Origin of the sequence: Amaricoccus sp. W119, assembly GCF_047275745.1 — a bacterium.
GTDB lineage: Bacteria > Pseudomonadota > Alphaproteobacteria > Rhodobacterales > Rhodobacteraceae > Amaricoccus.
Genome location: NZ_JBKQWU010000024.1, coordinates 1 through 48,220 on the forward strand (window position 1 = coordinate 1; position 48,220 = coordinate 48,220).

The 48,220-nt window shown below is 68.3% G+C and carries 41 protein-coding genes; 9 read left to right on the forward strand and 32 right to left on the reverse strand.

Features of this window, described 5'->3' with window-relative positions; all coding sequences use genetic code 11:
* Positions 1 to 145 precede the first annotated feature (145 nt).
* The 7 genes from ACLJK8_RS13120 to ACLJK8_RS13150 form a co-directional block, all read right to left on the reverse strand.
* On the reverse strand, positions 146 to 1,093 hold the full coding sequence (locus ACLJK8_RS13120) for a 2-hydroxyacid dehydrogenase (protein WP_413150730.1): 948 nt from the start codon (positions 1,091 to 1,093) through the stop codon (positions 146 to 148).
* A 474-nt stretch (positions 1,094 to 1,567) separates the two neighbouring features.
* Positions 1,568 to 3,070: an FAD/NAD(P)-binding protein gene (locus ACLJK8_RS13125; RefSeq protein WP_413150731.1), complete on the reverse strand. Its 1,503-nt coding sequence runs from the start codon at positions 3,068 to 3,070 to the stop codon at positions 1,568 to 1,570.
* Positions 3,071 to 3,157: 87 nt separating this feature from the next.
* Positions 3,158 to 3,739 (reverse strand): FMN reductase, encoded by a 582-nt coding sequence (gene msuE, locus ACLJK8_RS13130; RefSeq protein ID WP_413150732.1) that lies wholly within the window; start codon positions 3,737 to 3,739, stop codon positions 3,158 to 3,160.
* Between the two features lie 209 nt (positions 3,740 to 3,948).
* A complete protein-coding gene (locus ACLJK8_RS13135; protein ID WP_413150733.1) occupies positions 3,949 to 5,061 on the reverse strand; it encodes an ABC transporter permease in 1,113 nt (370 codons plus the stop codon).
* Positions 5,062 to 5,063: 2 nt separating this feature from the next.
* On the reverse strand, positions 5,064 to 6,188 hold the full coding sequence (locus ACLJK8_RS13140) for an ABC transporter permease (RefSeq protein WP_413150734.1): 1,125 nt from the start codon (positions 6,186 to 6,188) through the stop codon (positions 5,064 to 5,066).
* Positions 6,185 to 7,978 carry an ATP-binding cassette domain-containing protein gene (locus ACLJK8_RS13145; RefSeq protein ID WP_413150735.1) on the reverse strand — a complete coding sequence of 598 codons (1,794 nt, stop codon included), beginning with the start codon at positions 7,976 to 7,978 and terminating at the stop codon, positions 6,185 to 6,187. The genes ACLJK8_RS13140 and ACLJK8_RS13145 overlap by 4 nt, the downstream gene beginning before the upstream one ends.
* The gene (locus ACLJK8_RS13150) at positions 7,975 to 8,973 is read right to left on the reverse strand and encodes an HlyD family efflux transporter periplasmic adaptor subunit (protein ID WP_413150736.1); all 999 of its coding nucleotides are present in this window, start codon (positions 8,971 to 8,973) and stop codon (positions 7,975 to 7,977) included. The genes ACLJK8_RS13145 and ACLJK8_RS13150 overlap by 4 nt, the downstream gene beginning before the upstream one ends.
* A 108-nt stretch (positions 8,974 to 9,081) precedes the next feature.
* Between ACLJK8_RS13150 and ACLJK8_RS13155 the strand changes: the two genes are divergently transcribed.
* Positions 9,082 to 9,783, forward strand: coding sequence for a TetR/AcrR family transcriptional regulator (locus tag ACLJK8_RS13155; protein WP_413150737.1), 702 nt, complete (start codon positions 9,082 to 9,084; stop codon positions 9,781 to 9,783).
* 22 nt (positions 9,784 to 9,805) lie between these two features.
* Here the strand turns inward: ACLJK8_RS13155 and ACLJK8_RS13160 are convergent, their stop codons facing one another.
* The 8 genes from ACLJK8_RS13160 to ACLJK8_RS13195 form a co-directional block, all read right to left on the reverse strand.
* Entirely contained in the window at positions 9,806 to 10,924 is a 1,119-nt protein-coding gene (locus ACLJK8_RS13160) for a Gfo/Idh/MocA family protein (RefSeq protein ID WP_413150738.1), read from the reverse strand.
* Entirely contained in the window at positions 10,921 to 11,982 is a 1,062-nt protein-coding gene (locus tag ACLJK8_RS13165) for a sugar phosphate isomerase/epimerase family protein (RefSeq protein ID WP_413150739.1), read from the reverse strand. The genes ACLJK8_RS13160 and ACLJK8_RS13165 overlap by 4 nt, the downstream gene beginning before the upstream one ends.
* A gap of 67 nt (positions 11,983 to 12,049) precedes the next feature.
* Positions 12,050 to 13,171, reverse strand: a complete 1,122-nt coding sequence (locus ACLJK8_RS13170; protein WP_413150740.1) for a Gfo/Idh/MocA family protein — start codon at positions 13,169 to 13,171, stop codon at positions 12,050 to 12,052.
* Positions 13,172 to 13,187: 16 nt separating this feature from the next.
* A complete protein-coding gene (locus ACLJK8_RS13175) occupies positions 13,188 to 13,931 on the reverse strand; it encodes a sugar phosphate isomerase/epimerase family protein (RefSeq protein ID WP_413150741.1) in 744 nt (247 codons plus the stop codon).
* A 71-nt stretch (positions 13,932 to 14,002) separates the two neighbouring features.
* Positions 14,003 to 15,082, reverse strand: coding sequence for an ABC transporter ATP-binding protein (locus ACLJK8_RS13180; protein WP_413150742.1), 1,080 nt, complete (start codon positions 15,080 to 15,082; stop codon positions 14,003 to 14,005).
* 9 nt (positions 15,083 to 15,091) lie between these two features.
* Positions 15,092 to 15,997 carry a carbohydrate ABC transporter permease gene (locus ACLJK8_RS13185; RefSeq protein ID WP_413150773.1) on the reverse strand — a complete coding sequence of 302 codons (906 nt, stop codon included), beginning with the start codon at positions 15,995 to 15,997 and terminating at the stop codon, positions 15,092 to 15,094.
* Between the two features lie 43 nt (positions 15,998 to 16,040).
* On the reverse strand, positions 16,041 to 16,928 hold the full coding sequence (locus ACLJK8_RS13190; RefSeq protein WP_413150743.1) for a carbohydrate ABC transporter permease: 888 nt from the start codon (positions 16,926 to 16,928) through the stop codon (positions 16,041 to 16,043).
* A gap of 102 nt (positions 16,929 to 17,030) precedes the next feature.
* Complete coding sequence (locus ACLJK8_RS13195; protein ID WP_413150744.1) at positions 17,031 to 18,269, reverse strand: ABC transporter substrate-binding protein; 1,239 nt, start codon at positions 18,267 to 18,269, stop codon at positions 17,031 to 17,033.
* A 174-nt stretch (positions 18,270 to 18,443) separates the two neighbouring features.
* Between ACLJK8_RS13195 and ACLJK8_RS13200 the strand changes: the two genes are divergently transcribed.
* Positions 18,444 to 19,547, forward strand: coding sequence for a LacI family DNA-binding transcriptional regulator (locus ACLJK8_RS13200; protein WP_413150745.1), 1,104 nt, complete (start codon positions 18,444 to 18,446; stop codon positions 19,545 to 19,547).
* A gap of 43 nt (positions 19,548 to 19,590) precedes the next feature.
* Here the strand turns inward: ACLJK8_RS13200 and madM are convergent, their stop codons facing one another.
* From madM to ACLJK8_RS13220, 4 genes are all read right to left on the reverse strand, one after another.
* Positions 19,591 to 20,352: a malonate transporter subunit MadM gene (madM, locus tag ACLJK8_RS13205; RefSeq protein WP_413150746.1), complete on the reverse strand. Its 762-nt coding sequence runs from the start codon at positions 20,350 to 20,352 to the stop codon at positions 19,591 to 19,593.
* Between the two features lie 3 nt (positions 20,353 to 20,355).
* Positions 20,356 to 20,751: a malonate transporter subunit MadL gene (gene madL, locus ACLJK8_RS13210; RefSeq protein ID WP_413150747.1), complete on the reverse strand. Its 396-nt coding sequence runs from the start codon at positions 20,749 to 20,751 to the stop codon at positions 20,356 to 20,358.
* A gap of 69 nt (positions 20,752 to 20,820) precedes the next feature.
* Positions 20,821 to 22,332, reverse strand: a complete 1,512-nt coding sequence (locus tag ACLJK8_RS13215; RefSeq protein ID WP_413150748.1) for a malonate--CoA ligase — start codon at positions 22,330 to 22,332, stop codon at positions 20,821 to 20,823.
* A 26-nt stretch (positions 22,333 to 22,358) separates the two neighbouring features.
* Positions 22,359 to 23,693, reverse strand: a complete 1,335-nt coding sequence (locus ACLJK8_RS13220) for a malonyl-CoA decarboxylase (RefSeq protein WP_413150749.1) — start codon at positions 23,691 to 23,693, stop codon at positions 22,359 to 22,361.
* 126 nt (positions 23,694 to 23,819) lie between these two features.
* On the opposite strand from ACLJK8_RS13220, the gene ACLJK8_RS13225 reads away from it, so the two are divergent.
* Positions 23,820 to 24,497, forward strand: a complete 678-nt coding sequence (locus ACLJK8_RS13225) for a GntR family transcriptional regulator (RefSeq protein WP_413150750.1) — start codon at positions 23,820 to 23,822, stop codon at positions 24,495 to 24,497.
* Between the two features lie 77 nt (positions 24,498 to 24,574).
* Here ACLJK8_RS13225 and ACLJK8_RS13230 read toward each other — a convergent pair whose 3' ends face one another.
* Positions 24,575 to 24,856, reverse strand: coding sequence for a GNAT family N-acetyltransferase (locus tag ACLJK8_RS13230; protein WP_413150751.1), 282 nt, complete (start codon positions 24,854 to 24,856; stop codon positions 24,575 to 24,577).
* A 9-nt stretch (positions 24,857 to 24,865) separates the two neighbouring features.
* Positions 24,866 to 25,960 carry an NAD(P)-binding domain-containing protein gene (locus tag ACLJK8_RS13235; RefSeq protein WP_413150752.1) on the reverse strand — a complete coding sequence of 365 codons (1,095 nt, stop codon included), beginning with the start codon at positions 25,958 to 25,960 and terminating at the stop codon, positions 24,866 to 24,868.
* A 416-nt stretch (positions 25,961 to 26,376) separates the two neighbouring features.
* Between ACLJK8_RS13235 and dctP the strand changes: the two genes are divergently transcribed.
* A complete protein-coding gene (dctP, locus tag ACLJK8_RS13240; protein ID WP_413150753.1) occupies positions 26,377 to 27,330 on the forward strand; it encodes a TRAP transporter substrate-binding protein DctP in 954 nt (317 codons plus the stop codon).
* A 69-nt stretch (positions 27,331 to 27,399) separates the two neighbouring features.
* Here dctP and ACLJK8_RS13245 read toward each other — a convergent pair whose 3' ends face one another.
* From ACLJK8_RS13245 to ACLJK8_RS13275, 7 genes are all read right to left on the reverse strand, one after another.
* Positions 27,400 to 28,488, reverse strand: coding sequence for a M14 family metallopeptidase (locus ACLJK8_RS13245; protein WP_413150754.1), 1,089 nt, complete (start codon positions 28,486 to 28,488; stop codon positions 27,400 to 27,402).
* A 4-nt stretch (positions 28,489 to 28,492) separates the two neighbouring features.
* Complete coding sequence (locus tag ACLJK8_RS13250; protein WP_413150755.1) at positions 28,493 to 28,789, reverse strand: hypothetical protein; 297 nt, start codon at positions 28,787 to 28,789, stop codon at positions 28,493 to 28,495.
* Positions 28,790 to 28,801: 12 nt separating this feature from the next.
* On the reverse strand, positions 28,802 to 29,632 hold the full coding sequence (locus ACLJK8_RS13255; protein WP_413150756.1) for a serine protease: 831 nt from the start codon (positions 29,630 to 29,632) through the stop codon (positions 28,802 to 28,804).
* A 29-nt stretch (positions 29,633 to 29,661) separates the two neighbouring features.
* Positions 29,662 to 31,236, reverse strand: a complete 1,575-nt coding sequence (locus ACLJK8_RS13260) for a S8 family serine peptidase (RefSeq protein ID WP_413150757.1) — start codon at positions 31,234 to 31,236, stop codon at positions 29,662 to 29,664.
* Positions 31,237 to 31,630: 394 nt separating this feature from the next.
* Entirely contained in the window at positions 31,631 to 33,664 is a 2,034-nt protein-coding gene (locus ACLJK8_RS13265) for a caspase family protein (RefSeq protein ID WP_413150758.1), read from the reverse strand.
* Between the two features lie 9 nt (positions 33,665 to 33,673).
* A complete protein-coding gene (locus ACLJK8_RS13270) occupies positions 33,674 to 35,794 on the reverse strand; it encodes a hypothetical protein (RefSeq protein WP_413150760.1) in 2,121 nt (706 codons plus the stop codon).
* A 508-nt stretch (positions 35,795 to 36,302) separates the two neighbouring features.
* Positions 36,303 to 38,750 (reverse strand): GcvT family protein, encoded by a 2,448-nt coding sequence (locus ACLJK8_RS13275; protein ID WP_413150761.1) that lies wholly within the window; start codon positions 38,748 to 38,750, stop codon positions 36,303 to 36,305.
* A gap of 170 nt (positions 38,751 to 38,920) precedes the next feature.
* Between ACLJK8_RS13275 and ACLJK8_RS13280 the strand changes: the two genes are divergently transcribed.
* Together ACLJK8_RS13280 and ACLJK8_RS13285 are read left to right on the forward strand one after the other, a co-directional pair.
* Positions 38,921 to 39,475, forward strand: coding sequence for a cupin domain-containing protein (locus tag ACLJK8_RS13280; protein ID WP_413150762.1), 555 nt, complete (start codon positions 38,921 to 38,923; stop codon positions 39,473 to 39,475).
* Positions 39,476 to 39,778: 303 nt separating this feature from the next.
* Positions 39,779 to 40,810 carry an NAD-dependent epimerase/dehydratase family protein gene (locus tag ACLJK8_RS13285; RefSeq protein ID WP_413150763.1) on the forward strand — a complete coding sequence of 344 codons (1,032 nt, stop codon included), beginning with the start codon at positions 39,779 to 39,781 and terminating at the stop codon, positions 40,808 to 40,810.
* Between the two features lie 139 nt (positions 40,811 to 40,949).
* On the opposite strand, the gene ACLJK8_RS13290 is transcribed toward ACLJK8_RS13285, so the two are convergent.
* From ACLJK8_RS13290 to ACLJK8_RS13300, 3 genes are all read right to left on the reverse strand, one after another.
* Positions 40,950 to 42,431, reverse strand: coding sequence for an inorganic phosphate transporter (locus tag ACLJK8_RS13290; protein WP_413150765.1), 1,482 nt, complete (start codon positions 42,429 to 42,431; stop codon positions 40,950 to 40,952).
* A 45-nt stretch (positions 42,432 to 42,476) separates the two neighbouring features.
* On the reverse strand, positions 42,477 to 42,869 hold the full coding sequence (locus ACLJK8_RS13295; protein ID WP_413150766.1) for a cyclophilin-like fold protein: 393 nt from the start codon (positions 42,867 to 42,869) through the stop codon (positions 42,477 to 42,479).
* 367 nt (positions 42,870 to 43,236) lie between these two features.
* Positions 43,237 to 44,436 (reverse strand): MFS transporter, encoded by a 1,200-nt coding sequence (locus ACLJK8_RS13300; RefSeq protein WP_413150767.1) that lies wholly within the window; start codon positions 44,434 to 44,436, stop codon positions 43,237 to 43,239.
* A 146-nt stretch (positions 44,437 to 44,582) separates the two neighbouring features.
* Here ACLJK8_RS13300 and ACLJK8_RS13305 point away from each other — a divergent pair, with 146 nt between their 5' ends.
* Positions 44,583 to 45,479: a LysR family transcriptional regulator gene (locus ACLJK8_RS13305; protein ID WP_413150769.1), complete on the forward strand. Its 897-nt coding sequence runs from the start codon at positions 44,583 to 44,585 to the stop codon at positions 45,477 to 45,479.
* Between the two features lie 121 nt (positions 45,480 to 45,600).
* Here the strand turns inward: ACLJK8_RS13305 and ACLJK8_RS13310 are convergent, their stop codons facing one another.
* Entirely contained in the window at positions 45,601 to 46,623 is a 1,023-nt protein-coding gene (locus ACLJK8_RS13310; protein ID WP_413150770.1) for an AraC family transcriptional regulator ligand-binding domain-containing protein, read from the reverse strand.
* A 260-nt stretch (positions 46,624 to 46,883) separates the two neighbouring features.
* Here ACLJK8_RS13310 and ACLJK8_RS13315 point away from each other — a divergent pair, with 260 nt between their 5' ends.
* Both ACLJK8_RS13315 and ACLJK8_RS13320 read left to right on the forward strand, forming a co-directional pair.
* Entirely contained in the window at positions 46,884 to 47,264 is a 381-nt protein-coding gene (locus ACLJK8_RS13315; protein WP_413150771.1) for a phasin family protein, read from the forward strand.
* Between the two features lie 63 nt (positions 47,265 to 47,327).
* Positions 47,328 to 48,170 carry an AMP-binding protein gene (locus ACLJK8_RS13320; protein ID WP_413150772.1) on the forward strand — a complete coding sequence of 281 codons (843 nt, stop codon included), beginning with the start codon at positions 47,328 to 47,330 and terminating at the stop codon, positions 48,168 to 48,170.
* Positions 48,171 to 48,220 lie beyond the last annotated feature (50 nt).

A 48,220-nucleotide genomic window follows, 5' to 3' on the forward strand; every position in this document is an offset into this window, starting at 1 on the left:
GGAGAAATCCATCGCTTCCGCCGAGGCGTGGATATTCATCGCCCATATCCGCGTCCTGACCAGGCGCCTCGCAAGGTATTGGCACGGCGCGTAGAGTTTCGAGTCCGGCTCTGAGGCCTGTTTCCTCTTGAGGTCCGTGCGCGCGTCAGTTCACACGCGTGAGCAACGGCTCGCCCGCGAAGAAGGCGGCGAGATTGTCGAGCGTCATCTGCGCCATCCGGTCCCGTGTCTCCTCGGTGCCGCTGGCGTGATGCGGATAGAGCACGACATTGTCGAGCGCCGTCAGCGCCGGGTCGGGCGCCGGCTCGTTGAGGTAGACATCGAGCCCGGCGGAAGCGATCCGCCCCTCGCGCAGCGCATCGATCAGCGCGGCCTCGTCGACCACTGTCCCCCGCGCGATGTTGATGAAGCTCCCGCCCGGGCCGAGCGCCTCCAGCACCGCGGCCGAGATCAGCCCCTCCGTCTCCGGCCCGCCCGGGGTCGCCACGAGCAGGATGTCGGCCCATTCCGCGAGGCTCACAGGGTCGGGGAAGTAGCGATAGCCGACGCCGGGCTTCGGCCGGCGGCCGCTGTAGCCGATCTCGAGCCCGAGCGCCTCGTAACGCCTGGCCACCGCCGATCCGAGGTTGCCGAGGCCGACGATACCTGCGCGCTTGCCCGCCGCCGAGGTGGTGAGCGGGAACATGCCCTTCCGCCCCCAGTCGCCCGAACGCACATAGGCATCCGCTTCGATCAGGCGCCGGCGCGTCGCCAGCGTGAGCAGGAGCCCCATGTCGGCGACATCATCGACCAGCGCCGGCGCGGTGTTGGTCAGCGCGACCCCGCGCCGGGTCATTTCCTCCACATCCATCAGGTCGAAACCGGCGGAGGAGCAGGCGGCGAGCCTGAGCGCGGGCAGGCGGTCGAGGAGCGCCTTGTCCACGGTGACATGGCCGTTCACCACCATCGCCGACGCGATCCCTCCGGCCGCGTCGAGCACGGCGTCGCGTTCCGCCCCCTGTGCCAGGTCGAGCCGGTGGAGCGTGTAGGTGTCCTCGAGGATCTCCATGTGGCGGGGACGCAGCGGATAGGCGACGATGACATCGGGCTTCATTGCGGGAACGGGTCCTTCCTCGGCGGATCTTCAGGTTCGGATCGTCGCCAGGGCGGAGCGCCCCGGCGCCATCTTGGGTTCTCGGGTCACGGCGCGAAGCGTCCGTGTTCCCCTGCCGGCGCTGCGAGGACGCCGGCAAGCGACTAGCCCGGCCCGGACCGAATCGCCGAGTGATATATTAATTTTTCCGGAGATTTTTGAACCCGTTTCTTTCGTCCGTGACCGCCGCTTGGCAATTCGACGGGAGTGGCCGCTCCCGCCTGTTGGCGCATGGGGCCACCAGACACGGGCGAAAGCGGCGCGGTCGGATCGCCGCCGATCAAGACATCGCGGCGCCACGAGGAACTTCAGCCGGATCGTCGCCGGGGCGAGACCGGCCGCGGCGATCGAGCTGCCTTCGCAGCGCCGGCCCGCCGGCGGCAGGACGCCCGGGAAGCCGAGCCGGCCCGCCGCCTCGTTTCCGCCCCGGAAATCTCATCGGCTCCAGGGCTTCGGACGCGCGCCGCGCCGCGTGAGAGTCGTCTCCGCTGTCGGCGTCATCGGGCTGGTCAGGCGCTGGGCAATGAGCCCGGCGAGGCGCTCGGCGTGGCGGGCGACCTCGGGAACGCCCATCAGTTCGCCGACATCGCCGCGCGCGAGCGGGCCGGCCACGAACACCGTCTCCGACGCCGTTCCATCCTGCGCGACGGCCCGACAGCGGCCGGAAACCCTGATCCCGAGGCCGAGCGGATCGGCTTCCAGCAGACCCTCGGCGGCGAGCGAGCGCAGCAACGGGTCGGTCTCGACGACATGGGCGTGATCCGGGCCGGTCGTGACGATCACGGTGTCGAACCTCTCCGCGACGCCGCGGGTGCCGCCCCGGGGGCGGTACCGGACGGCGATCCCGCCCGCCTCGGCATGCGCTTCCACGATCCGCCCGGCGACATGGTCGAGCAGGCCCCTGGCTTCCCGCGCTTTGAGCACGGTCTCGACCTGAGGCGCGATCCGGAACCGGTGCGCGTCCCAGAACGGCCGCAGGTGCCGGACGACGCGGCCGCGCTCGGCGGCGGGAAGTGCCCGCCAGATGGCGTCGCCCTGTTCGCGCGCGCGGTCGAGCGTGGCGTGCCAGCTCGCCCCGTCGGCCGCGTCGGCGGCCACGGCCGCGCGGATGCGCCGGAGCAGCCCGATGGCGGTCCGTTCGGGTGTGCGGGCGAAATCCGCCCCGGAGCGAGCGCGGGCGCCGTGGCCGCGCGGGCGCAACCCGTGCCGCGACAGGGCGGTGACGCACCCCCGCGCGCCCTGCGCGTCGAGGGTCGCGATCACATCGGCGGAGGTGAGTCCCGCCCCGACGACCAGAATCCGGTCCCGCGGGTCGATCGCGGCGATCCGGGCGTTGTCGTAGGGCGAGGCGATCAGCCGGTCTGATCCGACGAGCCCGCGCAACGCCCAGGGGATCGCCGGGTCCGGATGGGTGATCGCGAGCACGATCACATCGGCTTCGAGCTCGGTTTCATCGGAGAGCGCGATGCGAAAGCGCGCGCCCAGGCTCCGCGCCGCCGTCGCCGAGCCGCGCTTGTGGCGAATGACACCCGCCGCGAGCAGCGGCGCGAGCTGGGCCGCGACATACTGGCCGAAGATCCGGCGCTCGGGGAAATGGTCGCCGCGCCGGCTCAGGGTGCCCGGGGACATGCAGATCCGCTCGGTGGCGAGCCAGTTCTGGAAATGATCGAGCCTGTCGCCAACCAGCGACATCTTCGCGGCCGGTACGTTGACGCGGTGCACGGGGTTCTCCGTGCCATAGGCGAGGCCCCTGCCGAGGATCGGGCGCGGCTCCACGACGATGATGTCGGCGTCGCCGGGCGGCAGCGCGCGCGCGAGGTGAAAGGCGGTCGCGGCGCCCGAGAAACCCCCGCCGATGATCGCCACGACCGGCCGGCCGCGGCCGCGGTGCTCATGGATCGCGCCCGTGCCGAAGCCTGTGCTCATGCCAGCGCTCATGCCTGCTCACTCCGTTCTTGTTGGTCTTCTTGGGTCACTCGCTCCTGGATGGTGGCGCCGGGTCCGCGCGAAGCTCCCGGGGCCCGGTCAGAGCGCCACGGCGGCGAGGGCGCGGTTGCGTTCCGCCAACCCGGAATGGAGCGGCGTGAGGAAGGGCGAGAACTGACCCACCGCCCGGTCGAGCCGGTCGTGGAGCGCCACCGAGACGATCCGCCCCTCCTGGAAATCCGCGTCGGTCGCATAGACCCCGGTCGCCAGCGTCTGCGCCTCGAAGAAGCCGAGCAGCGGGCGCAGCTGGTGGTCGATCACCAGCGCGTGACGCGTCCCGCCGCCGGTCGCGCCGAGCAGGACGGGCTTGCCGGTCAGCGCGAAAGGGTCGAGCAGATCGAACAGATGCTTGAAGAGACCGCCGTAGCCACCCTTGTGCACCGGACTCGCGACGACCAGGGCGTCGGCCTCCACCAGAAGCTCGATCGCCGCGGTGGCGGTCGGATCAAGCTCGGAGATCCGCGTCGCGCTGCCGAGAGAGCCCGCGATGGCGGCGAGTTCGATGACGACGGGGTTCCGTCCGAACCGCTCGGCCGCGCGCTCGACCGCGGCTTCGACGAGAACCGTGGTGCGGGATGGACGGTTGATGCTGCCGGCGAGCCCTACGATGTTGCGTGCCATGTCTGCCTCGATTCATGAATTACGACTAACATGATAGAGATTATAGAATTTTGCCAACGCGGCAACCCTTGGCGACGCGGGATCGGGAATTTCGCCCGCGTATCTCAGGTAATATCATGATATTAAATGAAATATTATCGCGCTCACGCTGGCCGGGGCCCGCCTCCGGAAAGGCGGAGGGGGGGTCCCGCTCGCCCTCGGCGCGAGCGTCAGGCCAGCCGGTTGCGGAACAGCCAGGCCGCGAGCGGCAGGGTGATGGCGGCGATCGCGATCAGCGGCGCGAAGTCGAAGGCGACATCCCTCAACCCCGCGCCCTCCAGATAGACGCGGCGCACCAGATCGACGCCGAACCGGAGCGGGTTCGCATAGGTGAGGGTCTGGAGGAGCCAGGGCATGTTCCCGACCGGCGTGAGCAGCCCCGAGAGCAGCATGAGCGGCATCACCACCATGAAGGTATAGAGCATCGCCTGCTGCATCGAGAGCGCGATCGCCGAGATGGAGAGGCCGATCCCGACCGAGGCGCCCGTGAACATGAAGAGCCCGAGGTAGAGCAGCCAGACCGAGCCCATGAGCGGGATCTGGAACCAGAACAGGATGATGAGGAAGATGATCGTCGACTGGATCATGCCGACCAGCATCGCCGGCAGAGCCTTCCCTATCAGGATCTGCGTCGGCGTGAGCGGCGTGACCAGAAGCTGGTCGAAGGTGCCCTGCTCGCGCTCGCGCGCCACCGACAGGGCCGAGAGCATCAGCGTCTGCAACATGCTGAGCGCCGCGATCAGCGCCGGGAGCAGGTTCCAGCGCGATTCCAGGTTCGGATTGAACCAGGCGCGACGTTCGATCTCGATCGGTGCCGCGAGGCCGAGGGACTCGTTGTAACTGGTCACGATGGCGCCGACATAGGCCGAGGCAAGCCCCGCCGTCGCGGAGTTGCGGCCGTCGAGGATGAGCTGCAGCGGCGCCTCGGTGCCCGCGGCGAGACGGGCCTCGAAATCGGCGGGGAAGACCACGACGAAGAGCGCCGCGCCGCTGTCGATGACCCCGGCGATCCGGGCCGGCGAGTCGAGGGTCGCGATCCGCTCGAAGACCCCGGTGCCATCGAGCCGCGACAGGAGTTCGGTGGCGGCGGCGCCCCGGCTCTGGTCGAGCGCGGCGTAGGGGGCATGCGTCAGGTCATAGGTCGCGCCGTAGCCGAACAGCAGCGATTGCATCAGCGCGGGTGCGAAGAGCAGCGCCCGGCTCGACGGGTCCTTGAGGATCGCCAGCATTTCCTTGTGGATGAGCGATCCGATCATCGCGAGATAGCCGATCAGCGCGCCCATCGTCAGTCCAGACTCTTGCGCGCGCAACGGTGCGCGAGCGCGATCAGCACCACGGCGTAGAGCGTCAGGATCGCGCAGTCGCGCAGGATCGCCGGCCAATAGTCGCCGGCCATGAAGAGCGTCTTGATGAGGCCCATGAAATGCGTCGCCGGCAGGAGCTGGCTGATCGCCCGCACCACGATCGGCATGTTGCGCGTGTCGAAGACGAAGCCCGAGAGCATCATCGCCGGCATGAAGCTGGTGAGCAGCGCGACCTGGCTGGCCGCGAACTGGCTGCGCGTGATGCCCGAGATCAAGAGCCCGAGCGCGAGCGACACGAGGAGGTAGAGCAGGGAGGAGCCGATGATGATCGGGAGCGACCCCCGCATCGGCACCTCGAACAGCCACTTCGCCGCGATCAGACAGAGCGCGAGGTCGATGGCGCCGATCACGAGATATGGGGCGAGCTTGGCGAGGATGAGTTCGAGCGGCCGGACCGGGGTGACGAACAGCGATTCGAGCGTGCCGCGCTCCCATTCCCGCGCGATCAGGAGCGAGGTCAGGAACGCCCCGATCAGCGTCATCACCAGGACGATGAGACCGGGCACGAGAAACCAGGTGCTGTCGCCCGCCTCGTTGAACCACATGCGTTGCGCGATGACGACACCGCCGCCTGCCACGCCGCCCGCGCGGTCGGCGGCATGTTGGGCCCGGAGCGTCAGCGCGCCGCGGACGTAGCCCTCGATGGTCGATGCGGTGTTGGAATCGACGCCGTTCAGCACCAGTTGCACGCGTCCCTCCCCGGCGGCGAGGCGCCGGGAGAAGTCGATCGGCACGCGCAGGATCGCGTCGGCTTCGCCCGCGCGCATCATCCGTTCGGCCTCGGCGAAGCTCGGGACCCGGACCGGCGCCAGATAGCGCGAACCCCGGAGCCCCGCCACCAGATCCTGCGCGGTAGGCGAACTGTCCTCCAGGACCACGGCGACCCGGCCCCCCTTCACGTCGAAGGAAATTCCGTAGCCGAAGAGGAGGATCAGCGTGACCGGGAGGAGGAGGCCGACGATCAGGTTGCCCCTGTCGCGCAGCATCTGCCGCGTCTCCTTCCGTGTGAGCGCGACCAGGCGCGTCAGGAAGGCCGGGCCGCTCACGCCGCCGCTCCTTCGCGTTCGCGTTCGGCGCGGCTTCGCTCGACGATGGCGATGAAGGCGCCGTTCATGTCGAGCGCCGCGCCCCCCGCGCGCTCGCGAACCTCCCGCGGCGTCCCGAGCGCCAGCATCCGGCCCGCGTCCTGGATCGCGATCCGGTCGCAGTATTCGGCTTCCTCCATGAAATGCGTGGTGACGATCACCGTCACCCCGTCTCTGGCCAGCGCGGTGATCGTCCGCCAGAAGCCGCGCCGCGCGACAGGGTCGATGCCGCTCGTCGGTTCGTCGAGGAAGAGGATGTCGGGCTCGTGCAGCAGGCCCGTCGCCATGGCGAGGCGCTGCTTGTATCCGGCGGGCAGCAGGCCGCTCCGCGCCAGGGGATCGAGATCGAACTCTTCGAGCGACGCCGCGACGCGTGCGCGCAAGGCCCCGCCGCGCAGCCCGTAGGCGCCGCCGAAGAACCGCAGGTTCTCCCGCACCGTGAGATCGCCGTAGAGCGCGAATTTCTGTGCGACATAGCCGATGCGGCCCCGCGCCTCGGCGCGCGCGGTCCTGAGGTCGCGGCCGGCCACTTCGAGCTTGCCGCTCGTGGCTGGCAGGAGTCCGCAGAGCATCCGGAAGGTCGTCGTCTTCCCGGCCCCGTTCGGCCCGAGCAGGCCGAAGATCTCGCCGGGCGAGACGTCGAAGGAGGTGCTGGCGACGGCGGTGAAGTCGCCGAACTTTCGCGTGAGATCACGCACGGTGATGATCGGCCCGCCGCCGGCGGGCTTTCGCCGGATGGTCGCGGGCGCGGCGGGGCGCCGCGGCGCCGCCGACGCGTCGCGGCGCAGCAGCATCATGAACGCGTCTTCGAGCTCCTCCGGTCGGGGCTCCACCGTCGCATCGCCGATAAGGGCGCGAAGCGCGGCCTCGTCCGCGCCCGGCTGCCGGATGAAGCGGACCGCGCCGCCCTTCGGCACTGCGTCGGTGATGAGGCCGGGCGCGTCGATCAGCCTGGCCTGAAGCTCCCGCGCGGGCGTTCCCTCGGGCGGCGCCGCGGCGAAGGTGAGCCCCCGGGCCCGCGCCGTCAGGCTTTCGGGACTGCCTTCCGCGAGCAGGCGGCCCTTGTCCATGACGAAGACCCGCGCGCAGCGCTCCGCCTCGTCCATGTAGGCGGTGCTGACGATCACGCTGAGCCGCTCCGCCGCGACGAGGTCGAGCACGATCTCCCAGAGGTCGCGGCGGGAGAGCGGATCGACGCCGACGCTCGGCTCGTCGAGGAGCAGGAGTTCGGGCGATCGCACCAGCGCGCAGGCGAGGCCGAGCTTCTGCTTCATGCCGCCCGAAAGCTTGCCCGCCGGCCGCGCCGTGAAGCGCGCGAGATCGGTCATGTCGAGCAGCCGCCCGAACCGCTTCCGGCGGGCTTCCGCCGGGACGCCGTGGAGGTCGGCGTAGAGGTCGAGGTTCTCCTGAACGCTCAGGTCCTCGTAGAGCCCGAACCGCTGCGGCATGTAGCTGACGCGGTCCTGCGCGGCCTGGGGATCGGTGAGGACATTCAGCCCAAGCACGCTCAGCGATCCGGAATCCGGCTTCAGGAGGCTCGCCATCATGCGGATGAGCGTGGTCTTGCCGGCCCCGTCCGGGCCGACCAGCGCCGTCAACTCACCTTCGCGGGCCGTCATCGAGACATCGTCCACGGCGGCGAGCGTGCCGCCGCCGGGAGCCTCGAATGTCCGGCGCAGCGACTCGGCGACAACGGTGAATTCGGGGACGCCTTCGGGGGAGCGTCCCGGGGAGCGTCCGGTCTCGTTCATGACGGCGGCGCCTCGACGGGCAGTCGCACGGTGACGGGCTGGCCGAGGCGGAGCGCATCGCCCGCGTCCTCGACCACGACCCGCACCTCATAGACGAGGCTGGTACGCAGTTCCTCCGTCTGCACGGATTTCGGCGTGAACTCGGCGACGGAGGAGATATAGCCGACCGTGCCCTCGACCGGTTGCTCTGGCGCGCTGTCGGTGAAGACCTGAGCCCGCATCCCGGTCCGGACCCGGCCGAGATCCGGTTCGTTCACATAGACCCGCGCCCATTTCGGCGAGGTGAGCGCGAGCGCGAGAGCCGGCGATCCGGGGCTCGCCATGTCGCCCGGCTCCAGCAGGCGCGAGCGCACGATGGCATCGGTGGGCGCGCGGAGCTCTCCCTCGGCGATCTGGTGGCGCAGCAGCGCGAGCGCCGCCTCCGCCGCTTTGAGCTCCGCCGCGGCGCCCGCGATGTCCTCGGCCCTCGGTCCAGCCTCGGCGAGACGGAGCGTGGCGCGCATCTGATCGACGCTGGCCCGCGCGGTGTCGGCTTCGCTGCGTGCCAGATCGACGCTCTGCTGGCTGATCGCGCTGCTCGTGGTTTCGAGCAGGCGCGTGGCGCGGGTCAGATCGAGATCCGCGCGCCGGGCTCCGGCCTCGGCGGCGGCGAGCTGCGCGCGGGCCGCGTCGATCTCCTCCGGCCGCGAGCCCTCGCGCAGCGCGCGCAGCGCCTGCCGCTGGGCCTCCGCCCGCGCCTCGGCCTCGGCGGCCTGAAGTTCGAGCGTCCGCGTGTCGACGCGGCCGAGGACCTGGCCCGCCCTCACCCGGTCGCCTTCCTCGACACGCAGGTCGAGCACGCGGCCGGTGCCGTCGAAGGCGAGGGAGATCTGCCGGATGTCGACATTGCCGAGAAGTTCCAGCTCGCCGGAGGACACCTCCTCGCGCGACTGCCACCAGTACCAGCCGGAGGCGGCGGCGAGGATCAGAATGGCCAGGACGAGGATGCGCTTCATTCTCGGAGTCCATCGGGATGGTGAGGGGCGGGGCGTTTAGATTAAATTGCTTTTAGACTAAATTTCGTTTAATGTCTACCCAGAAATGAAGCCTTGCCCCGGAGAACCATGAGCAAAGCACCACGCCCGGTCCGCGCCGATGGAGAAGCGACGCGCGGCCGCATCCTGGAAGCGGCGGGTCGTCTCATCGCCGCCTCGGGTTTCGCCGATACGACGAGCAAGGCGATCGCCGCCGAGGCCGGGGCCGACCTCGCCTCGATCAACTATCATTTCGGCAGTCGGGGCGGGCTCTACGAGGCGGTGCTGGCCGAGGCGCACCGCGAACTGATCAGCGTCGATACGCTGAGGCGCATCGCCGCCCTCGACGAGCCGCCGGAGGACAAGCTCAGGCGGATCATCTCGGGTCTCGTGGAGGCTGCGACGAGCCATGAGGGCTGGCCCGCGCGGGTGCTGGGGCGCGAACTGCTGCTGCCCTCGGTCCATATCCGCGTGCTGCGGGAAACCGAACTGCCGCCAAAGCTCGCGATCGTGCTCGGGGTTCTGAGCGAGATCACCGGGATACCGCCGGGCGATCCCGCGCTCTTTCGCTGTTTCATCAGCGTGGCGGCGCCCTGCGCGATGCTCGTCGTCGCCGGACGGAGCCTGTCGATCCTCGGCGAGGATTTCATCGACATGCCGCGCGAGGTCCTGGTGAGGCACCTTCACGGTTTTTCGATGGCCGGTCTGGCGGCCGTCGGGCGGGAGTACCGCCAATCAAAGGATGCAGCGCCGGCGGATCAGGCGGGAGACGGGACGCCCTCCGCCGGGTGAGGCGGGAGGCGCGGCGTCGCGGTCAGAGCCTGGTCCAGGCGCTGTCGTTGCCCGAGGATTCGATACAAGCCGCGATGAAGCGCATCCCGCTCAGCCCGTCCTCGATGCCGGGCAGCGGCGCCCCCGCGCGGCTCCCGTCCCGGATGATGGCCGCGGCGTTGGCATAGATCGTGGCGAAGGCTTCGAGATAGCCTTCGGGATGGCCGCCCGGGGTCCGCAAGTTGGCCTGACCATCCGCCGTCCCCCCCGCGCCGCCCCGGGTCAGGAGCCGCGGTGGCTCGCCGAACGGCGTGAACCGCAGGACATTGGGCGTCTCCTGATCCCATTCTAGCCCGCCCTTGCTCCCGTAAACCCTGAGGCGCAGGGCGTTCTCGTTGCCGACGGCCACCTGGCTCGCCCAGAGCATCCCCTTGGCACCACCCTCGAAGCGCAGCATCACGTTCACATTGTCATCGAGCCGCCGCCCCTCGACGAAAGCGGTGAGATCGGCCGCCAGCGCATTCGCCTTCAGCCCGGTGACGAAACAGGCGAGGTTGTAGGCATGGGTGCCGATATCGCCGACCGCGCCGCCGCCACCGGATTTCGCCGGATCGGTCCGCCAGTCGGCCTGCTTGTTGTGGACCTCCTCGGTCAGCCAGTCCTGTGCGTATTCGACCTGCACCACCCGCACGGCGCCGATGTCGCCGGCGGCGATCATCTCGCGCGCCTGCCGGGTCAGCGGATAGCCGGTGTAATTGTGGGTCAGGATGAAATGCCTGCCGCTCGCCTTCACCGCCGCGGCGACCGCCTCGGCGTCCTCGGTGGTCGCGGCGAGCGGCTTGTCGCAGATCACGTTGATGCCCGCGTTCAGGAAGGCGATCGCGGGGGCCGCGTGCATGTGGTTGGGCGTCACGATCGCGACCGCGTCGATGCCGTCCTCGCGCGCCGCCTCGGCCCGAGCCATCTCGTTGAAATCGGAATAGGCGCGGTCCTCGGCGATCCCGAGTTCCGCGGCCGAGGCGCGGGCGCGCTCCGGGTTGGAACTGAGGGCGCCCGCGACCAGATCCCATTCGCCATCGATCCGCGCCGCGATGCGATGGACGCCGCCGATGAAGGCGCCCTGGCCGCCGCCGACCATTCCGAGCCTCAGTTTCGCAGTCATCGATCCAATCCCAGCATCTTGTCGATCTTTGCCTGATCCGTTTCGCCGCCCGCGAAGTCGTCGAAGGCCTTCTCCGTCACCTCGATGATATGTTGCGCGATGAAGGGCGCGCCCTCCGCGGCGCCCTGCCCGGGCGATTTCAGGCAGCATTCCCATTCGAGCACCGCCCAGCTGTCGTAGCCGTACTGGGAAAGCTTCGAGAAGATGCCCGAGAAATCGACCTGACCATCGCCGAGGCTCCGGAAGCGCCCGGCACGCGAGAGCCAGGGCTGGTAGCCGGAATAGACGCCCTGCCGCCCGTCGGGGTTGAACTCCGCGTCCTTCACGTGAAAGGCGCAGATCCGCTCGTGATAGAGGTCGATGAAAGCGAGATAGTCCATCTGCTGCAGCAGGAAATGCGACGGATCGTAGTTGATACGCGCGCGCGGATGCCCGTCGAGCGCGTCCACGAACATCTCGAAGGTCGCGCCGTCGAACACATCCTCGCCCGGATGGATCTCGTAGCCGATATCGACGCCTTCCTCCTCGTAGGTATCGAGGATCGGCCTCCAGCGGCGGGCAAGCTCGGCGAAGGCCTCCTCGATCAGCCCGGGCGGGCGTTGCGGCCAGGGATAGAGATAGGGGAAGGCGAGCGAGCCGGTGAAGCTGACCGTGGTATCGAGGCCGAGCCGGCGGCTCGCCTTCGCGGCCTTCTTGACCTGATCCACCGCCCATTCCGTGCGCGCCTTCGGGTCGCCGTGCACCGCCTCCGGGGCGAAGGCGTCGAAGGCGGGGTCATAGGCCGGGTTCACGGCGATGAGCTGGCCTTGCAGATGCGTCGAAAGCTCGGTGATCTCGACACCCGCCTCGGCGCAGATGCCCTTGACTTCGTCGCAATAGTCCTGGCTCCCGGCGGCGCGGTCGAGATCGAACAGCCGGCCGTCGAAGGTCGGGATCTGCACCCCCTTGTAGCCGAGGCCGGCGGCCCATTTCGTGATCTCCGCCAGAGAGTTGAACGGGGCCGCGTCGTCGGCGAACTGGGCCAGGAACAGGGCCGGGCCCTTGATGGTGGCGGGCATGCCGGGGTCTCCTCTTTCGTGTCCTTGAAGGTCCGGCCGGTGGGGCGGGGACGGCCGGGCGGAGGGCTCAGGCGAGCAGGGCGCGGGCCTCCTCGGGGCCGAGCGCGGCGGGGCGTTCGCAGGTGGTGGTGATCTCGACGAACTCGCCCGTTTCGCCCGAACGCAGGATCGACATCATCACATCGACCACATGCAGCGCGAAGCTGTCGTTGCACCGGTGCGGCCGTCCTTCGGCGATGGCGATCGCCATGTCGGCGAGGCCCGCGGCGCGGTAGTTCGCGCGGCCCTTGTCGTTGTCGCTCAGGAACGGGTGATCCCAGGCGAGCCCCGCCGTGGCGAAACTGCCGCGCCGCGTCATGCGGAGCTCACCGCCGAAGAAGTTCGGGTCGGGGATGTAGATCGTGCCCTCGGCGCCGTAGAGCTCGATGTTGTTGTGCCCGTGGTGCCAGACGTCCCAGCTCGTGATGTAGGCGATCTGGGCGCCGCTCTCGAACTGCATGATGGCGTGGAAGGTCGTGGGTGTCTTGACCGGGATCTCCTCGCCATTGCGGGGTTCGGAGGTGATGATCCGCGTTTCCCGCGCCTTGCCGCTGATCGCGGCCACCCGTTTCACCGGGCCGAGAAGCTGGACCAGATCCGAGATGTAATAGGGGCCGAGGTCGAGCACCGGGCCGCCGCCCGGCTGGAAGAAGAAGTCCGGGTTGGGATGCCACATCTCCATCCCCGGGCTCTGGACGAAGCAGGTGCCCGAGAAGATCCGGCCGACCGTCCCCTCGTCGATGAAATGGCGCGCGAGCTGATGCGTGCCGCCGAGGAAGGTGTCGGGCGCCGATCCGATCCGAAGGCCCCTGGCCTCGGCGATCCGCGAAAGCTCCTGCCCTTCCTCCAGCGAGAGCACGTAGGGCTTCTCGGAATAGACGTGCTTGCCGGCTTCCAGAATGCGCTTCGAGACTTCGAAATGCGCCGCCGGGATGGTCAGGTTCACGACGATGTCGATGTCATCCGCCGCCAGCAACTCTTCGACGGTATCCGCGCGCAGGCCGAACTCGCTGGCCCGGGCCTTGGCGGTCTCGGCGTTCAGGTCCGCCACCGCGCGCATCTCGATACCCTTGAAGAGCGGGGCGAGCCGCATGTAGGCGGACGAGATGTTGCCGGCGCCGATGACGCCGATCCCAAGGGTCTTTTCCATAGTCGCCGTCCGTCCTTCAGTATCCCTTGATGCTCTCGATCGACTGCCGTGCGAAGCGCTGGAAATCCGCCGGCTTGTCATGCTCCACGACGAAGAGGTCGCAGCCGGCCTCGCGCAGCGCGGGCATCAGCTCGGCCCAGGGCAGCGTGCCATGGCCGACATCGGCCCAGCCGTCCTCGTCCGTCTTCTCGCCCTGGGGCGCGATGTCCTTCACATGCGCCGCCGTGATCCGGTCGCCGTGACGCGAGATCCAGTCCATCGGATCGGCGCCGCCCCGCGCGATCCAGGCGATGTCAGCCTCCCAGCCGTTCTCCGGCGCCTCGTCGAGGATGATCTGCATCGGAAGCTTGCCGTCGGGCAGAGCCTTGAACTCGAAGTCATGGTTGTGCCAGCCGAAACGGTAGCCCTCGCCCCGGACCTTCTCGCCCACGGCGGCGAGCCGCCTGGCGAAATCGGTCCATCCGGCGCTGTCGGACGGGCGCGCGTCGGGGGCGATGTAGGGGCAGTAGACCCGTTCGATCCCGAATGTCTTCGCGATTCCGAGCGCGCCGGCGAGGTCGTTCTCCAGCATGTCGATGGAGAAGTGACCCGAGGGCATCGTCAATCCCGCCCGGTCCAGCGTGGCGCGGAAGTCGGCCGGGTCCTCGTAGACACCGCCGAAGCCCTCGACCTGATTGTATCCCACTTCGGCCAGCCAGTGCACCACGTCCTTCCATGGTGTGAAGTCGCGGGCGGAGTAGAGCTGGAAGGAGAGGTCCATGTCATTCATTCCCTTGATGAGGTATCTTCTTGAGCTTGTGCCCGCGTGAGCTCGCGCCCGCGCGGGTGAGGTCACAGACGCTGCTCGCTGTCCTTGCCGAAAAGCGAGGCGCGGGAGGGGTCGAAGCCGATCGGGAGATCGTCGCCGTCCCGCACCGGGCTCTGGCCATCCATCCGCAGCCAGACCTTGCGGTCGCCGAGACGGGCGCGCACGAGCGTGTCGGAGCCGAGCGGCTCGATGAGTTCCGCCCGCGCGTTCAGCCGAACCGGGGCGTCCGCCGCCGCGGGGCCGCTCACGATATGCTCGGGCCGGACGCCGAACCAGGCCGGGCCATCGCCGCGCCGGTCGCCCGCGAACTGGTAGCCGTCCATGGCGAAGGTCATGTCGGGGGCGGAGAAGCCGTTCGCGTCGAGCGTGCCTTCGATGAAGTTCATCGAGGGCGAGCCGATGAACTCCGCCACGTATTTGTTCGCCGGGCGGTTGTAGATCTCGTCCGGCGAGCCGAGTTGCAGGATCAGCCCGCCGCGCATGATGGCGATGCGGTCGGCCAGCGTCATCGCCTCGACCTGATCGTGGGTGACGTAGATCATCGTGTTGTCGAGCGTCTTGTGCAGCTGCTTGATCTCGACCCGGAGATCGGCGCGCAGCTTGGCGTCGAGGTTCGAGAGCGGCTCGTCGAAGAGGAAGACATCGACATCGCGCACCAGCGCCCGGCCGATCGCGACGCGCTGGCGCTGGCCACCGGAGAGCGCGGCCGGCTTGCGCTTCAGCAGCGGTTCGATCTGCAGGATGCGCGCGGCGCGGGCGACGCGCTCGTCGATCTCGGCCTTGGGGACCCCGGCGTTCTTGAGGCCGAAGGTCAGGTTCCCCTCGACCGTCATCTGCGGGTAGAGCGCGTAGCTCTGGAACACCATGCCGATGCCCCGCTTGCTCGGCTCCTCCCAGGTGACGTTGCGCCCGCCGATGAAGATCTGCCCGTCGGTGATCTCGAGCAGGCCCGCGATGCAGTTCAGGAGCGTGGATTTCCCGCAGCCGGAGGACCCCAGCAGGACGAGGAACTCGCCCTGGCCGATGTCGAGGTTCAGGTCCTTCAGCACGTCCACCGCGCCGAAGCTGAGCTTGAGATTTCGGATCGAGATGCTCGGTTCCATGCGATGCCCTCAGCCCTTGACCGCGCCGGCGGCGATGCCGCGCACGAAGAGTTTCCCGGAGATGAAGTAGATGACGAGCGGGACCAGGCCGGTCAGCAGGGTCGCCGCCATGTTGACGTTGTATTCCTTCACGCCCTGCACCGAATTGACGATGTTGTTGAGCTGGACCGTCATCGGATAATTCTCGGGCCGCGTGTAGACGACGCCGAAGAGGAAGTCGTTCCAGATGCCCGTCACCTGCAGGATCATCGCCACGACGAAGATCGGCAGTGACATCGGCAGCATGATGCGGAAATAGATGCCCCAGAAGCCCGCGCCATCGACGCGCGCCGCCTTGAACAGTTCTTCCGGCACCGACGAGAAGTAGTTGCGGAACAGGAGCGTCAGGATCGGCATCCCGAAGATCGTGTGGACGAGGACGAGCCCGGTCAGCGATCCGTAGAGCCCGATCTCCCGCAGAAGGATCACGATCGGATAGAGCATGACCTGATAGGGGATGAAGGCGCCGATGATCAGGATGGTGAAGAAGACATCCGCGCCCTTGAACTTCCAGTTCGCGAGCGCGTAGCCGTTGAGCGAGGCGATCACGATCGAGAGGATCACCGAGGGGACCATGATCCTGACCGAGTTCCAGAAGCCGCGGGAGAGCCCGTCGCAATTGAGCCCGGTGCAGGCTTCGGCCCAGGCCTTGACCCAGGGCTGGAAGGTGATCTCCAGGGGCGGCGCGAAGATGTTGCCGACCCGGATCTCGGGCATGCCCTTCAGAGAGGTGACGACCATCACGTAGAGCGGCAGCAGGTAATAGAGCGCCGCGACGATGAGCGTGCCGTAGATGATGATGTTGCGGCGGGAGAGCGCCCGGGTCGGCCGCGCCCCGCGGGGGCCGTCGACGATGCGGCTGGGCGCCCGGGGAATATTGGCGGGGGCGGGGATGCTCGCCGAGGAGTCGATCGTCACGTCAGCCACGGCGCTTTCCTCCGAATTCCAGATAGGCCCAGGGGATCAGGATGATCGCGACACAGAGCAGCATCATCGTCGAGGCCGCGAAGCCCTGCCCGAGGTTCTGCGCGAGGAACATCATGTCGTAGACGTATTTGGCCGGAACCTCGGTCGCGATGCCCGGACCGCCGCCGGTCTGCGCCACGACGAGGTCGTAGAGCTTGACGATGCCCGCGGTGATGATGACGAGCGTGGTGATGAAGACCGGCCGCATCATCGGGATGACGATGAAGAGATAGGTCTTCCAGGCCGGGATGCCGTCCACCCGCGACGCCTTCCAGATATCCTCGTCGATGCCGCGCAATCCGGCGAGCATCAGGCACATCACGAGCCCGGTGCCTTGCCAGAGACCCGCGAAGAGGATTCCGTAGATCGCGAAACTCGCATTGTAGAGCGGGTCGAAGGCGAAGCTCTCGAAGCCGATCGCCCGGATGACGCTCTGAAATCCGAAGTCCGGGTTCAGGAGCCACTGCCAGACGAGCCCGGTCACGATGAAGGAGAGCGCGAAGGGATAGAGGAAGATCGTCCGGAACGTGTCCTCGAAGCGGATCTTCTGATCCATCAGCGCGGCGAGGACGAAACCGATGACGAGGCTGAATATGAGCGACAGGATGCCGTAGATCGCGAGATTCTCGATCGAGACCATCCAGCGGTTCGTGCCCCAGAGCCGCTCGTACTGGTCGAAGCCGACCCATCGCTCGCGGGGCAGCAGTTTCGAATCGGTGAACGAATAGACGATCGTCCAGACACTGCCGCCGAGGAAGACGACAACGGCGGTGAGCGCCATGGGGATGGAGGCGATCTTGGCACTGAGGTTGTGGAACAGGCGGGAGGGACGGTCAGACATGCGTCGGCCTCTCGGGTTCGGCCGTGCGAGGGCCGGTTTCGCGGATGCGGCTGGGGTGGTCGGCCGCCGGCGGGGGCGGCCGACCTCGGGTCCGGGTCCGGATCAGTAGGCGTCGCCCAGGATCTCCGTGAAGCGGGCCTGCGCATCCTCGACGGACATGTCGGTTCCGCTGAAGAATTCGATCATCAGATCCTGCATCTGGGTCGTGGTGTCGGGGCTCAGGACCTGATCGGTGGCGGGGACCAGATCGCCTTTGGCGAGAATTTCCAGACCCTTGCGCATGCAGTCGTTCGCGGCCTCGACATCCACGTCCTTGCGGACCGGCAGCGAGCCCTTCTTCAGGTTGAAGGCGAGCTGCGCCTCGCGCGAGAAGATGACGGAGGCGAGCTGCGTCTGCGCCTCGGTCTTCGCGTCATCCGAGAGCGCGGGGAAATAGAACGCATCACCCGCGGTCGTGAGGTAGGGCTCCGGCTGGCCGAGCCCCGGCAGGCAGGAATAGTCCTGCCCCGCGACCTCGCCCGCGACCTGGAATTCGCCTTGCGCCCAGTCGCCCATGATCTGGCCGCCGGCCTCGTCGCCGATCACCAGGTTGGTGGCCTGGTTCCATTCCTGCACGTTGGACTTCGCGGCGAGCTTGCGCGCGTCGTCGGCCGCGGCCCAGACCGCCGCCATCTCCGGGCCGGCCGCGGCGTCGGTGTCCTTCTCGGTGAAGACCTTGGTGTAGAGATCCGGTCCGCCGAGCGACAGCGTCAGCACGAAGAAGGCGGTCCAGGCCTGCCAGGGCTGCTTGCCCATCGCGAGCGGGATCTTGCCGGCGGCTTCGAGCGCGGGTCCGGCGGCGACGAATTCCGCCCAGTTCGTCGGGACGGGGACGCCCGCGTCCTCGAACGCCTTGTTCGAGAGCCAGAGCCACGGGTGGGAGTGGATGTTGACCGGCACGCAGTAGAGATCGCCGTCGAGTGTGCAGCTTTCGAGAAGACCTGGAGCCGCGATCACATCGGTCCAGCCCTCTTCCCCCGCGAGTTCGGTCAAGGGCCGCATCAGCCCGGCCTCGACCAGTTCCTCCGCCTGGCGCCCGTGGTTGAACTGCGTCGCGGCCATCGGGTCGCCGCCGGTGATGCGGCTGATCATGATCGGACGCGCGGTGCTGCCGGAGCCCGCGATCGCGCCGTCGATCCACTTGTTGCCGGTGGCGTCGAAAGCCTTGGCAAGCTCGGCCACCGCCGCGGCCTCGCCGCCCGATGTCCACCAGTGCGTGACCTCCAGATCCTCGGCCGAGGCGGACCCGGCCGCGAGGACGGCCGCGCTCGCCCACAGAACACTGCGGATAGACGTCATCATGATTCTCCCCCTTGGTGGCACCGGCCCGGCGCCGCTTTTTTGGTTTGATCACAACCGCTGCCGTGGTGAATTGAATCGCGGATGAAATCGATTACACTTACTCTTGAGGCGATTGGTCCCATTGTCAAGCAGCTTGCGGCATCGGCATGGATCTTGGCCGAAGAGGGAAGGCGGATGATTCAGAAACCACCGCGAATTCAGGATGTCGCCCGCGCGGCGGGCGTCTCGACGGCGACGGTCAGCCGGGCCCTGTCGAACCCCGAACTGCTGGCCGAGGCCACGCGCGACGCGGTGGCGGAGGCGATTCGGGCCACCGGCTACCGTGTCAACCGCGCCGCCCGCAACCTCAGGCGCCGGCGGGCGGGGGCGGTTCTGGTGCTGGTGCCCGACCTCGCCAACCCGTTCTTCTCGCAGATCCTCGCCGGGATCAGCGCGGGCTTCGCCGCGAGCGACCGCTCCGTGCTCATCTCCGAGACGGCGGGTCTTCCCGCGGGAAAACGTCGCCTCGTCGATCTCTTCCTCGACGCGCGGATCGACGGGATGATCTCGCTCGATGGCGGTGTCGGCGAGGCGGAGCTCGGCCAGCTCACCGACCATCAGCTGGCCGACCGGATCATCTTCGCCTGCGAATGGAGCGATGATGCTGCGATCCCGTCGGTCCGGAGCGACAACGCCGCGGGCGCGCGCGCCGCGATCCGGCATCTCCACGATCTCGGCCATCGCGACATCGCCCATGTGACGGGGCCGGCGGGTAATGTCCTCACCCGCGCGCGCCGCGATGCGATGCTGGCCGAGCGCCGGCGGCTCGATCTGCCCGCCCGGGAGGACTGGATCATCCGCGGCGACTTCTCGCTGCGCTCCGGCCACGAGGCGGCCCGGTCGATCGTGGCGATGAGCGACCGGCCGAGCGCGGTCTTCTGCGCCTCCGACATGGTCGCGCTCGGCCTGGTCGCGGGGCTCACCCAGGCGGGGCTCCGCGTGCCCGAGGATATTTCCGTGGTCGGGTTCGACGATATCGAGCAGTCGGCCTATGCCATCCCCGCGCTGACGACGGTCAGGCAGGATCGCGCGGGGCTCGGCAGGCGGGCGGCGGAGCTGCTCCTGTGCCAGTTGGCACGGCTGGAGAGTTCGGAGACTGCGGGTTCGGTCGGCCTCGCGGCGCCGGAGAGGCCCGCGGCCGAGATCCTCGGCGTCGAACTGATCGTTCGCGCCAGTTCGGCGCGGCCCCGGCGGCTCTCTCCGGAACGCCGAGAGCCGTCACGCGCTGGCTCCGCGTGACGGCTCTCGGTCCCGTTTCGTCTCCGCTCCGCGGCGGTTCTCCTCAGCCCACGATGGCGCGGATCAGGAAGTACATGACCGAGGGGCCGAGCAGGCAGCCGAGCCCGGTGTAGAAGGTCGCGGTCATCGCGCCATAGGGTACCAGCCGCTTGTCGGTCGCCGCGAGGCCGCCCGCGACACCGCTGGTCGTGCCCATCAGACCGCCGTAGGCCATCGCCGCCTTCGGATTGTTGAGCCCGATATAGGGCGCGATGAAGGGCGTTCCGATCATCACGATCACGGACTTCACCAGCCCCGCCGCGACCGAGAGCGCCACGATCTCGCTCGATGCGCCGAGCGCCGAGCCGGTCACCGGGCCGACGATATAGGTCGCGGCGCCGGCGCCGAGCGTCGTCATGCTGACCGCGTCGGTATAGCCGAACATGAGTGCGACGATCGCGCCCACGATGAAGGAGAGGAAGATGCCGAGGAAGAGCGACAGCACGCCGACGATGCCCGACCGGCGGATCTCCTGCAGATCGACACCATAGGCGGTCGAGACGATCGCGAAGTCGCGCAGCATCGCGCCGCCCATGATGCCGAGCCCGGCGAAGACCGGAATGTCCGCCATGCCCTTCGACCCGCCGGTGAAGAGACCGCCGAAATAGGCGAGCACGAGCCCGGCGATGATCGCCACCGCCGAACCGTGCAGCCGGCCGGCCGTCAGGTGATGCGAGACGTAGTAGCTGAGCCACATCACGCCGCCGACTAGCAGGAAGGCGAAGACCAGCCCGTTCTTGATCAGGACTTCGGAAATCAGTTCCATGGCTCAGACTTCCTCTTCTTCGCGGACCGGGGGCAGGGGTTCCTCGGCGCCACCGATGCGCGACAGCGCGGGCACCAGGGCCCAGCAGACCACGGTCGCCGCGACGCCGGCGAGCAGGGCGACGGGTCCGCCGCCCACGGCCGCGACCACGTTCTGGGTCGAGGCCATGGCGACGACGATCGGAATGTACATCGCGCTCCAGAACAGCACGCCGTCGGCGCTGTGCGGCGGGAAATGCCCGGCGCGGCGCATCCGGTCGGTCACGACGATGAGCAGCAGCATCGCGAAGCCCACGCCGCCGACATTGGATTCGACGCCGAGAACCGCGCCGAGCAGATCGCCGACGATCATGCCCACGACGAGACAGGCCGCCAGAACGGCGACACCATAGATGATCATTGATTGGGTCCTCCCAGGGGATTGGCGGGCGGCCGGGCCTCGTCCGGCCTGGCCACCCGCGCGTTCTTCTTACTTGTAGAGATCGGCGTAGGTCTTGCGCAGCTCGGCCTTCTGGACCTTGCCCATGACGTTGCGGGGCAGTTCCCGCACGAAGAGCACCTTCTTGGGCTGCTTGTAGCGGGCGAGCTTGTCGCCGATGGCGGCGATCACCTGCGCCTCGTCGAGGCTCGCATCGGGCTGGGGCACCACGACCGCCGTCACGCCTTCGCCGAGGTCGGGATGCTGGAGGCCGATGACCGCGCTTTCCACGACGCCCGGAATGTCGTCGATGAGGCCCTCGATCTCCTTCGGATAGACGTTGTAGCCGCCCGAGATCACGAGATCCTTGTCGCGGCCGACGATGCGGAGATAGCCGTCCTCCGCGCTGATCTGGCCGAGGTCGCCGGTGATGAAGAAGCCGTCCTTCCGGAATTCGGAGGCGGTCTTCTCGGGCATCTGCCAGTAGCCCTCGAAGACGTTCGGACCGCGCACCTCGATCGCGCCGATCTCGCCCACCGCCAGCGGCTCGCCGCTCTCGCGGTCGGTGACGCGGATCTCGATTCCGGGGAGCGGCATGCCCACCGCGCCGGGCTTGCGGGCGCCGTCGTAGGGGTTCGTGGTGATCATGCAGGTTTCGGTCATGCCGTAGCGTTCGAGGATCGGATGGCCGGTGCGCTCCTCGAAGGCGCGGTGATCCTCGGCGAGCAGCGGCGCCGAGCCGGAGACGAAGAGCCGCATGTTGGCGGTCGTCTCGCGGTTCAGCCGCTCGGCCCGCAGCAGGCGGGTGTAGAAGGTCGGCACGCCCATCAGGACCGTCGCATCCGCCATCAGGTCGATCGCCTGATCGGCGTCGAATTTCGTGAGCCAGATCATGGTCGCACCCGCCACGATGCTCATGTTGGCCGCGACGAAAAGCCCGTGGGTGTGGAAGATCGGCAGCGCGTGGATCAGCCGGTCCTCGCCGGTGTACTTCCAGCTTTCCAGCAGGGCGGCGGTGTTCGAGGCGAGGTTGCCATGGGTCAGGACCGCGCCCTTGGAGCGGCCGGTGGTGCCCGAGGTATAGAGGATCGCCGCGTGATCGGTCATCGCGCGGGCCACGCTGTCGGTCCGGCCTTCGGCGGCGTTCGCGAGATCCATCAGGCTGCCGTCACCGTCGGCGCCGAGGCTTTCGACGCGCAACCCGTCGCTCTCGCGCGCCTTGTGATCGGCGAGCGTCGAGGGCGCGCAGACGAAGAGCCGGGGCGAGGCGTCGCCGACGAAATAGTCGATCTCGGCGCCGGTATAGGCGGTGTTGAGCGGCAGGTAGACGCCGCCGACCTGCAGCGTCGCGAGATAGAGGCAGATCGCCTCCGCGCTCTTGTCGGTCTGCACCGCCACGCGGTCGCCCGGCTGGACTCCGATCTCCGTCAGGACGGCGGCGAATTTCTCGACCAGCGCGCGCGCCTCGGCATAGCGGATGTCGGTCTTTCCCGGCCGCTCGAAGAGCGCCTTGTCGGGGTTCGCCTCGGTCGAGGCGATGAAGCTCTGGTGGATGGTCTGCATGGGTTCCTCCCTTTATCTTCGTGATCTCAGCGCGCCAGAACGGCGTCGAGCGGTTCGCCGGTGGCGACGGTGCCGTCACGGACGAAGGCCTCGTGCTGGCTTTCGATCGCGCCGGGTTCGTAGAGATAGTTGATCATCAGCCCGTGCGCGCGCTGGATCGCGCCCTCCGAGAGATCGGCGGGCCAGTTGACGCGCCAGGCGGCGGCGCCGTTGCCGAGATGAAAGCGGGCGACCGGATCGCGGGGCGCGCCGGACTTGCCCTTGGCCTCGGTGAAATAGGTCGCGGCGAGCGCCTCGACGCGGGGCCTGAGTTGCGCGGCGGCCTCCGGGTCGCTGGTCCAGGCGGCCTTGGCGAGGTCTTCCTCGAGCTCAGCCGCGCGGGGGTCCTCGGCGCTCGCCAGCCAGTTCGCGAAGCCCGGGGCGGGCGAGAGCGTGACGAAGGTCCGAAGCGAGGGCAGTTCGGCGGCGAGTTCGGCGACGACCTGCTTGATCAGGAAATTGCCGAAGGAGACGCCTTTGAGCCCGCCGAGCGTGTTGTTGATCGAATAGAAGACGGCGGTATCCGCCTCCTCAGCCGGCTCGGCGCGGGGCGCGTTCAGGATCGGGGCGATCTCGGCCGGCGTCTGCCGGGTCAGGGCGACCTCGACGAAGATCAGCGGCTCGTTGCCGGTCGCCGGATGGAAGAAGGCGTAGCAGCGGCGGTCGGCGGGATCGAGGCGGCGGCGCAGATCCTGCCAGCCCTGCATCGGGTGCACCGACTCATAGGCCATGATCTTTTCGAGAACATCCGCGCCCGAGGACCAGTCGATACGCTCGATCCTGAGAAAGCCGCGGTTGAACCACGAGCGGAAGAGATGCTCGAAATCCGTGTCGAGCGGCGCGAGCGCGGGATCGTGGCGGATCGCGGCCAGGAGATCGGCGCGCATGTGGACGAGCTTGAGCGTGGCGCCGCGCGCGGTGTTGAGCCGCCGGAGCAGCGACTGGCGGGTCGGCTCCACCGCGTCGAAGAGCGGGACCAGCGTGCTGGCCGAAGGGTCCGCGTCATAGGCGGCATAGGCCTGACGGATCTTCTCCGGGTCCGCGCCGAAGCGGTCGCGCAGCAGGATGAAGAACTGGTGCCGCTCCTCCGCGTTCAGGTCGGCATAGGCGGCCAGCGCCTGCTCGGCCACCGCGACGCGCGCGGCATCGCCGATCCGTCCCATCAGCACATCGCAGGCCGCGGCGAGCCGTTCGGCGGCCGGGCGGGCCAGCGCGGTCCGGGCGGCGGCTTCCTCGGTGATCCGCGGTTGCCGTTCCTTGCGGTCGTTGCCGACGATGGCCTGAACGAAGTCGTTCAGGAAGGCCAGTTTGGGTCGCGCCATGATCGTTCCTCCTGAGATCGTTGTACGCGATTCGCCTCATGTTGTATATAACAAAGTTGACCTTGGACATTTCAACGCCGATCAGATAAATTGCGGCGGGTTCGCAGACACTTGAGGGGCCGGGCCGTGGAACGCTTCGCCAAACCGACCACGCAGCGCATCCGCCATGTGCTGGAAAACGCCATCGTCGATGGCCGTTTCGCGCCGGGCGAGAAGCTCGATCCCGAGGCGCTGGCGGCCGAGTTCGCCTGTTCGCGCACGCCGGTTCGCGAGGCGCTGCAGGCGCTCGAAGCCTCGGGCCTGGTCCGGGTTGAGCCGAAGCGCGGCACTTTCGTCACGGAACTCGGGATCGTCGAACTGACGGAGCGGTTCGAAGTCATGGCTGAGCTCGAGGCGATGTGCGCCCGGCTCGCCGCGGAGCGGGCCACGCCGGACGAACTCGCCCGCGTCCGTGCCGCTCAGACCGCCTGCGCGCGCGCGGCGGAGACCGGCGACAGCGATGCCTATTATCACGAGAACGCCCGGTTCCATCAGGCGATCTACGCCGCTTCCGGCAATGGGTTCCTGGAAAACGAGGCGTCGCGGCTGCAGACCATGCTCCAGCCCTACCGCCGGCGGCAGTTGAACGTACGCGGACGCATGCTCCGCTCGCTGGAGCAGCACGAGGCGGTGCTGGGCCGGATCGAGGCGGGGGATGGGGCGGCCGCGGCCGACGAGATGAACGCGCATGTCCGCATTCAGGGCGACCGGTTCCACGAGTTGATCGCATCGCTCCGGCCTCGGGAGTCGCGGGGTCCGAGATAGACGCCGACGGCAGGGCGGAACGCCTTGGCGCGGGTGCCGGCCGGCGCGAGGCCGTGGCGAATGGCGGGCCCGCGAGATCAGCCCTCCACGATATCGTCGTATTCCCGATGCTTCGCGTAGAACCGGCCCATGAACTCGCACCGGAGCACCGCTTTGCGTCCCGAGGCGCGGATGAGGTCGAAGACGCCGGTGGCGAGCTTCGAGCCGATGCCGCGTCCGCCATATTGCGACGGCACCTCGGTATGGATCAGCACCACGCGCCCGTCCTCGATCCGGTAATAGGCCGCCGCGATGTCCTCTCCCTCGAGCGGCAGTTCGAAGCGGTGTTCGGCGGGATTGTCGATGACCTGTTCTTCCATGAGCGCCCCCTATGCGCTGACGGTCCGAAGACCGAGATGTTCCACCAGGGCCCGCGCCGCCGCGCCGCCGGCGCGGTTCGCACCGATGGTCGAAGCCGAGGGGCCGTAGCCCACCAGATGCACGCGCGGATCGCGCGCCACCTCGGTCGCGAGCCGGCCCGTCATCGTGATCCCGCCGTTCTCCTCGCGCAACCCGAGCGGCGCGAGATGATCGAGCGCGCTGCGAAAGCCGGTGGCCCAGATGATCACATCCACCGCCTCCTCGCGCCCGTCGGGCCAGCGGAGCCCCGAGGGGGTGATCTCGGAGAACATCGGCTGGCGGTTCAGGACACCGCGCGCCGCCATGGCGCGGATCGCGGGGGAGCGCGGGATGCCTGTGACCGAGACGACCGAGCCGGGCACGAGACCCGCGCGCACCCGCTCTTCCACGCGCGCGACCGCGGCGCGCCCGTCCTCGGCGGTGAAGTCGGTCTCCCGGAATACCGGCGGCCGCCGGGTGACCCAGATCGTCCTGGCGACGCGCGAGATCTCGTCGAGCATCTGCAGGGCCGAGATCCCCGCGCCGACGATGGCGACGCGCTGCCCGGCGAATTCGTCGGGCACATGATAGTCGTGCGTGTGAAGCTGGCGGCCTTCGAAGAGCTCGCGGCCCGGATAATAGGGGATCTGCGGCGCGTCCCATGTCCCGGTCGCATTGATGATGCCCCGGGCGGAGAAGACCTCGTGATCGGTCTCGACCCGCAGCCTCTCGCCCCGGCCACAGACCAGCCGCGCGGTCACGGGGCGGTAGACGGGCAGGTGGAACCGCTCCTCATAGGCCCTGAAATAGGCCGGCACCGCCTCGGCGGCGCGAACCTCGGTCTGGCCCGGATCGAGCACCTCGGCGAAGCCCATGCCGGGCAGATCGTGAAGCCGGTTGATGGTCTTCATCGTCAGCGTGGGCCAGCGGAACTGCCAGGCGCCACCGGGCTCGGGCGACTTGTCGAGAACGAGGAATCCCTTGCCACCGGTGAGACCGAGCTGCGCGAGGTGATAGCCCGCCGACAGCCCGGCCTGACCGCCACCGATCACCAGAATATCGATCTTGTATGCAAGGCTGTTCATGGCAGACTCGCCTCTGGCCGTCCTCGACCGGAATCAACTTATCGCCGCTGGTGCCCAATACAAGGCGCCGGTCGCGCGGCTCGATCCGCGACCGCCAGGAACGGATTCGGCTTGCTGTCCGAACTGGTTGAACCTGGCCGCCGGCCGGGCGTAGGGTCGGATGGCGCCGGGCAGGCACGGTATGGCGCTCGGCCTCCTGCTGGCACAGTGGACTGGCATCGAGAATCTGATCGGCCCGGAGACTAACGCCCGGCCGTCCGGCGAACCCGGAGTGGAGCGTGGGGGAACATTGAATGATCAGCCGCGTCCGTCGTCTCACCGGGTTCAGCCGAAGAGCGTTCCTCGCATCCACCGCCGCCGGCCTGGCTTCGCTCTCGGGGGGCGCTCCTGTCCCGGCGCAGGAACCGAAGGTGCTCGTGTTCAGCGACCATGAACCTTTGGGCGGGATGCGGACCCGGTTCCTCAAGGAGGTGCTGTTCCCCGCCATCGAAGCTGAATCGAGCGGGCGACGGCGGATCGAGGACCACTGGAACGGCGAGCTTGCCGGCCCCTATGACGCGATGGAGAGCGTCGGCACGGGCGAGAGGATCGACATGGCGACCGTCGTACCCGAGTACGCGGCGGAGGCCATGCCGCTGCACCAGATCTTCAAGGGCTTTCCGATGGGGCCGACGGGTTCCGCGCAGATCGAATTCTTCAGGCGCGTGTACAGGGAGATCCCGGCGTTCGCCGAGGAAATGGCCGCGAACAACCTGGTCACGACCTATCTCGGCACCGGCTATCCCGTCGCCTTCTTCGGGACGGCGCCGATCGAGTCATTGGATGATGTCGCCGGTGGCAGCTGGCGGACCGCGAGCTTCTGGCATCGCGCCCTGCTCGCCAACGTGGGCGCGACGCCTGTCACCATGCCCTGGGGTCCGGAAGTGCCCGAAGCTCTCCGGGCCGGCACGATCGATGGGCTCATGGTGAATGTCGACAGCGGCTACATGCTGAATGTCCACGATCCGGCGCCGCATGTCCTGGTTTCCAGGGATCTGTGGCTCGGGCATGTCTATCCGCTGGCCATGAACAAGGACACCTGGGACGGCCTGGCGCGGGAGGACCGCGACGCCATCGGGCGGGCGGCGGACTCAGCCTACGCCGCCCTGGGCTCGGTGATGGCCGCCAGCTTCGATCGGCAGATCGAGGACCTGCGGGACGCGGGCGCCACCGTTCGCGTTCTCGAAAGGCCCGAGGTCGCGCGTTGGGTGGCCGCGGGGAAGTTCGAGGCGATTCAGGATGCCTGGGCCGCGGAGCAGCGGGCGGAGAACGTCGAGGCCGCCCCCGTGCTCGCGGCGGTGCGAGCCATCATGTCGGACTTCGCACGGTAGTAGCCCGGCCTGCCAGGCCGGGCCTTCGCCGGGCGCCCTCGGGCAGTTTCTCGCCGAACCTCCCGAATCTCAGAACGCCACCGCCCCCTGACCGGACCCCGCGGGAACGCGTCCGGCGATGTCGGCGGCGAAGCGCGACAGGCCGGCGCCGACCTCGCGGATCACCGCCTCGGCCTCGCTCCAGTCCGGCTGGAACTCGTGGCCGCATTCGATGACGAAGCCCAGAACCTTGCCGAGCGACGCATCGGCCCGGTGCCGGCTGTAGGCGTAGTCGTCGCTCGCCCCCGATGTCGCATAGAGCGAGAAGGAGGCCGAGACTGCGTAGTCGTCGTCGCGCACCTTCCGGATCTCGTCGGCCATCAGATGCGAGAGCCGGGCCAGCTCCACTTCGTCCCCGGCGTCGATGAATTCGGCATAGGCGCCGTCCCCGGCGCGTCCCCGCTGTCCATCGAACGCGGTGTTGAGGAAGGTCTGCTCCGGCGCCGTGCTCTGGTTCTCGTCGAGCCCCCAGTTGTGGAACACCGCCGGCACCGCGCCATGCACGTCGATGAACCATCCGGCGCGCGGATACTGGTCGAACAGCCAGACGACATTCCGGGTCTCGGGCTCCGATGCCGCCTCCGGGCCGACATAGAGGTACTTGTGGCACGGATCGGCCGAGGCACTGACCGCGTCGGGCGCGAAGGTCCGGCGGAAGTCCCAGGCGACGTCGAAATTGCGGTTGAGATCGGCTCCCACGCAGGCGTCCGCGGCCGACCCGCCCCGGTTCTTGCGCCAGTCGGGATCGACGGTCTGCCTGTAGACGCGGCCGTCGGGGTTGGCGCAGGGCACCAGCACGAGCGTCAGCCTTTCGAAGATCGCCGCGACCTCCTCCGCCGCGATCCGCGCCCCGCCATAGGTGAGGCCCAGCCCGGCCTGCCGCGCCTCGAGCAGGTCGGCGGCGAGATAGAGCAGCGCGTCGGGCGGAATCCACTCCCGCGCGTGCAGACCGCCGACGATGATGATCGCCGTCTCGCCGCCCGCTCCGATCTCCAGGCCGACGATCGCCCGCCCCTCGACGCTGGCGTTCGGCGGCGTGACCAGCCGGCAATGCTCGGGATAGGCCGAGGCGAGCCGGCGTACGCCACTCTCGATCTCCTGCGCGCTCAGATAGCTCATCGCCCTACTCCTTCACGCCCAGGCCGCGCGGCACGGTCCCGTCGGCGAAGCGGTCGCCTGTCGCCACCATCCTGAGCCGCGCACGGGCTGGCCGCACCTCCTCGAGCACCTCGATCCTGACGCCGCCCGCGCGCATCCGCGACAGCCGGGCGATTTCCTCGTCCTCCGAGATCACCGTGGTGGCATAGCGGTCGCCCTCCTTCAGCGCGACCGGCCGGCACCCCATGTCCACCACAGCCCCGGCGAGGAAATCCCTGAGTTCGGGGAGCGTCCCGGCGCTCACGCGCAGCTTCTTCGGCATCGCCTGTCTCTCCTACTTGGTCATCGCGCTTTGCGGCTCGCCCATCACGCCATGCGCCCAGTCCGCGACCTCGGACACGCGGGTATAGACACCGTATTTCAGCGCCCGCGCGCAACCGATGCCCCAGCTCACGATCCCGAGCAGCCGGGTGTCCGCCGTTACCTCTCCGCCCGTATCGACCGGGCCGCCGCTGTCGCCTTGGCAGGCATCGAGGCCGCCTTCGCGCGCGCCGGCGCAGAACATCGAGTCGAGGATGTCGCCATCGTAGCTCTCGGGCTCGTTGCAGACCGCGTTCGACACCACCGGCGGCTCGGCGAAAAGAAGCTGGTCCGACCCCGGGCCGCCCTCCGAGATCGCGCCCCAGCCGCTGACGCGGATCTGGACACCGTCGCCGGGCATCTCCTCGGCGCTGGCCAGCGCGATCGGGGCACCCTCGGTCAGCGGCGCAGAGAGCCTGAGCAGCGCGGCGTCGAAGTCCATCGTGTCCGAGTTCCAGTCCGGATGGACGAGGATCTCGCTCACGGCCATCTGCTCGCCGCCGGTCGCATAGAAGACCGTGCCCACGACCACCTCAAGCCGCGCCGGGTCCTTGTTGACGCGCGCGTTGTCGACGCAATGCGCGGCGGTCAGCACCCAATCCTCCGCGACGATCGACCCGCCGCAGAACTGGTTGCGCGCCGTGCCGCCGGAGACGAGCGCGACCTGCCAGGGGATCTCCGAGATCTCCTCGACGGGCGTGCCGCCCACGATCAGCGGATTCGGCGGGACGCTGGCCTCGTCGGCGCGGGCGGGCGTGGTCATGGCTACCGCGGCGAGACCGATGAGCAGAAATGAAGTCTTCATGATCAATCTCCTTCTGAAAAAGGGCAGGCTCAGGAAATCGGAATGGTCCCGCGGGCCAGCGCCGCCGCCACGGCGGATTCCGCGTCGACGCAGCCCCGGCCGAACTTCGGCGAATGTCCGTCGGTATACCCGTCGCCGATCCGCCGGGTGGTGTCCCGGACGAGGTCACGGGCCTCGGCCGCGGAGAGCCGCGGATTCGCGGTCAGCACCAGCGCGCAGACGCCGGCGACCACGGGGCAGGCGCAGGAGGTGCCGGCGAAGGCGTCGTAATAATCGCCCGAGGCATAGCCCCGTGCGATGACCTGACCGTCATCGTCGAGGCCATCGGTCACGTCCGCCGTGGTGACGGGGCGGCCGGGTGCGCCGGAGGATGGGGCGCAGACCGCGATCTCGCGCCCGGTCGAGGAATAGGAGGCATGCGTGTCCCGGCTCGTCGAGGCCGCCACCGCGAGCACGTCGGGATGGATCGCGAATCCGTTCAGGTTGCGCGGCAGGTCGTTCACGCCGCGGCGATTGTTGCCGGCGGCGAAGACGATCACCGCCCCCTTGCCGTCGCGCCCCTCCGTCGCGCAGCGATGGATGGCCTCCGCCGCCGGTCCCGGAAGCGGATAGACATCCGCCAGCGCACTCCAGCTGCAACTCACGACCCAGGCGCCGCTCATCCGCGCGTGATCGAACCAGCGCGTGACCGATTCCGCCGAGATCGCGCCCGTCCGGAGCGGCATCAACCGGGCCATCGGCGCGACCCCGACCACCTCACCGCCGCCCAGCGCCGCCACGGCCACCGAGGCGCAGGCGGTTCCGTGCGCGTCCCAGCCGTCAGGGATCGGCTCCGCGTCATTGTCGACGAAATCGAACGCGCCGACCGTCTTGCCATTGAGATCGAGGTGCCCGAGGTCGAAGCCGCCATCCATCACCGCGACGATCACATCCTCGGAGCCAAAGCCGCCCAGCCTGCGCCAGGCGCCGGTCACGCGGGCATCCGCGCCGCTCGTCAGTCCGGGCCGGTCGCCGCGGTTCTCCAGATGCCAGAGCACGCCGAACCGCGCATCCGCGGGCGGCTCGAAGTTCAGCGGCGCCGAGGGCGTCACGAGATCCGGTTCGATCTCGGCCTCCGGGAAATCCGCCTGCAGCGCCGCGGCGACCGCCACCGTATCCGGCTCCGCCGACTCGACCCGGATGAAGCTGCCGGTAAAACCCGCGCGGCGGCACCCGTGACGCGCGAGCGCCGTGTCGATCGCCGCGCCCGGCGTCCCGTCCGGGAAGCGCAGATTGATGATCCCGAGCGGAACGAACGGCGTCTCGTCGGTTCGGGAGGTATGGTAGACCGGCCGCGGCCGACCGGTGGCGCTCTCGCGCGTGAGGGCATCGCGCGCCCCGCGCATGTTGGCCGGGGGGACGTCGATGATCTCGAAGTCGCCGAGCTGGATGTCACGCCGGCCATGGACCGACCGTGTCACCGCGTCGATCGCGCGCTCGAACCGGCGTTGCCGCGCCGCCGGCGTGGCGGCGGTCGCCCGCTCCGCGCGCGCCGCCACCTTGGTCTCGCTCCGGTACAACGTCACCCTGCCTTGCCCGAAGCGGAGCGGAACGGACTCAGGCATGGAAGTTCACGAACAGACAGCTTCGAATATCCACGAAACACACCATGGCAAAGTCTTATGCACATACACGGAAATTATTTCCGGAAACGTGTGATTTTATCTCCCNACAGACAGCTTCGAATATCCACGAAACACACCATGGCAAAGTCTTATGCACATACACGGAAATTATTTCCGGAAACGTGTGATTTTATCTCCCGATAATATCAGGATCTGGCATAATTGTGGGCGAGGTATATGCGAAACATTATATCGCGATCTGCGATTCGCATCGACAGGAAATGCCAGAGGCATCGACGAGGAGGCTCCGGGGAAGGCGCGCGATCGGGGTTTGCCCGGCTGCTTCGCGCGCCGGGTTTCTGACCCGACGCGCCGCCTCATCCTGCTTGGGGGTTCAGACATCGGCCGGGAGGGCCATCGCGACCTGCGAGGTTCGCCCCAGCGTCGCCGGACCCCAGAGCGAGAGCGCCCGCAACGACAGCATGCGGTCCGACCGGATCGGGAAGGTCTTGAGGACGGGCGTCTGCGCATGGTGGGTCATCGCCTGCTGGATGGCCTTGTGGAAGGCGCGGTAGTCGCCGCTGAACCGCCCTTCCTGCCAGGTCGAAAGCAGCGCGCCGGTGAAGGCGCCGTATTCGTCGCCATCCGAGGCCAGTTCGTTCTCCATGCAGGCGGCGAGTTGAAGCACGCTCGCCTCGATGTCCGAGGTCAGTGGCGAGGTCATGATGTTCTCGTCGATGTGGCGGAACTGCCTGGCATAATCGCGCAGCCGATCGTGCTGCTCCAGGGCAATCCGGGTGCGAACCGAATCCGGCATCAGACGCGCGCGGGTCTGGGAGCGCACCGCGTCGGCTGCCAGCATCGCGGCGAAGCCGCCTGCTCCGGCCGCGGCGGCGGGCGAGGGCGATGCCATCTCTATCCGCCGCAGCGCGCCACCGGAGTGGCAGCAGTCGGCGATGATGACCACCCGCACGTCGCGGCGGAACTTGCGATAGAGCGAGAACATCTCGTCGTCGGCGATCTGCCCGTCATAGAGACAATAGGTTTCATCCTGCGTGTCGGACGGGTCCTTGGACGTCTCGTCGCCGTTGTAGTCGGGAATCTGCCCGCCATGGGAGGAGATGGTCATCAGGAAGGTGTCGCCGGCCCACAACTCCTTCGCCGCCGCCTCGATGGCGCCGACGACGGCCGCCCGCGTCGCCTCCGCCGTCAGGAGCCGCCGCGTGTGATACCCCTCGCGGCGGGCCAGCAACTCCATCGCCGTGGCATCGTTCTCGCAGGCGACGAGCGGTCCGGCCCAGCCCGCGTAGTCCTCGGGGTTCACGCTGTTCAGGCCGATGTGCAGCGACACCCCGATCGGGTCCCGGACCGGGCGCACTTCGTCCTCAAGCACTCCGGGCCCGCGGGTGCGCGCGCCTTCCGCCACCGGTTGCGGCGCCGGAGCCTGTTTCGGCCGTCCCTCGGTGATGTCCTTGATCACCCTGGCGATCCGGCCACTCACCGCCGCGAAACCTTCGTCGGTGGGATGCAGCTCGTCGTACCATTGGGTCGGTGCCACCGCGCCGCGGCAATCGACATAGCGCACGTGCTCGAACATGCCGGCGACGCGCTTCAGCCCCTTGTTGAAGAGATCGACCATCACCGCGGTGATCGCCTGTTGGAGCGCCGGGTTGGTGATCCCCCGCTCCCGCATCGGCCTGCCGAGCCAGCGGCCATCGGCGCGCGGCACGACATAGTCGTAGCCATGGCAGATGACGGTGGCGGGGTGGGGACGCGTTGCCCCCATCACGTCGCGGATGATCTGCTCGTACCAGCTGAAGGCCTCGTCCAGCAGCGCGGCATAGCTCGAACGGAGATATTCGTGCGGCTTCAGATCCTCGTCGAACCGCACGAGATGCCGGGCCAGCGCGCCTCCGGCGCAGAGCTCGCTGCCGCCGCCCGACAGCAGCAGGATCTTCGCCCCGGATTTGCTCAGCCCCCGGACATAGTCGCGCCGCGCCGCCATGTTCGCGAGAAGGTCTCCCGCGGCGCTGGTACAGTAGATCGGATAGGAAGTGAGCCGCCCGAGACAGTCGACAACATCGTTGAGACGCACGGGATACTGGAACCAGCTGTCTCCTTCCGCCGCCAGGGTCGGGCCTTCGTAGCCGTCGCTGATCGCGCCGTGGAACCGCATCTGGCGATCGAAGGCGGAAGCGGTGTTGAAGGTGTTCAGCAACAGGGCCGAGCGGTCCCGCGCCTGGCCAGGTTGCGCCCCGATGTCGGGTTCTACGTTCTGCCAGTTGAAATCGAGCCCCGGCTCGAACGGCGCCCTACCATCCGTCCGGATCAGGTAGGCATCGGCCTCCTCCGGCGAGAGGTCGCCCTGCCGCAGCCTGCGCCGCAGTTCGCTCAGCTTGATCTTCTTCCCCGCGTCCTCGGTCATCATGCGTCCCCTTCACAACGTGTTGAGTATCAGTTCCTTCACGCGCCGCTGGACGTCCGGGGCGCCGCTCAGAAGCGTCGTCTTCTGGTCCGTGTGCATGCTGGCCGAATGCTTGATCGGCTCGCAGAGCAGCTTCACCTGACGCATCCGCGTCTCCATCGCCATCTTCTGACGAATCTCCGCCGCGTTGGGCCGATCGCCGTCCCCAGCGAACATGCCGCCGGCGAGCCCTTCCATCGTCGTGAAGCTCATGCCCAGCATCGGCCGGGGATGACCGCGGCGCCGGTCGACGAACGAGCGGGACATGAGCCGGCTGACCGTGCCGCCGTATCCGGCGAAGGACAGCTTCTCCTCCAGCGGTTCGTCGGGAACGAGGATCGTGGCGGCCTTGCCCTTCCGCTTCATCCGGGCCATCTCCATGATGAGCTTGTGGGCGTCGTCGACCGGCACGGTGGCGAAGACCAGGGTCACGCTGGAGAGGGAGTCGATGAAGGCACGCCCTTCCTCGCGATTGCGCCGCGCGAGGTTCACCAGATCCTCGGCGACCATCGCCCCCGCGCCCTCGGCGATGACGTGGATGGGCTTGCCCTTGTCACGGCACGCCGTTGCCAGCGCGATGACCGCCCTTCCAAGATGGCCTGGCCGATGCTTGCCGCTCGGGTCCCCGGTATCGAACACGGCCCTGAACGAACTGGAACCGATATCGCGCCACAGGGCACGCCCGATCCCGCTGAGCGCCAGCTCGATCCGCCGGTCAAGTTCCTGGCCGCTGGCGCCGATCCCCTCACTCTCGCTGGCGGCGGTCGAGGTCACGACCTGGAGGATCTGGCTCGCGAAATTCGCCGACCAGAAGAAATTCGCCGTCTCGATGCCATGGTGGCGATAGTCGTCGCGCAGGCTCGCCGCCCGCTGGAATGACCGGTCGAGCGGCTCCAGGAAGCCGGGAAACCGCAGGACGATCGCCTTCGTCTTCGAATCAGAGACGACGGCGCGCATCGTCTCGTCGAACTCCGCCGCCGCCTCGATGGGAGTGGCATAGACGCCGGTTTCGACGAAATCGCCATATTCGAGGTTGAGAAACTGCCCGCGGAGCTCGCGGTGCGGGACCGAGCCGGCCGAAGCCCCCAGGCTGCGTCTGAGACCCGCGCTTACCCCCTGCTCGTCGATGCTGTAGGGGAAGACGTGGGTGCCGGCGAGGCCAAGGCGGAGCACCCAGCCGTCGAGCACGTTCGCGGCCCAGTCCTGGTAGGTCCAGAGCGCGACCCCTGCCAGCGGCCCGTCGGGAGCCGGAAACCGTCCCCACTCCTCCCCCCAGGAGTTCAGGACCAGGAAACCCTCGCCGGTGTAACCGACGATCAGGAAGGCGTGGCCGAGTTCATCGCCCCCCGGCCGGGCGGGGTCCCAGTCGATCCGGCCGCCCTTCGCGGCCACTCTGGCCTTGCTCCAGCCGTCGTGGGTTCTGGCCGAGACGAGTATGGTCTCCGTTTCCCGCAAGGCGGCATGGTAATGGTTCAGGATCGGCAGCAGGCGGTAGTAGGCGCCGAGTGCCCGGTTCTCCGCGCAACCGGCCTGCTCTCGGGTCAGCCAGCCGGCCGCTTCATCCTCGTCCGGCCAGGTTGCCTCGCAAGCGTCGGCGGAGGCGGCGAGGGAGGCTCCGTGATGATAGAACGCCTTGATCGCCGATCGCAGGGTGCGGACCCCGCCACCAGACTTCCCCGCCGCCGAGGCGAGCGCCGCCGCGTCGTCTCCCAGGTCGCCATAGGCATCGTGATATCGCGCCATGCGGTAGAGCATGGTGGCGCTTACCCTGTCGGCGCCGTCGAGCGCTTCGCAGTTGGCGGGATCACGATCCCGCAGCCGGACCTGGATGTCGATCAGGGCGGCGAGCGCCTGGCCGACACAATCGCTTCGCGCGCGCTGGTCACGGACGCCGAAGACGAACCGCCGAACTCCCGAGTCCGTGGTCGTGAATAGCCCAGGCTCCGGCCATTGCGCGCGATGCAGGGTGGAGAGTGACGGCTGGTAGATCTGGTCCCGAAGGTCGACATAATCCCGCCGCGCCGCGTTGACAGCGCGGGTACTGGTATCCTCGCCTGGCGGGTCCGATTCCTGGGTTCGCGGAACATCGTCCATGTGAATCTCCGTCGGTCGCGGCGCAGGCACATTGTCCTTCGCAGCACGATGGGCAGGCGTTGCATCAACGGCCCGGCCGCCGGGGAAGACCTGCCAGGTACGCGTCGATCCCGGTCGTGGCATCGACATTGGCTTCCGGACGGGTTGATCGCGGGGCCGGGTCGCCACGGCCGTTCCCATGACAAAGAGCAGCAGGCACGATGTACCTCAAGAACAGCGTCCGATAATTCGCGCCGGTGTAGTTAACTATTCTCCTATGCGCACAATTCGAAGCGGCCAGAACGTGGCCATATCGTATTATGAAAAGGATACGGCAGATCTATAAGCCGATTCTACCACGCCGGACGCCAGCTGTCACGTTCTCAACGGCCGTAAGGCCGGCCGTGCACTCGAGCTTCCAGCTTTGCCGCGGGTTACGAGGGCGCCAGGAAACTCCGACACCCGCCCGTGAGGCCGGATGCGATTATCGCGAGGCGCCTCGCCGCCGCGGGCACATCCTCCTGCGCGCCTATCGCTTCATCCGCTCGCCGCGCGCATCGTACATCGGTGCGAGGGACGGTTCGGCGGGACAGATCCGGCCCGCGATGTCGAGGGCGTAGTCCGAGCCGAGCAGCGCCTCGGCGCTCTCGCCTAGCGCGCAGGGTACGTAGCCGAGGCCGACCGCGGCCCCCAGCGTGTGGCCGTGGTTGCCCGAGGTCACATGGCCGACGACGCGGCCGTCGCGCAGGATCGGCTCTCCGTGGAAGACGAGCGGCTCCGGGTCACGCAGGCGGAACTGGACGAGCCGCCGGGACAGGCCGGCCTCGCGTTTACGGAGGACCGCCTCGCGGCCTATGAAGTCGCCCTTGCCGGTCCGGACCGCGAAGCCGAGCCCGGCCTCCAGCACGTGATCCTCATCGGTGATGTCGTGGCCGAAGTGGCGGAAGCCCTTCTCGATCCGGCAGCTGTCCATCGCATGCAGGCCGCAGAGCCGGAGCCCCTCGTCTTGGCCCGCCTCGACCAGCGCCTCGAAGACATGGGCCGCCTGATCGGCGGAGACGTAGAGCTCCCAGCCGAGTTCACCGACGTAGCTGACCCGGTGAGCGCGGGCGATGCCGAGACCGATCTCGATCTCGCGGGCGGTGCCGAAGGGAAATCCCGCGTTGGACAAGTCGTCGGGCGAGACGCGCGCCAGCAGATCGCGCGACCGCGGCCCCATCACCGGCAGCACCGCCTCGCCGGCGGAGACGTCGATCACCACCGCGGCGGCGTCGCCGAGGTGGCGCCGGAGCCAGTTCAGGTCGCGCTGGAGCGTCGCCCCCGGCACGACGAGCAGGAAGGCGGTCTCCGTGAGCCGCGTCACGGTGAGGTCGCTCTCGATGCCGCCGCGCGCGTTCAGCATCTGGGTGTAGACGATCCTTCCCGCCGGCACATCCATCTCGTTCGCGCAGAGCCGCTGCAGCAAGCCGAGCGCGTCGCGCCCCTCGACCCGGATCTTGCCGAAGGAGGACATGTCGAGAAGCCCGACACCCTCGCGCAGCGCCATGTGTTCCGCGCGCTGGTTCTCGAACCAGTTCGGCCGACCCCAGGTATAACGGTACTCGGCCGCCTGATCCGGCGCGGCGAACCAGTTGGCGCGCTCCCAGCCGGCGGTTTCGCCGAAGACGGCGCCCCGGGCCTTCAGGTGTTCGTGCAGGGGTGAGCGCCGGACACCCCGCGCGCTCGCCATCTGGCGATAGGGGAAATGGTCGGCGTAGAGCAGGCCGAGCGTTTCGGTCACCCGCTCCCTCAGATAGCGCCGGTTACGCTGGAACGGCTGGGCGCGGCGGATGTCCACTTCCCAGAGATCGAAGGGCGGGGCGCCATCGGTCATCCAGCGGGCAAGCGCCATGCCGGCGCCACCGGAGGATGCGATCCCGATCGAATTGTAGCCGGCGGCGACCCAGTAGCCGCCGAGCTCGGGCGCCTCGCCGAGGTAATAGCGGTCGTCCGGCGTGAAGCTCTCCGGGCCGTTGAAGAAGGTGTGGATCCCGGCTTCCGCGAGCATCGGCATCCGGTGGATCGCCTTCTCGAGGATCGGCTCGAAATGGTCGAAATCCTCGGGCAGCTGGTCGAAGCAGAAGTTCTCGCGGATGCCCTCCATCCCCCAGGGTTTCGCCACAGGCTCGAAGGCGCCGAGGAGAATCTTGCCCGCGTCCTCCTTGTAGTAGGCGCATTCTTCCGGCACGCGCAGGACCGGCAGCCGCCTGAGTTCGGGGATCGCCTCGGTCACGATGTAGAAATGCTCGCAGGCGTGGAGCGGCAGCGTCACCGCGTTCCGCGCCGCGAGTTCGCGCCCCCACATGCCGCCGCAGTTGACGACATGCTCGGCGGCGATGTGACCGGTTTCCTCGCCGTCCTGCCAGTCGACGCCGGTGACGCGGCCGTTCGCGGCGGTCACCGCGGTCACCTTGACCCCCTCGGCGATCCGTGCGCCGCGCATCCGCGCGCCCTTGGCGAGCGCCAGCGCGACATTGGCCGGGTCGGCCTGCCCGTCCCCCGGCAGATGCACGCCGGCGACGACGCCATCGGTATTGAGATGCGGATACATCGCCTTCACCTCCGAAGGCGTCAGCTCGCCGACCTCGACCCCGAAGGCGCGGGCCTGGGCGGCGAGGCGCAGGATCTCCTCGCGGCGCTCCGCGCTCAGCGCGACGGTCATCGACCCGCATTGGCGGAAGCCGGTCGCGAGGCCGGTCTCGGCTTCGAGCCGGGCATAGAGGTCGGCGGAGTATTTGGCGAGGCGCGTGCGGTTCTGGCTTGCCTGCAGCTGTCCGACCAGGCCGGCGGCGTGCCAGGTGGTGCCGGAGGTCAGCTTCCGACGTTCGAGCAGCACGACATCGGTCCAGCCGAGCTCGGCGAGGTGATAGGCGACGGAACAGCCGGAAATGCCGCCGCCGATGATGACGACGCGGGCGGAAGCGGGCAGGTCGACCATGGCGGAATCTCCGGAGCGTTGGGATCTGCTGCGAGTGATGCCTGATGTGTGTGAAATTTTCAATCAATTTTTCACTAACGACCCATATCAGGCGATCAGTTTCAGATCCGAGGTTGATCTCCGCCACTTTCGCGGCATGATTGCCCGGTTCATCGCGAGGGACGATCCGGATGACGCGACAGATCGGTTCGGACATCAGGGCATTGCGCAAGGCTCGCGGAGTCACGCTGGTGGCGCTCGCGGCGGGCGTGGGCCGTTCGGTCGGCTGGCTCAGCGAGGTCGAGCGCGGCATCGCGGAGCCTTCGGTCCGCGATCTCTCCGCGATCGCGGAGAAGCTCGGCGCGAGCCTCGGCCTGTTCTTCCGTTCGGCCTCGAAACGACCCGAGGAACAGGGAGTGATCCTGCGGGCCGACGACCGCGTCCCGATCGGCTCCCGCGCGTCGGGGCTGGTCGAGGAATTGTTGTCGCCATCGCTCGGCGGCTCGTTCGAGATGATCCGCTCGACCTTCGCGCCGGGTTCCGACAGCGGCGGCCTCCGTTCGGGCCGGGGCCGCGAGGACGGCGGCGTCGTCGTCTCGGGCAGGCTCGTGCTCACGATCGACGGCGTGCAATTCGACCTCGGCCCCGGCGACAGCTTCCAGTTCGCCGGCAAGGACTATTCCTGGCGCAACGAGAGCGACCAGCCGGCCGAGGTCCACTGGATCATCGCACCACCGGTCTATTGATAGCGCGGCGAAAGCTCGGCTTGTTGAGTTGCCTTCCGCATCGGGCCTCGCCCGACGAGGGAGTCTCAGGCGTGCCGGCATCAAACCTTCGCCGCGGCGTTCAGCGAGCAGGGCACCAGATCCGGAACATTGAGCGCCAGGCGAGTTCCTGCCAATCGGTTACATGAGCCGACGGTTCGCCGTTCTCGCGCCGGCCTCCGGGGTCACCGCGCGAATGCCCGTGACGATGGCGCGACGCCGCTCTAGCTTCCGTCACAGGCGCGGCATCCGTCATGGGCTCCGCGTGCTTCCAAGAGGAACGACATGGGCGACGAGCTTGTACTTGTGACCGGTGGCACCGGTTTCATCGCGCAGCATTGCATGATCGCGCTGCTGAACGCCGGCTATCGCGTGCGCGCGACGGTGCGTTCGCCGGGGCGCGAGGCTGAGGTGCGCGAGCATCTGAGGGTTGGCGGTGTGGATGCCGGGGATCGCCTGTCCTTCGCAGTGGCCGATCTCGGCGGTGACGAGGGCTGGGCCGAGGCGGCGGCGGGATGCGCCTATGCGATGCACGGCGCCTCTCCGACGCCCTCGGGCGACCAGACCCGCGAGGAAGACTGGATCGAGCCCGCCGTGAACGGGAACCTCAGGGTGCTGCGCGCCGCGCGCGACGCCGGCGCGCGGCGCGTGGTCCTGACCTCGGCCTTCGGCGCGATCGGCGTCGGCCACGAGCCGGAGCACCGTCGTCCGTTCGACGAGACCGACTGGAGCGAACTGACGGACGAGGTCGCGCCCTATCAGAAATCGAAGACGCTCGCGGAGCGCGCCTCATGGGAGTTCATCACCCGCGAAGGCGAGGGGCTGGAGCTGGCGGCGGTCAACCCGACCGCGGTCTACGGGCCGGTTCTGGGCGCCGACTATTCGCACTCCATCCGGCTCATCACCAACATGCTGGAGGGACAGCCGGGTTGCATGAACATCAACTCCTGCTGCGTGGACGTGCGCGATGTCGCGGACCTGCACCTGCGCGCCATGACAGATCCTGCGGCCCGGGGGGAACGCTTCCTCGCCACCGTGGGCGAAGCGATGAAGATGGTCGAGGTGGCCGAACTGCTGCGGGAGCGGCTGGGCGAGGCCGCCGCGAAGGTCTCGACCGAGGTCTGGTCCGACGCGCAGGTGCGCGCCGCCGCCGAGACGAACGCGCAGCTGCGGATGGCGGCGACGCTGCTCGGCTACGACATGAGCGCGACCGGCGAGAAGGCGGTGCGCCTGCTGGGCTGGGCGCCGCGATCCCGCGAGGATGCCATCATCGCCTCCGCCGAGAGCCTGATCCGGCTCGGCCTGATCCGCGGCTGACCGCGGAGGTACCGGCGCCGCCCGCCGGGGCGCCACGTCACAAGGTAAGCGCGTCCGGATCAGGTTCGCCGGGTCGTTGGTCGGCCACCGCGCCGGCCCGGAGCGGCGACGCGGGGCGCGGATCTTTCCAAGCGGCGCCTCAGGCGATCAGGCTGATCGCCCAGAAGATCGCGGCCGACAGCATGGCGGTCAGCGGAACGGTCACGAGCCAGGCCGCCACGATCCCGAGGACATGCGTCCTGCGGACCAGTTTGCGGCGCTTGCGTTCCTCGGGCGTGACCGGCTTGCCCTTGAGCCGCTTCAGCGCGCGTGCCCGGCGCTCCTCCTCCCATTCCCGGAAGAAGCCGACGCCGAAGACGCCGCCGAGCGCGATATGCGTCGAGGACACCGGCAGCCCGAGCGCCGAGGCGGCGATTACCGTCACCGCGGCCGACAGCGCGACGCAATAGGCCCGCATCTGGTTCAGCTTGGTAATCTCCTGCCCGACCAGACGGATCAGCCGCGGACCGAAGAGCAGCAGGCCGAAGGAAATGCCGAAAGCTCCGATGGCCATGACCCAGAGCGGGATCGATACGGTCTCGCTCGCGTCCAGCGACTCGACCGCGTGGACGATCGCCGCGAGGGGGCCGACGGCGTTCGCGACGTCGTTCGCCCCGTGTGCGAAGGACAGGAGCGCGGCCGAGGCGATCAACGGCAGGCTGAAAAGCTGCTTCAGGCTGCGCTTGCGGTTGTCCATCCCTTCGGACTGCGCGCGGACGATCGGACGAAACGCGGCCCAGACGATCAGGCCAACCGCGACGCCGAGGAGCAGCGATTGCGCAAGCGAGACCTCGACGACCTTCCTCAGCCCCTTCATCGCGAGATAGGCGGCGAAGGTGCCCGCCATCACGCCGATCAGCACCGGGACCCAGCGCCGCGCGGCGGTGATCTTGTCCGCGGCGTCCTTGATGTAGTGGTTGATGAAGGCGAGGAAGACGGCGGCGAAGACGCCGCCGAGGACAGGTGATATGACCCAGGACGCCGCGATCCGGCCGAGCGTGTCCCACTGGACCGCCGCGAAACCGGCCGCCGCGATGCCCGCGCCCATCACCCCGCCCACGATCGCGTGGGATGTCGAGACCGGCGCGCCGAGCCATGTGGCGAGATTGAGCCAGACGGAGGATGCGATGAGCGCCGCCATCATCGCCCAGACGAAGACGCCGGAATCGGCCACGGCGGAAGGGGCGACGATGCCGCCGGAAATCGTCGAGACCACGTCGCCGCCCGCGATCAGCGAGCCCGCGGTCTCGAAGATCACCGCGATGATCAGCGCGCCCGACATCGTGAGCGCGTTCGCGCCGACCGCCGGCCCCATGTTGTTGGCGACATCGTTCGCGCCGATGTTGAGCGCCATGTAGGCGCCGAGCGCGGCGGCCACGATGACCGTGGCCGCGCCGGGCCCGGACCCGACGAAGCCCACCGCCGCGAAGGCGCAGATCAGGACGAAGATGATCGCGAGGCCGACCGCCACCTTGGGCCGCGCGACCATCGCCGCCGCGTCCTCGAGGGCGACGATGCGATCGAGATCCTTGTCGAGGGTTTTCCAGCGATTGAGCTTCGCGGGCGGGGGCGCTTCCGGCACGAACTGACCTCGGCATGACGGTTTCGTGAAATTCGTCTGCTCGACTTAGCCTCTCGCCGAGGGAAGGCAAACCTGCAATCGACCTCGCTGCGCCTCGGCGCCGATGCTGAGCGGAAACGTACCCTTGACCAGCAGCGGCGCGACGCCGCCTTCGATCCGGCCGAGGCGGATGAGATCGTTCCGGTAGCGGTAGTCCCCGTGGAAGAAGGCGAGGTTGCCCCAGCCGAGGAAGTAGCAGAGATCGCCCGGCGTCTCGTCCTCGATGGGCACGCGGCCGCTTTCGTCGAGCCGGCGCGGCAGGTGCGCGATCTTCTCGTTGGTGGAGAAGTCCTCGATCGTGAGGTCGAGCGGCAGGAGCGAGACAAGGTCGCGGGCCGTCGGATTGTCGAGCAGCCGACAGGTGAAGACCTGATCCGCGAACTGGCAGCGTATCCGCATGGGGGTGTCTCCGGTTAGTGCGAGTAGCCGGCGTGGCGTCAGGGCGACTGCGAGGGCGCCGAGAAGGAGCGCGCGTCGGCTGTGGGAAGGTCCGGTGGCCGTCATGTCGTCACCCTCTCGGTTGGCCGTGGCGCGGCGGCTGCTGGCCGGCGCGCCTCCCGTGTCAGACAAGCGCCTCGCTGAAGAAACGTTCCAGCCGGTCGAAGGGGATCAGTTCCACCCGGTCGTAGAGGTCGATGTGCCGCGCGCCCGGAACCACGATGAGCTCGCCGTGCCCCTGCGCGTGGCGCGGCGAGGCTGGCGATGGTCCCTGTCAGCGCGGGGCGTGGTTGCGAGGGGGAGGAATATGGTCTTCATGGGACGAGGTTCAGGCGGGCCGCGTGAGGCGCCGCCCGTTGCCTGCGATCGCGACGGCGACCGCCGCGAGCGCCGCGCTGCCCAGGAACGTCGCCTCGACCGAGATGGCGTCGAGCAGCAGCCCGCCGATCACCGCGCCGAGCAGGATCGAGCTCTGGATCGCCGCGACCATCAGGCTGCCACCCGCCTCGGGCGCGTCATCGACGTTGCGCGACATCCAGGCCATCCAGATCACCGACATCGCGGTGTTCATCGCGCCCCAGGCCGCGAGGATGAGCGCGGTCGCGGCGAGCGAGCCTCCGACCAGCACCAGCGCCAGCGTGCCGCCGCCCATGACCAGCGCGGGGAGCGCGAGGAGCGGGGCGACATTGGCGCCGACCATCCGGCCCGAAGCCCAGGTGCCGAGGAAACCGGCGCAGCCGAGCACCAGGAGCAGGGCCGAGAGCACCGTCACATCGGCGCCGGTCACCTGTTCGAGGAAGGGCCGCAGATAGGTGAACATCGTGAAGGCCGACCCCCAGGAGAAGGTCGCGGCGATGAGCCCGCGCCGGAAATGGGGCCGGCGCAGCAGGCCGAGCATCGCGCCGAGATCCTGACGTCCGCGCGCCGGAAGCGACGGCAGGGCCACGATATGCCAGACGAGGTTGGCCGCGACGATCGGGACCAGCGCCCAGAAGACGCCGCGCCAGCCGATGATCTCGCCGAGGTAGCTTCCGAGCGGCGCTGCGAAGGCGGCGGCGATCGCCTGTCCGCCATACATGAGCGCGAGCGCGCGCGGCAGGTCCTCGGCCGGGACGAGCCGCATCATCACCGCCGCCGCCAGCGCCCAGAAACCGCCGACGCAGATCCCGAGCAGCGCGCGGGCACCCATCAGCACGAGGAAATTCGGCGCCGCCGCGACCATGACGAGCGAGAGCAACATCAGCGCGGTCATCGCGACCAGCACCCATTTTCGGTTGAGCCGTCCGGCGAGGGTGGTGACCATCAGGCTGGCCGCCACCGCGAAGAAGCCGCTGACCGAGATCGCCTGACCGGTCTGGCCCTCGCTCGCGCCCAGGCCTTCGGCCATCGGGGTCAGGAGGCTCACCGGCATGAATTCGGAGGCGATCAGCATCGCGACGCAGAGCGACATCGAGAGCACCGCCCCCCAGGCCGCGCCGGGCGTCACCGCCGAGCCATCTCGCAGATCAGGGAAGGTCGCATCGGTCATCGCCATCTCTCCGCCATTCGCATCTTCAGAATCCGCATGGGCGGAACCTAATCGATGGGCGGGTATCGGATTAGCCGCGGCGAATGGCATGGACCAATCGACCCGGTCGATTAATCATGGGTCGGACGCATGTTTCGGAGGCTCCGGTGCCCAGAACCGATTTCAACGATCTGATGTGGTTCCAGATCGTCGCCGAGGCGCGCAGCTTCACCAACGCGGCCGCGAGGATCGGCGTCGCGCAATCGACGCTCAGCCACACGATCAAGCGGCTGGAGACGCGGATGGGCATCCGGCTCCTGACCCGCACCACCCGCAGCGTCGCGCCGACCGAGGCGGGCGAGCGGCTGCTCCGGGTGCTCGGCCCCCGGCTGGCCGAGATCGAGGAGGAGATCGCCGCCCTGACCGCGTTCCGCGAGAAGCCCTCCGGTTCGATCCGGATCACGCTCTCGGATCACGCGCTGGAGACCGTCGTCTGGCCGAAGCTGGAACCCGTCCTGAGCGCCTACCCCGACATCCGGGTGGAGCTCAGCATCGACGCGGGGTTCCGCGACATCGTCGAGGACGGGTTCGACGCCGGCGTGCGTCTTGGCGAGAGCGTCGAGAAGGACATGATCGCGGTCCGGATCGGGCCCGACTGGCGCATGGTCGCGGTGGCCGCGCCCGCCTATGTCGCCGCGCATGGCGCTCCAGAGCATCCCCGCGACCTCGTCGGCCACGACTGCGTCAACATGCGCCACGAGACCCGCGGCGGGCTCTACGCCTGGGAGTTCGAGAAGAACGGCGAGGCGCTCCGCGTCCGGGTCGACGGCCAGCTGACCTTCAACAACTCCTACGCCATGCTCGACGCGGCGCTGAGCGGCCACGGCATCGCCTTCGTCCCCAGTTCCATGGCCGACCCGCGCATCGCCGCGGGCGAACTTGTCCTCATGCTCGACGACTGGTCTCCGTTCTTCGACGGCTATTTCCTCTACTACCCGAGCCGCCGCCAGAACCTCCCAGCCTTCAGGCTCATCCTCGATGCGCTGCGCCATCGGGGGACGTGATGTCGTGCGAAGGGGACCGGTTGTCCGACCGGTCCCCCGTCCCCGGAGCGGAGGCCGATTCACGTCGGGGGTCGCCTCTCAGGTCATGCCGTAGGCTTCGGCCGAAAAGGTCGATGAGTGGTCACCTGACCACACTCGCGGCGCCGCTGCTCGCGCGAAACTTCTGGGGTGACTCGCCGTACCAGCGCCGGAAGGCCTGGGTGAAGACGCTTTGTTCGGCATAGCCGAGCACGTCGGAGATTTCGGACAGTGGCAGGCGCGTGTTTGAAACCATCGCGAGCGCCCGCTCCCGCCGCCATCCGTCGACGAGGTCGCGGAAGGAGGTGCCTTCCTTGCGCAGCTGGCGTTGCAGGCTGCGTGGCGCCATCCGCATGGCATGGGCGACGTTCTCCAGCGTGCATGTCCCGAATTCCATGCGCCGGGCGATCTCGGCCCGGGCGATGTCAACCGTCCCGTTCGCGACCTCGGAATGGGCCTCGGCCAGGTAGCGCCTGATCAGCGCGTGATAGGCCAGGTCGCTTTTCTGGATCGGCCGGCCGAGGAGCTCGGCATCGAAGCTCACCGCGTAGCGCGTCGCGTCGTACCGGATCGGGCAGGCGAAGAACATGTCGATCGCCCGGGCGGACCCGCCCCTGTCGTGAATGAAACTCGCCTCGATCAGGGGCACCGGCGCGCCCGCGACGGTGTCCAGCATCAGCTTCCCCTGTGCCATGATAAGTTCGGCGTTCTCCCGCCCATCCGGCGCATCGGCGCGCCGGTTCAGGATCATCGTGGCCGTGCCGTCCGTTTCCTCCAGCGCCAGGCTGGTCGCGTTGCTGTAGATCGGCAGATTGGCGATGATCGCATGAAGGGCATCCCGGACGGTCCGTTCCATGCGCGTCACCAGCGCGACGGGACCAAGAAAGTCGAGCGCCTGATAGCCCGCCATTCTGATGCCGATGTCGGGAACGTCCCAGTCGATGGCGCAGCGCCGCAGCAGATCCACGAAGCCGCGATAGTCGAGCGTCATCTCGGGATGCCTCAGGGCCGCCGGATCGAGCCCGGAGGCCCGCATCTGATCGGCGAGACGCACGCGACGTTCGGCGGCGATCTCCGCGAGGCCGCCAAGTTTCGTCGCCCGAACGTAGTATCCCTGTCCCTTCACCGCTCCTCCCAGACCGGATGAGCGACGATAGGCACCCCCCGCGAACTTGGCAATTCGTGCTTCCGGGGGAGCGCGGGGCGTCTTCCGAAGATTCGGGGCACCCGATCGGTGGATTTGCCATCTCGCAGTTCGGTCGCGCGACACGACCTCCCAACCGTGCCTGGCGCGTAATCTCAAACTTTGATCGTCTGCTCTCAAGCGCGTGATCGCGGCGGGTGCGACAAAGAGGTCATCGAGACACCAGACATTCGGAGACGACCATGACCACAACGAAGCCCGCCGAGAAGGCCGCTACCTCCGCGAAAGTAGCCGCCGCGTTCGGCGACGCCGGGGAGAGCGTCAGGCAGGTCTCGACCGCCCTGACCGCCAGCGGCAGGGCCTATGTCGAGGGTATCGTCGCTCTCGGCCGTGCGTTTGGCGGCTTCGGCCGTGAAACCGCGACCGAGGTCGGGCGCCATGTGAAGGCCACCGTGAACGCGCGCAATCTGCGTGAGGTCGCGGAGTTGCAGGCGGCCTGGGCGCAGAACCGGGTCGAGACCGCGACCGCCCAGACCAAGGAGTTCGTCGATCTGGCGCGGGACAGGTCCGAGGAGGTGATCGCGCCCCTCGCCTCCCTGCTCAGGCAGGACCGCGCGGCCTGATTGCCAGACCCGGCCCGGCGGCCCCGGGCTGGGTCAACGCCAACATTTGAGGCAGGAAAAAGAATGAAGCGCCCCTGGACCCAGACCTATCACGCCAGCGTCCCGCACGAGATCGATGCCGACGCCTATCCCTCGACCGTGGCCTTGTTCGAGGAGGCTTGCGCCAGATACGCCGACAAGGCCGCCTTCGAGTGCTTCGGCCGGACGATGACCTACGCCGAGGTCGACAGGGCGGCGCACGCCGTCGCCGCGTGGCTTCAGAACCGCGCGGGCATCAAGCGCGGCGACCGTGTGGCGCTGATGTCGCCCAATGTCTTCGCCTTTCCGGTGGCGATGCTGGGTATCCAGCGCGCGGGCGCGGCGCAGGTCAATGTGAACCCGCTCTATACGCCGAGCGAGCTGCGCCATCAGCTGCGCGACTCCGGCGCCGAGACGATCATCGTGTTCAGCGGCTCGACGCAGACCCTCGCCGAGATCGTCGAGGATACGCCGATCCGAACCGTCATCACGGTGGAACTCGGCGACGCGGGCGGCGTCACGATCCCGACCCCGCCGGCGGACCCGCGCCTGAAGGGTGCGATCCGCTTCGCCGATGTGCTGAGCGAGGGGGCGCGGCTCGACCTGGAACCTGTCGCGGTCACCGGCGAAGACACGCTGTTCTTCCAGTATACCGGCGGGACGACCGGCCCGTCCAAGGGCGCGCTCCTGAGCCACCGCAATCTGGTCGCGAACGTCCAGCAGTTCACCGCGCATATGCCGGAGGTGGTCGAGCCGGGCAAGGAAATCGTCGTGATGGCGCTGCCGCTCTATCATGTCTTCGGACTGATGATAATGCATGCCTATGAGAGCGGCGGTGCAAAAACCGGCCACGGTAGCGGCGGGATAGTCCGGCCGCGGGCGGAGTAAAATCCGGCCACCTATTTCCCTTCTGCATTGAACGCAGGAGGGACAGGGGA

What these genes read in the sequence shown, in the direction of transcription:
- ACLJK8_RS13250 (WP_413150755.1), bottom strand. Translation starts at nt 28,789, where the DNA reads ATGCCGAAGAAGCTGCGCGTGAGCGCCGGGACGCTCCCCGAACTCAGG.
- ACLJK8_RS13235 (WP_413150752.1), bottom strand. Translation starts at nt 25,960, where the DNA reads ATGAACAGCCTTGCATACAAGATCGATATTCTGGTGATCGGTGGCGGT.
- ACLJK8_RS13315 (WP_413150771.1), top strand. Translation starts at nt 46,884, where the DNA reads ATGACCACAACGAAGCCCGCCGAGAAGGCCGCTACCTCCGCGAAAGTA.
- ACLJK8_RS13280 (WP_413150762.1), top strand. Translation starts at nt 38,921, where the DNA reads ATGACGCGACAGATCGGTTCGGACATCAGGGCATTGCGCAAGGCTCGC.
- ACLJK8_RS13175 (WP_413150741.1), bottom strand. Translation starts at nt 13,931, where the DNA reads ATGGACCTCTCCTTCCAGCTCTACTCCGCCCGCGACTTCACACCATGG.
- ACLJK8_RS13295 (WP_413150766.1), bottom strand. Translation starts at nt 42,869, where the DNA reads ATGCGGATACGCTGCCAGTTCGCGGATCAGGTCTTCACCTGTCGGCTG.
- ACLJK8_RS13120 (WP_413150730.1), bottom strand. Translation starts at nt 1,093, where the DNA reads ATGAAGCCCGATGTCATCGTCGCCTATCCGCTGCGTCCCCGCCACATG.
- ACLJK8_RS13230 (WP_413150751.1), bottom strand. Translation starts at nt 24,856, where the DNA reads ATGGAAGAACAGGTCATCGACAATCCCGCCGAACACCGCTTCGAACTG.
- ACLJK8_RS13180 (WP_413150742.1), bottom strand. Translation starts at nt 15,082, where the DNA reads ATGGAACCGAGCATCTCGATCCGAAATCTCAAGCTCAGCTTCGGCGCG.
- ACLJK8_RS13145 (WP_413150735.1), bottom strand. Translation starts at nt 7,978, where the DNA reads ATGAACGAGACCGGACGCTCCCCGGGACGCTCCCCCGAAGGCGTCCCC.
- ACLJK8_RS13255 (WP_413150756.1), bottom strand. Translation starts at nt 29,632, where the DNA reads ATGAAGACTTCATTTCTGCTCATCGGTCTCGCCGCGGTAGCCATGACC.
- ACLJK8_RS13320 (WP_413150772.1), top strand. Translation starts at nt 47,328, where the DNA reads ATGAAGCGCCCCTGGACCCAGACCTATCACGCCAGCGTCCCGCACGAG.
- ACLJK8_RS13265 (WP_413150758.1), bottom strand. Translation starts at nt 33,664, where the DNA reads ATGATGACCGAGGACGCGGGGAAGAAGATCAAGCTGAGCGAACTGCGG.
- ACLJK8_RS13275 (WP_413150761.1), bottom strand. Translation starts at nt 38,750, where the DNA reads ATGGTCGACCTGCCCGCTTCCGCCCGCGTCGTCATCATCGGCGGCGGC.
- ACLJK8_RS13155 (WP_413150737.1), top strand. Translation starts at nt 9,082, where the DNA reads ATGAGCAAAGCACCACGCCCGGTCCGCGCCGATGGAGAAGCGACGCGC.
- ACLJK8_RS13135 (WP_413150733.1), bottom strand. Translation starts at nt 5,061, where the DNA reads ATGGGCGCGCTGATCGGCTATCTCGCGATGATCGGATCGCTCATCCAC.
- ACLJK8_RS13125 (WP_413150731.1), bottom strand. Translation starts at nt 3,070, where the DNA reads ATGAGCGCTGGCATGAGCACAGGCTTCGGCACGGGCGCGATCCATGAG.
- ACLJK8_RS13270 (WP_413150760.1), bottom strand. Translation starts at nt 35,794, where the DNA reads ATGGACGATGTTCCGCGAACCCAGGAATCGGACCCGCCAGGCGAGGAT.
- ACLJK8_RS13195 (WP_413150744.1), bottom strand. Translation starts at nt 18,269, where the DNA reads ATGATGACGTCTATCCGCAGTGTTCTGTGGGCGAGCGCGGCCGTCCTC.
- ACLJK8_RS13160 (WP_413150738.1), bottom strand. Translation starts at nt 10,924, where the DNA reads ATGACTGCGAAACTGAGGCTCGGAATGGTCGGCGGCGGCCAGGGCGCC.
- ACLJK8_RS13165 (WP_413150739.1), bottom strand. Translation starts at nt 11,982, where the DNA reads ATGCCCGCCACCATCAAGGGCCCGGCCCTGTTCCTGGCCCAGTTCGCC.
- ACLJK8_RS13170 (WP_413150740.1), bottom strand. Translation starts at nt 13,171, where the DNA reads ATGGAAAAGACCCTTGGGATCGGCGTCATCGGCGCCGGCAACATCTCG.
- madM (WP_413150746.1), bottom strand. Translation starts at nt 20,352, where the DNA reads ATGGAACTGATTTCCGAAGTCCTGATCAAGAACGGGCTGGTCTTCGCC.
- msuE (WP_413150732.1), bottom strand. Translation starts at nt 3,739, where the DNA reads ATGGCACGCAACATCGTAGGGCTCGCCGGCAGCATCAACCGTCCATCC.
- ACLJK8_RS13150 (WP_413150736.1), bottom strand. Translation starts at nt 8,973, where the DNA reads ATGAAGCGCATCCTCGTCCTGGCCATTCTGATCCTCGCCGCCGCCTCC.
- ACLJK8_RS13260 (WP_413150757.1), bottom strand. Translation starts at nt 31,236, where the DNA reads ATGCCTGAGTCCGTTCCGCTCCGCTTCGGGCAAGGCAGGGTGACGTTG.
- ACLJK8_RS13220 (WP_413150749.1), bottom strand. Translation starts at nt 23,693, where the DNA reads ATGGCGCGACCCAAACTGGCCTTCCTGAACGACTTCGTTCAGGCCATC.
- ACLJK8_RS13300 (WP_413150767.1), bottom strand. Translation starts at nt 44,436, where the DNA reads ATGACCGATGCGACCTTCCCTGATCTGCGAGATGGCTCGGCGGTGACG.
- ACLJK8_RS13215 (WP_413150748.1), bottom strand. Translation starts at nt 22,332, where the DNA reads ATGCAGACCATCCACCAGAGCTTCATCGCCTCGACCGAGGCGAACCCC.
- ACLJK8_RS13200 (WP_413150745.1), top strand. Translation starts at nt 18,444, where the DNA reads ATGATTCAGAAACCACCGCGAATTCAGGATGTCGCCCGCGCGGCGGGC.
- madL (WP_413150747.1), bottom strand. Translation starts at nt 20,751, where the DNA reads ATGATCATCTATGGTGTCGCCGTTCTGGCGGCCTGTCTCGTCGTGGGC.
- ACLJK8_RS13190 (WP_413150743.1), bottom strand. Translation starts at nt 16,928, where the DNA reads ATGTCTGACCGTCCCTCCCGCCTGTTCCACAACCTCAGTGCCAAGATC.
- ACLJK8_RS13285 (WP_413150763.1), top strand. Translation starts at nt 39,779, where the DNA reads ATGGGCGACGAGCTTGTACTTGTGACCGGTGGCACCGGTTTCATCGCG.
- ACLJK8_RS13245 (WP_413150754.1), bottom strand. Translation starts at nt 28,488, where the DNA reads ATGAGCTATCTGAGCGCGCAGGAGATCGAGAGTGGCGTACGCCGGCTC.